Annotated in this window: 49 protein-coding genes and 2 pseudogenes; 35 read left to right on the plus strand and 16 right to left on the minus strand. The window is 59.9% G+C overall.

All coding sequences use genetic code 11. From position 1 onward, the window contains the following. The first annotated feature begins 417 nt into the window (after positions 1-417). Positions 418-1,731 (plus strand): branched-chain amino acid transport system II carrier protein, encoded by a 1,314-nt coding sequence (gene brnQ / locus ACP7E4_RS10210; RefSeq protein WP_426118918.1) that lies wholly within the window; start codon positions 418-420, stop codon positions 1,729-1,731. 123 nt (positions 1,732-1,854) lie between these two features. Here brnQ and ACP7E4_RS10215 read toward each other — a convergent pair whose 3' ends face one another. Further along, complete coding sequence (locus ACP7E4_RS10215) at positions 1,855-2,112, minus strand: hypothetical protein (RefSeq protein ID WP_020289317.1); 258 nt, start codon at positions 2,110-2,112, stop codon at positions 1,855-1,857. Positions 2,113-2,593: 481 nt separating this feature from the next. On the opposite strand from ACP7E4_RS10215, the gene htpG reads away from it, so the two are divergent. Next, positions 2,594-4,498, plus strand: coding sequence for a molecular chaperone HtpG (gene htpG, locus ACP7E4_RS10220; RefSeq protein ID WP_426118916.1), 1,905 nt, complete (start codon positions 2,594-2,596; stop codon positions 4,496-4,498). Between the two features lie 83 nt (positions 4,499-4,581). Then, a complete protein-coding gene (locus ACP7E4_RS10225) occupies positions 4,582-5,313 on the plus strand; it encodes a dienelactone hydrolase family protein (protein WP_426118914.1) in 732 nt (243 codons plus the stop codon). 328 nt (positions 5,314-5,641) lie between these two features. Here ACP7E4_RS10225 and ACP7E4_RS10230 read toward each other — a convergent pair whose 3' ends face one another. From ACP7E4_RS10230 to ACP7E4_RS10250, 5 genes are all read right to left on the minus strand, one after another. Continuing rightward, entirely contained in the window at positions 5,642-6,493 is an 852-nt protein-coding gene (locus ACP7E4_RS10230) for a pirin family protein (protein WP_426118912.1), read from the minus strand. A gap of 119 nt (positions 6,494-6,612) precedes the next feature. Then, positions 6,613-7,833: a beta-ketoacyl-ACP synthase I gene (gene fabB / locus ACP7E4_RS10235; RefSeq protein WP_426118910.1), complete on the minus strand. Its 1,221-nt coding sequence runs from the start codon at positions 7,831-7,833 to the stop codon at positions 6,613-6,615. An 11-nt stretch (positions 7,834-7,844) separates the two neighbouring features. Next, complete coding sequence (gene fabA, locus ACP7E4_RS10240) at positions 7,845-8,360, minus strand: 3-hydroxyacyl-[acyl-carrier-protein] dehydratase FabA (RefSeq protein ID WP_020289312.1); 516 nt, start codon at positions 8,358-8,360, stop codon at positions 7,845-7,847. A 220-nt stretch (positions 8,361-8,580) separates the two neighbouring features. Beyond that, positions 8,581-10,512 carry a response regulator gene (locus ACP7E4_RS10245; RefSeq protein ID WP_426118908.1) on the minus strand — a complete coding sequence of 644 codons (1,932 nt, stop codon included), beginning with the start codon at positions 10,510-10,512 and terminating at the stop codon, positions 8,581-8,583. Continuing rightward, a complete protein-coding gene (locus tag ACP7E4_RS10250) occupies positions 10,509-11,426 on the minus strand; it encodes an ABC transporter substrate-binding protein (RefSeq protein ID WP_426118906.1) in 918 nt (305 codons plus the stop codon). Before ACP7E4_RS10250 ends, ACP7E4_RS10245 begins: the two co-directional genes overlap by 4 nt. Before the next feature lie 247 nt (positions 11,427-11,673). On the opposite strand from ACP7E4_RS10250, the gene ACP7E4_RS10255 reads away from it, so the two are divergent. From ACP7E4_RS10255 to ACP7E4_RS10295, 9 genes and pseudogenes are all read left to right on the plus strand, one after another. Continuing rightward, entirely contained in the window at positions 11,674-12,699 is a 1,026-nt protein-coding gene (locus ACP7E4_RS10255) for an NAD(P)H-dependent glycerol-3-phosphate dehydrogenase (protein WP_065834556.1), read from the plus strand. A gap of 28 nt (positions 12,700-12,727) precedes the next feature. Beyond that, positions 12,728-13,072, plus strand: a complete 345-nt coding sequence (locus ACP7E4_RS10260; protein WP_426118904.1) for a DUF4389 domain-containing protein — start codon at positions 12,728-12,730, stop codon at positions 13,070-13,072. Continuing rightward, entirely contained in the window at positions 13,069-13,524 is a 456-nt protein-coding gene (gene sixA / locus ACP7E4_RS10265) for a phosphohistidine phosphatase SixA (protein ID WP_426118903.1), read from the plus strand. Before ACP7E4_RS10260 ends, sixA begins: the two co-directional genes overlap by 4 nt. A 370-nt stretch (positions 13,525-13,894) precedes the next feature. Then, positions 13,895-15,163: pseudogene (locus ACP7E4_RS10270) on the plus strand (AMP-binding protein); the annotation flags it as partial. Between the two features lie 118 nt (positions 15,164-15,281). Continuing rightward, on the plus strand, positions 15,282-15,725 hold the full coding sequence (locus tag ACP7E4_RS10275; protein WP_426118901.1) for a hotdog fold thioesterase: 444 nt from the start codon (positions 15,282-15,284) through the stop codon (positions 15,723-15,725). 116 nt (positions 15,726-15,841) lie between these two features. Continuing rightward, a pseudogene (locus ACP7E4_RS10280) lies at positions 15,842-16,646 on the plus strand (alpha/beta fold hydrolase); the annotation flags it as partial. 1 nt (position 16,647) lies between these two features. Beyond that, entirely contained in the window at positions 16,648-17,502 is an 855-nt protein-coding gene (locus tag ACP7E4_RS10285; protein ID WP_426118899.1) for an alpha/beta fold hydrolase, read from the plus strand. Positions 17,503-17,640: 138 nt separating this feature from the next. Beyond that, positions 17,641-18,459, plus strand: a complete 819-nt coding sequence (locus ACP7E4_RS10290; protein ID WP_426118898.1) for a DUF4892 domain-containing protein — start codon at positions 17,641-17,643, stop codon at positions 18,457-18,459. Between the two features lie 113 nt (positions 18,460-18,572). Then, on the plus strand, positions 18,573-19,610 hold the full coding sequence (locus ACP7E4_RS10295) for an AI-2E family transporter (RefSeq protein ID WP_426118896.1): 1,038 nt from the start codon (positions 18,573-18,575) through the stop codon (positions 19,608-19,610). A gap of 124 nt (positions 19,611-19,734) precedes the next feature. Here ACP7E4_RS10295 and xopAW read toward each other — a convergent pair whose 3' ends face one another. From xopAW to ACP7E4_RS10315, 4 genes are all read right to left on the minus strand, one after another. Further along, on the minus strand, positions 19,735-20,457 hold the full coding sequence (gene xopAW, locus ACP7E4_RS10300) for a XopAW family type III secretion system calcium-binding effector (protein ID WP_426118894.1): 723 nt from the start codon (positions 20,455-20,457) through the stop codon (positions 19,735-19,737). Positions 20,458-20,574: 117 nt separating this feature from the next. Further along, positions 20,575-21,630: a sensor histidine kinase gene (locus ACP7E4_RS10305; protein ID WP_426118892.1), complete on the minus strand. Its 1,056-nt coding sequence runs from the start codon at positions 21,628-21,630 to the stop codon at positions 20,575-20,577. Further along, positions 21,627-22,379, minus strand: a complete 753-nt coding sequence (locus ACP7E4_RS10310; RefSeq protein ID WP_426118891.1) for a response regulator — start codon at positions 22,377-22,379, stop codon at positions 21,627-21,629. Before ACP7E4_RS10310 ends, ACP7E4_RS10305 begins: the two co-directional genes overlap by 4 nt. A gap of 166 nt (positions 22,380-22,545) precedes the next feature. Continuing rightward, positions 22,546-22,758 (minus strand): helix-turn-helix domain-containing protein, encoded by a 213-nt coding sequence (locus ACP7E4_RS10315; protein WP_426118920.1) that lies wholly within the window; start codon positions 22,756-22,758, stop codon positions 22,546-22,548. Between the two features lie 351 nt (positions 22,759-23,109). Between ACP7E4_RS10315 and kdpF the strand changes: the two genes are divergently transcribed. The 6 genes from kdpF (at position 23,110) to ACP7E4_RS10345 (ending at position 31,066) form a co-directional block, all read left to right on the plus strand. Continuing rightward, a complete protein-coding gene (kdpF, locus tag ACP7E4_RS10320; protein ID WP_044901127.1) occupies positions 23,110-23,199 on the plus strand; it encodes a K(+)-transporting ATPase subunit F in 90 nt (29 codons plus the stop codon). An 8-nt stretch (positions 23,200-23,207) separates the two neighbouring features. Next, the gene (gene kdpA, locus ACP7E4_RS10325) at positions 23,208-24,902 is read left to right on the plus strand and encodes a potassium-transporting ATPase subunit KdpA (protein WP_426118889.1); all 1,695 of its coding nucleotides are present in this window, start codon (positions 23,208-23,210) and stop codon (positions 24,900-24,902) included. Positions 24,903-24,911: 9 nt separating this feature from the next. After that, positions 24,912-26,978, plus strand: coding sequence for a potassium-transporting ATPase subunit KdpB (gene kdpB, locus ACP7E4_RS10330; protein ID WP_426118886.1), 2,067 nt, complete (start codon positions 24,912-24,914; stop codon positions 26,976-26,978). A gap of 110 nt (positions 26,979-27,088) precedes the next feature. Continuing rightward, positions 27,089-27,661, plus strand: a complete 573-nt coding sequence (gene kdpC, locus ACP7E4_RS10335) for a potassium-transporting ATPase subunit KdpC (RefSeq protein ID WP_426118885.1) — start codon at positions 27,089-27,091, stop codon at positions 27,659-27,661. Positions 27,662-27,677: 16 nt separating this feature from the next. After that, positions 27,678-30,380 carry a DUF4118 domain-containing protein gene (locus tag ACP7E4_RS10340; RefSeq protein WP_426118884.1) on the plus strand — a complete coding sequence of 901 codons (2,703 nt, stop codon included), beginning with the start codon at positions 27,678-27,680 and terminating at the stop codon, positions 30,378-30,380. Further along, entirely contained in the window at positions 30,377-31,066 is a 690-nt protein-coding gene (locus ACP7E4_RS10345; protein WP_426118883.1) for a response regulator, read from the plus strand. The genes ACP7E4_RS10340 and ACP7E4_RS10345 overlap by 4 nt, the downstream gene beginning before the upstream one ends. Before the next feature lie 104 nt (positions 31,067-31,170). On the opposite strand, the gene ACP7E4_RS10350 is transcribed toward ACP7E4_RS10345, so the two are convergent. Then, complete coding sequence (locus tag ACP7E4_RS10350; protein WP_426118882.1) at positions 31,171-32,229, minus strand: patatin-like phospholipase family protein; 1,059 nt, start codon at positions 32,227-32,229, stop codon at positions 31,171-31,173. Between the two features lie 180 nt (positions 32,230-32,409). Here ACP7E4_RS10350 and ACP7E4_RS10355 point away from each other — a divergent pair, with 180 nt between their 5' ends. The 9 genes from ACP7E4_RS10355 to ACP7E4_RS10395 all read left to right on the plus strand — a co-directional run bounded on the left by ACP7E4_RS10355 (position 32,410) and on the right by ACP7E4_RS10395 (position 43,095). Further along, a complete protein-coding gene (locus ACP7E4_RS10355; RefSeq protein WP_020289290.1) occupies positions 32,410-32,688 on the plus strand; it encodes a hypothetical protein in 279 nt (92 codons plus the stop codon). A gap of 395 nt (positions 32,689-33,083) precedes the next feature. Further along, complete coding sequence (locus ACP7E4_RS10360) at positions 33,084-34,001, plus strand: AAA family ATPase (protein WP_426118881.1); 918 nt, start codon at positions 33,084-33,086, stop codon at positions 33,999-34,001. Then, positions 33,971-34,954 carry a DUF58 domain-containing protein gene (locus ACP7E4_RS10365; protein ID WP_426118880.1) on the plus strand — a complete coding sequence of 328 codons (984 nt, stop codon included), beginning with the start codon at positions 33,971-33,973 and terminating at the stop codon, positions 34,952-34,954. Before ACP7E4_RS10360 ends, ACP7E4_RS10365 begins: the two co-directional genes overlap by 31 nt. Further along, complete coding sequence (locus tag ACP7E4_RS10370) at positions 34,951-36,954, plus strand: transglutaminase TgpA family protein (protein WP_426118879.1); 2,004 nt, start codon at positions 34,951-34,953, stop codon at positions 36,952-36,954. Before ACP7E4_RS10365 ends, ACP7E4_RS10370 begins: the two co-directional genes overlap by 4 nt. A 17-nt stretch (positions 36,955-36,971) precedes the next feature. Then, positions 36,972-37,745, plus strand: a complete 774-nt coding sequence (locus ACP7E4_RS10375) for a CHAD domain-containing protein (protein ID WP_426118878.1) — start codon at positions 36,972-36,974, stop codon at positions 37,743-37,745. 124 nt (positions 37,746-37,869) lie between these two features. Beyond that, positions 37,870-38,664, plus strand: coding sequence for an acyl-CoA thioesterase (locus ACP7E4_RS10380; protein ID WP_426118877.1), 795 nt, complete (start codon positions 37,870-37,872; stop codon positions 38,662-38,664). A gap of 196 nt (positions 38,665-38,860) precedes the next feature. Next, a complete protein-coding gene (locus tag ACP7E4_RS10385) occupies positions 38,861-39,031 on the plus strand; it encodes a hypothetical protein (RefSeq protein ID WP_426118876.1) in 171 nt (56 codons plus the stop codon). Beyond that, a complete protein-coding gene (locus tag ACP7E4_RS10390) occupies positions 39,024-42,392 on the plus strand; it encodes a toxin VasX (RefSeq protein ID WP_426224890.1) in 3,369 nt (1,122 codons plus the stop codon). Before ACP7E4_RS10385 ends, ACP7E4_RS10390 begins: the two co-directional genes overlap by 8 nt. A gap of 4 nt (positions 42,393-42,396) precedes the next feature. Next, entirely contained in the window at positions 42,397-43,095 is a 699-nt protein-coding gene (locus ACP7E4_RS10395; protein WP_426114980.1) for a hypothetical protein, read from the plus strand. A 75-nt stretch (positions 43,096-43,170) separates the two neighbouring features. Here ACP7E4_RS10395 and ACP7E4_RS10400 read toward each other — a convergent pair whose 3' ends face one another. From ACP7E4_RS10400 to ACP7E4_RS10410, 3 genes are all read right to left on the minus strand, one after another. Continuing rightward, a complete protein-coding gene (locus ACP7E4_RS10400) occupies positions 43,171-43,386 on the minus strand; it encodes a hypothetical protein (RefSeq protein ID WP_426114978.1) in 216 nt (71 codons plus the stop codon). A 103-nt stretch (positions 43,387-43,489) separates the two neighbouring features. Then, positions 43,490-44,971 carry a methyl-accepting chemotaxis protein gene (locus ACP7E4_RS10405; RefSeq protein ID WP_426114976.1) on the minus strand — a complete coding sequence of 494 codons (1,482 nt, stop codon included), beginning with the start codon at positions 44,969-44,971 and terminating at the stop codon, positions 43,490-43,492. Positions 44,972-45,069: 98 nt separating this feature from the next. Next, positions 45,070-45,888: a TatD family hydrolase gene (locus ACP7E4_RS10410; protein WP_426114974.1), complete on the minus strand. Its 819-nt coding sequence runs from the start codon at positions 45,886-45,888 to the stop codon at positions 45,070-45,072. 190 nt (positions 45,889-46,078) lie between these two features. On the opposite strand from ACP7E4_RS10410, the gene ACP7E4_RS10415 reads away from it, so the two are divergent. The 5 genes from ACP7E4_RS10415 to greB all read left to right on the plus strand — a co-directional run bounded on the left by ACP7E4_RS10415 (position 46,079) and on the right by greB (position 51,434). Then, a complete protein-coding gene (locus ACP7E4_RS10415) occupies positions 46,079-47,503 on the plus strand; it encodes a transglycosylase SLT domain-containing protein (RefSeq protein WP_426114972.1) in 1,425 nt (474 codons plus the stop codon). A gap of 96 nt (positions 47,504-47,599) precedes the next feature. Next, positions 47,600-48,034, plus strand: coding sequence for a DoxX family protein (locus ACP7E4_RS10420; protein WP_020289280.1), 435 nt, complete (start codon positions 47,600-47,602; stop codon positions 48,032-48,034). Positions 48,035-48,899: 865 nt separating this feature from the next. Continuing rightward, positions 48,900-49,208: a hypothetical protein gene (locus ACP7E4_RS10425; RefSeq protein ID WP_065834583.1), complete on the plus strand. Its 309-nt coding sequence runs from the start codon at positions 48,900-48,902 to the stop codon at positions 49,206-49,208. Between the two features lie 269 nt (positions 49,209-49,477). Then, positions 49,478-50,779, plus strand: coding sequence for an OprD family porin (locus ACP7E4_RS10430; RefSeq protein ID WP_426114969.1), 1,302 nt, complete (start codon positions 49,478-49,480; stop codon positions 50,777-50,779). Positions 50,780-50,960: 181 nt separating this feature from the next. Beyond that, positions 50,961-51,434, plus strand: coding sequence for a transcription elongation factor GreB (gene greB / locus ACP7E4_RS10435; protein ID WP_426114967.1), 474 nt, complete (start codon positions 50,961-50,963; stop codon positions 51,432-51,434). Between the two features lie 44 nt (positions 51,435-51,478). Here greB and ACP7E4_RS10440 read toward each other — a convergent pair whose 3' ends face one another. Then, on the minus strand, positions 51,479-53,992 hold the full coding sequence (locus ACP7E4_RS10440; protein WP_426114965.1) for an ABC transporter permease: 2,514 nt from the start codon (positions 53,990-53,992) through the stop codon (positions 51,479-51,481). Continuing rightward, the gene (locus tag ACP7E4_RS10445; protein ID WP_065834587.1) at positions 53,992-54,675 is read right to left on the minus strand and encodes an ABC transporter ATP-binding protein; all 684 of its coding nucleotides are present in this window, start codon (positions 54,673-54,675) and stop codon (positions 53,992-53,994) included. The genes ACP7E4_RS10440 and ACP7E4_RS10445 overlap by 1 nt, the downstream gene beginning before the upstream one ends. Before the next feature lie 10 nt (positions 54,676-54,685). On the opposite strand from ACP7E4_RS10445, the gene ACP7E4_RS10450 reads away from it, so the two are divergent. From ACP7E4_RS10450 to ACP7E4_RS10460, 3 genes are all read left to right on the plus strand, one after another. Beyond that, positions 54,686-55,291, plus strand: coding sequence for an arylesterase (locus ACP7E4_RS10450; RefSeq protein WP_065834588.1), 606 nt, complete (start codon positions 54,686-54,688; stop codon positions 55,289-55,291). Between the two features lie 57 nt (positions 55,292-55,348). Beyond that, a complete protein-coding gene (locus ACP7E4_RS10455) occupies positions 55,349-55,642 on the plus strand; it encodes a hypothetical protein (protein ID WP_426114962.1) in 294 nt (97 codons plus the stop codon). 82 nt (positions 55,643-55,724) lie between these two features. Next, on the plus strand, positions 55,725-56,687 hold the full coding sequence (locus ACP7E4_RS10460; RefSeq protein ID WP_426114960.1) for a L,D-transpeptidase family protein: 963 nt from the start codon (positions 55,725-55,727) through the stop codon (positions 56,685-56,687). The last annotated feature ends 271 nt before the right edge of the window (positions 56,688-56,958 follow it).

A 56,958-nucleotide genomic window follows, 5' to 3' on the forward strand; every position in this document is an offset into this window, starting at 1 on the left:
ATTTGGTGAAGGGGTGGGACGAAGTCTCCAACGGTCTGTACTGGTATGAGTCAGAAGCTAGGCTTTTAGTCCCACCCACCCCTTCAAGTCTAAACATACAAGCGAGGCTTGCCCGCGAAGGTGTTCGTTCAGCCGACTGCGGTGCTTGCTGGGCAACCGACTCGCGGGCAAGCCACGTTCCAACGGATTCTCGGCGTTCATAAAGCTCGCTCACAAAGGGTGCGCTCATCGGTCGCACGCCCTTTATCAGTGCAAAACACCTGCAAGTTGGTTAGGCTAGCCGCCATTTTGTGCTGGGTGGATCTCACAAGGAGCCCCGGCGCAGTCAGGGTCGGTCCTATAAGGGCTGGCAGCATTTCCCTTATCCACCGGGAAATCCCCCTCTAAATTCCGATTTGAATGTGTGGTTTCCTTCTGATGAAAGTGTTGAAAGGCCGGGACATCCTGGCACTTGGTTTTATGACGTTTGCCCTGTTCGTCGGGGCTGGCAATATCATCTTCCCCCCAATCGTTGGTTTGCAGGCTGGTCCCCATGTGTGGATGGCTGCCCTGGGCTTTTTGGTCACTGCGGTAGGTTTGCCGGTGGTTACGGTCATCGCTCTGGCCAAGGTCGGTGGCGCCATGGATGCGCTGAGCAGCCCCATTGGCAAGGTCGCTGGCGGCATTCTCGCAGCGGTGTGCTATCTGGCGGTGGGTCCGTTGTTCGCGACGCCGCGAACGGCGACAGTTTCGTTTGAAGTAGGCCTTGCGCCGCTGACAGGCGATAGCCCCATGGCGTTGTTTCTCTACAGCCTGGCGTATTTCGCGGTGGTGTTCTGGGTTTCGCTGTATCCGGGGCGTCTGCTCGATACCGTGGGCCGCTTTCTGGCGCCCTTGAAGATTATCGCCCTTGCCGTGCTGGGTATTGCAGCCTTCGCGCTGCCTGCCGGGGATGTCGGGATTGCCGAGCCTGCCTATGCCGCGGCGCCGTTCTCCCAAGGCTTCATCAATGGCTACCTGACCATGGACACCCTGGGCGCGCTGGTCTTCGGGATTGTCATCGTCAATGCGATTCGCTCACGTGGGGTCGAGTCACCGGCTTTGATTACCCGTTACGCGATCATCGCCGGACTGATTGCCGGGGTAGGGCTGGCACTGGTCTATATCAGCCTGTTCCGCCTCGGTTCTGGAAGTCACGCGGTGGCAGCAGTAGCGAGCAACGGCGCGGCGGTGCTGCATGCTTACGTGCAGCACACCTTCGGTTCCCTGGGCAGCGGTTTCCTGGCCGTATTGATTTCCCTGGCGTGTCTGGTAACCGCCGTGGGCCTGACCTGCGCCTGTGCCGAGTACTTCAGCCAGGCGCTGCCATTGTCCTATAAGGCACTGGTGCTGATTCTGGCGCTGTTCTCCTTGCTGGTATCGAATCTGGGCCTGACCAAGCTGATCATGTTCTCGATCCCGGTGCTGACGGCCATTTACCCGCCGTGCATCGTTCTCGTAGCCCTGAGTTTTTGCAAGGATTTCTGGCAATCCCAAAGCCGGATCGTCGCGCCGGTGATGCTGGTGGCGGCGGTGTTTGGTGTTATCGATGCGATCAAGGGCGCAGGTTTTGCCGACAGCATGCCGCACACTCTGGCGAATCTGCCGCTGAGCGATCAAGGCCTGGCCTGGCTGGTGCCGTCGTTGATGATGCTGTTCGTTGCCTTTGTGATCGATCGTGTGCTGGGCAAGAGCAGCGAAGCGCTGGCGTGACACATCATCAAAAAAAGGCGGATGCAATTGGCTGATGGTTACCCCGGACGTGATCTGAAAGTCATCTGCCAAAAACCAATAAAGCCCGCAATTGCGGGCTTTATTGTCTGAAAACCTCTCAGCTTACTTGGTCGTGGTTGGCGCCGGGGCCTGACCATTGGCTTCTTTTGCGCGCTCTTGAGCGGCTTCTGCATTTTTCTGTGCAGCTTCCTGGCTTTCTTTAGCGGCGTCGTTCACTTTGTCCTGAGCCTTCTCCATCGACTCCTGGGATTGCTGTGCAGCTTTGTTGGCATCTTGCTGGGTGTTTTCGGACTTCTTGTCACAGGCGGCAAGGCCCAAAGTGGCAGAAAGCATCAAGGCATAAGCTAAAGATTTGCGCATGGGGTGTTTCTCCTTATTGAATATCTACGAGCCTTCGAGCGTTGGGCTTTTCATTAAGTTCCAGCGATCGCTCAGATAGATTGTGTTTGTGTATCAAGGGCTTCGCGTTGAATCCGCGACGGCACCGAAGCATTTTGCAACTACTGCAGCCGGGAAATGAACGCCGCGCATGCGTGAAACCGTCGTACTTGAGCGCCTCAGGCGTTCTTCCTGCGGCGTTGCCTGATTGTCAGCTTTTGGCGCGGTCGGCATGTGCGCCAACCTAAATGGCATGACGCCGGTGCTGCTTTATTCCGAGAAAATCATTGGCATTGGCCCCATCGCGCCATTCATTGCGTGTGCTGCGCTCGAAGAATCGTTGATGCGCAATTGCGCGCCCTTGAAATCCCGGTCCCAGCCCCCACTTTGATGACTACCCGCCGCCCGACACAGATACATGTCTTGTCTGGTGGCTTTGCCATCTGATTGGAGTTTGATGACCATGAGTGTGGAAACTCAAAAGGAAACCCTGGGCTTCCAGACCGAGGTAAAGCAGCTGCTGCACCTCATGATCCATTCGCTGTATTCCAACAAGGAAATTTTCCTTCGCGAATTGATCTCGAACGCCTCTGACGCCGTGGATAAACTGCGCTTCGAAGCACTGTCCAAACCGGACCTGCTTGAAGGCGGCGCCGAGCTGAAAATCCGTGTGAGCTTCGACAAGGACGCGAAAACCGTCACCCTCGAAGACAACGGCATCGGCATGAGCCGGGAAGATGTGATCACCCATCTGGGTACCATCGCCAAATCCGGCACTGCAGATTTCATGAAGAACCTGTCTGGCGATCAGAAAAAGGATTCACATCTGATCGGTCAGTTCGGCGTGGGCTTCTACTCGGCCTTCATCGTTGCCGATCAAGTCGAAGTATTCAGCCGCCGTGCGGGCGCGCCAGCCAGCGAAGGCGTGCATTGGTCCTCCAAGGGCGAAGGCGAATTCGAAGTCGCTACCCTGGAAAAAGCCGAACGCGGTACGCGTATCGTTCTGCACCTGAAAAGTGCTGAAGATGAATTCGCCGACGGTTACCGTCTGCGCAACATCATCAAGAAGTACTCCGATCACATCGCTTTGCCGATCGAGCTGCCGAAAGAACAGGTTGCTGCCGAAGGTGAAGAAGCGCCTGCCGTTGAATGGGAAACCGTCAACCGCGCCAGCGCACTCTGGACCCGTTCACGCACTGAAGTGAAGGACGAGGAGTACCAGGAATTCTACAAACACGTTGCCCATGACTTCGAGAACCCGCTGAGCTGGAGCCATAACAAGGTTGAAGGCAAGCTGGAATATACCTCGCTGCTCTACGTGCCGGCCCGTGCTCCGTTCGACCTGTATCAGCGTGAAGCGCCGCGTGGCTTGAAACTGTACGTGCAGCGCGTGTTTGTCATGGATCAGGCCGAGTCGTTCCTGCCGCTGTACATGCGCTTCATCAAGGGTGTGGTCGATTCCAATGACCTGTCCCTGAACGTGTCCCGGGAAATCCTGCAGAAAGATCCGATCATTGACTCAATGAAGTCCGCGCTGACCAAGCGTGTGTTGGACATGCTGGAAAAACTGGCGAAGAACGAGCCTGAGCAATACAAAGGTTTCTGGAAGAACTTCGGTCAGGTCATGAAAGAAGGCCCGGCGGAAGATTTCGCCAACAAGGAAAAAATCGCCGGCCTGCTGCGTTTCGCCTCGACTCACGAAGACGGCGGCGAGCAAGTCGTTGCCTTGGCCGAATACCTGGCTCGGGCCAAGGAAGGTCAGGACAAGATTTACTACCTGACTGGCGAAACCTACGCTCAGGTCAAAAACAGCCCGCACCTGGAAGTCTTCCGCAAGAAAGGCATCGAAGTGCTGCTGTTGACCGATCGCATCGACGAGTGGTTGATGAGCTACCTCAGCGACTTCGACGGCAAGGGTTTTGTCGATGTGGCGCGTGGTGATCTGGATCTGGGCAAGCTTGATTCCGAAGAGGACAAGAAGGCTCAGGAAGAAATCGCCAAGGATAAGGAAGGTCTTATCGAGCGTTTGAAAGCCGCGCTGGGCGAGTCTGTCAGTGAAGTGCGGGTTTCCCATCGCCTGACCGACTCTCCAGCAATTCTGGCCATTGGCGAGGCTGATCTGGGCATGCAAATGCGCCAGATCCTCGAAGCCAGCGGGCAGAAGGTTCCGGACTCCAAGCCGATTTTTGAATTCAACCCGGCTCACCCGCTGATTGGCAAGCTGGACGCCGAGCAGAGCGAAGAGCGCTTCGATGATCTGTCGCATATCCTGTTCGATCAGGCGGCCCTGGCCGCTGGTGACAGTCTGAAAGATCCGGCTGCTTACGTGCGCAGGCTGAACAAGCTACTCGTTGAACTGTCGGTTTAACTCGACGTGTTACAAAAACCCGCTTCGGCGGGTTTTCTGATTTTGGTCCGTGCATTTTTCTTTCAATGATTGAGGAGTCAGCGATGAGCAGCAACGTTACTGTCAGTTCCGTGGTGTACCAGATCGATGGCCAGCCGTACGAAAGCCGTCTGGTATTTGACTCCGGCGACGCTTCATCGCGTCCGGGCCTGTTGATGGCGCCGAACTGGATGGGCGTCAGCGAAGATGCCGAGAAAATCGCCCAGTCCGTGGCCGAGCAAGGTTATGTGGTCTTGCTGGTGGATCTTTACGGGCAGGGCACACGCCCGCAGAACGGCGATGAAGCCGGTGCAGCGATGATGCCTCTCAAGAATGACCGCGCTGAACTGCGCAAGCGCATGCAGGCGGCGCTTGAGCAACTGCTGAGCCAGACCGACGCGCCGGTCGATGCCGACAAGGTCGCCACGTTCGGCTTCTGCTTCGGTGGTTGCTGCTCACTGGAACTGGCTCGTGCCGGCGCTAATCTCAAGGCCGCCGTGTCGTTCCATGGCACGCTGGATACGCCGAACCCGGCTGATGCGAACAACATCAAAGGCTCGGTGCTGGTTCTGCACGGTGCAGCCGATCCGCTGGTGCCGAAAGAGCAATTGCCTGCGTTTGAAGCCGAGATGGATGCTGCAGGCGTCGATTGGCAGCTGACCAGCTACGGCGGCGCGGTGCACTCGTTCACTGATCCCCATGCGCAGACTCCAGGCAAGATGATGTACGACGCCAAGACCGCCAAGCGCGCCTTTGCCTCGATGCATAATTTGCTGGATGAAGTGTTCAAGGACTGATTGGGAGCGAATTTATTCGCGAAGAGACGGGTGCATTCAGCGCGTTTGTTGGCGTTGCAAAGGACGGCGCTGAACCCGTTGGAGATTCTATGTCCGGGGGCAACCGCCAGGCGCCAGACGTATTGTCTGAACCGACGCCTTCCCGGCTAAAGCCGGTCCCACTGTGGGACCGGCTTTAGCCGGGAAGACGGCATTCCAGTAGACGCAAATGCATCGGCTGTACGTGCAGATCCGTTGGAGATTCTATGTTCGTGAGCAACCCCCAGACATAGAATCTCCAACGGAATGCTTTGATGCCCATGTAACCGGTTCAGTCCGGGAAGGGCGTCTAAGGCAATTCAATTCTGCCGATTTCCCCCGGCACTGTCGGCCAGTCTCCAGTTGCCCAACGCTGGCGAGCCGCTTCGATCAAGGCCGGATCACTGGCGACAAAGTTCCAGTTCATCCGCCTCGGGCCGTCCAGCGGGGCGCCGCCGATGAGTACCGCGTGACATTCGCTGTCCGCGCACAGCGTCACTTCCTGGCCTGCATCAAGCACGACCAGGCTGCGGGTTTCTACGGCTTCGCCATCTAATGACGCATCGCCACTGAGCACATACAACGCCCGTTCCGCATGTTCAGTGGGGATCAGCAGCGTCGTGGCCGTCTGCATGTGCAATTCGGCGTAAAGCGTCGGTGACAACACCGGCACCGGTGAGGTCAGGCAAAACCCGCTGCCGGCAATCATGCGGATCTGGATGCCCATTGCATCACTGACCGGCAGGCTGCTGGCCGGATGATGACTGTAATGGCCTGCGCCTGATTCAACTGCCTTTGGCGATGCCAGCCAGATTTGCAGGCCGTGCATCCTGGAGCCGCTGGCACGAAGATCGTCAGGCGTGCGTTCGATGTGGGCAATGGCTGCGCCTGAGGTCATCCAGCTGACTTCGCCCGCGTCGACCTGCTGGTCGCTGCCCAGGCTGTCCTTGTGCAGCAGGCGGCCTTCAAACAGGTAAGTAAGGGTCGACAGGCCAATATGCGGGTGCTGGCGAATGTTCATGCCGGTGCTCGGCGCGTAGTCGGTTTCCAGCATGTGATCGAAAAACACGAATGGTCCGACGCTGCGGCATTTGGCCGAGGGCAGGGGGCGCAGAATGGGTTGGCCTTCGACGTCTTCGGCACGGGGTTTGATCGTGAGCATCAGGATTTCTCGGCTGGACGCGCATGCAAAAGGAAATATCCTACCTGCATCGGCTGGATCGACCCAATAAAAAAGGCGCCCCGAGAGGCGCCTTTCTGACAGCTGCGAATCAGGGCGAATTACTTGCCCTGCCAGCGCTTCATTACCAGCGTGGCGTTGGTGCCGCCGAAACCGAAGCTGTTGCTCATGACCTGGTCGATTTTTGCATCTTCCCGAGTCTTGAGCAGGATCGGCATATCAGCGACGACCGGGTCCAGCTCGTCGATGTTAGCCGAACCGGCCATGAAGTTGCCTTCCATCATCAGCATGCAGTAGATCGCTTCGTGAACGCCGGCGGCGCCCAGGGAGTGACCGGACAGGCTTTTGGTCGAGCTGATGGCTGGAGCGTTGGTGCCGAACACTTCACGCACGCCTTCCATCTCTTTCGCGTCGCCGACCGGAGTCGAGGTGCCGTGAGTGTTGATGTAGTCGATCGGGCCTTCGACGGTTGAAAGAGCCATCTGCATGCAGCGGATAGCGCCTTCGCCGCTTGGCGCAACCATGTCGTAGCCATCGGACGTAGCGCCGTAACCCACGACTTCAGCGTAGATCTTCGCGCCGCGAGCAAGAGCGTGTTCCAGCTCTTCGACCACGACCATGCCGCCGCCGCCCGCGATGACGAAACCGTCACGCTTGGCGTCGTAGGCACGGGAAGCTTTTTCCGGAGTTTCGTTGTACTGGCTGGACAGTGCGCCCATGGCGTCGAACAGGAAGGACTGGCTCCAATGTTCTTCTTCGCCACCACCGGCAAAAACGATGTCCTGCTTGCCCATCTGAATCTGTTCCATGGCGCTGCCGATGCAGTGAGCACTGGTGGCGCAGGCAGAAGCGATGGAGTAGTTCAGGCCCTTGATCTTGAACGGCGTGGCCAGACAAGCTGAAACCGTGCTGCTCATGGTCCGCGTAACGCGATACGGACCGACGCGCTTGACGCCTTTTTCGCGCAGGATATCCAGCGCTTCCATCTGATTCAGCGTCGACGCGCCGCCGCTGCCGGCGATCAGGCCGGTGCGCGGATTGGAGACTTGCTCCTCGGTCAGGCCCGAATCGGTGATGGCGTCTTTCATGGCCAGGTAGGCATAAGCTGCCGCATGGCCGACGAAGCGATAGATCTTGCGATCGATCAGTTCTTCAAGATTGAGGTCAATGGAGCCGGAAACCTGGCTACGCAGACCCATTTCGGCATATTCCGGATTGAAACGGATGCCAGGGCGGCTTGCACGCAGGTTGGCGGAGACGGTCTCTTTGTCATTGCCCAAGCACGAAACGATGCCCAGACCAGTGATAACGACGCGGCGCATGCGGATAACCCTTAGAAGTTGTCAGTGGAGGTAAAGACGCCGACCCGAAGGCCTTCGGCGGTGTAGATCTCGCGACCGTCGACAGTGACCGAGCCATCAGCAATGGCCAGGTTCAACTTGCCTTTGAGGACACGTTTGATCTGGATGTTATAGGTGACTTTCTTTGCAGTTGGCAGTACCTGGCCGAAGAATTTCACTTCGCCCGAGCCCAATGCACGACCACGGCCCGGCAAACCCTGCCAGCCGAGGAAGAAACCGACCAGCTGCCACATGGCATCAAGGCCCAGGCAGCCTGGCATTACCGGGTCGCCTTCGAAGTGACACGCGAAGAACCACAGGTCTGGATTGATATCCAGCTCGGCGACCAATTCACCTTTGCCGTACTTGCCGCCGCCTTCGCTGATGTGGGTGATGCGATCAACCATCAGCATGTTGGGGGCGGGCAGTTGCGCATTACCTGGGCCGAACAGCTCGCCGCGACTGCAACGCAGCAGGTCTTCCCGGGTAAAGGCGTTTTGTTTGGTCATGCGAGCTCCTCAATAATCTGGTGCGGCAGGGTGGGGCGCCATTTGCCCCAGGATCCAGTCCTGGCCGGCTGACTCGCCAGGACTCTGCCGGCAGCCTACTCATAGACTATTGCGTTGTAGTGAAAGTCACAGCACAAGGGAAATGAAAGCACACTTGTGCACTGAAATTTGTCATCCGACCGACTTCTATTGTCGATACGGCTACCAAGACTGCCGCAATTTAGCATTTATCGCCAGTCGCAGATGTCCGAAAGGACAGCCAGCGCTGTAAAACCTGCTGCAAATCAGTACGTTTGAACGGTTTTGCCAGGTAATCGTTCATCCCCGCCTGTAAACAGGCGTCTCGATCACCCTGCAATGCGTTGGCGGTCAGGGCGATGATCGGCACCTGCTCCAGCCCTGGAATCTGGCGAATGCGCCGGGTCGCTTCATAGCCGTCCATGACCGGCAGTCGGCAATCCATGAAAATCACCGCGTAATTGCCGCTGCCCGCCATGCTCACGGCCTGGGCGCCATCGGTAGCGACGTTCACCTGAAAGCCGAGACTGTGCAACATTGCCTGAACCACCGTGCGATTGACTTGATTGTCTTCCACCAGCAACACGCAGCGGTCCTGGCCGTCGTCATCTTCCGGGTCAACCAAAGCCCCGGCCGGACCCGCAACTTCCACCGGCAATCGTGTCAGCGCCAGCTCCAGGGTGAATGTCGAACCGAATCCTTCCTCGCTCGCGGCCCTCAGGGAGCCGCCCATGCGCTCAGCCAGGGTGCGCGCAATCGGCAGGCCCAGGCCTGTGCCGCCGTAGCGCCTGGAGATTGAACTGTCGGCTTGCTGGAAGGCATCGAACATCGACTCCAGGCGATCTGGCGAAATGCCGATGCCGCTGTCGCGAACCGTGCAGGTGAATAAAACCCGCTGCGTATCCAGTTCCTGGTAACCGGCCTCGATACAGACGCTGCCGGTTTCAGTGAACTTCAGGGCGTTGCCAATCAGGTTGACCAGGATCTGGCGCAGCCGGGTCGGGTCGCCGGAGACATTGAAAGAGCCAAGCCCGACCTGCAGATCCAGTTGCAGCGACAGGCCCCGTTGCTGGGCATTGTGCTGGAACGCATGGGTCGAAGTGGTCATGACCTCGGCGAGATTGAACGCGATGTTCTCCATTTGCAGGGCATTACGTTCGATCCGCGAGAAGTCGAGAATATCGTTGATGACCTTGAGCAAATGTTCCGTGGACTCGGTCGCCAGGGCCGCGTACTCGACCTGCTCCTCGGTCATGCGTGTGGTTTCCAGCAACTGCAACATGCCCAGCACGCCGTTCATGGGCGTGCGCAGCTCATGGCTCATCATCGCCAGAAAATCGGATTTGGCCCGGTTGGCCCTTTCGGCTTCTTCCCGGGCCTGAATCAACTGGTCGATGGATTGCTGTTGTTCGCGGCTGGCTTTTTCCAGATTGAAGGCCAGATTGTTGATATGCCGCGCCAGATCACCCAGCTCGGCGTCGTCGGGCACCGGCAGCGGCGTGTTGTAATCGCCTTGCTGGATGGCTTTGACCGCATCGCCCATGTCACTGATCGGTTGTGACAGGCTGGAGGCCAGGCGACGAGCCAGCAGGAAGGTAAACAGCAGGGCGAACAACGCCAGAATGGCCGCCTTGAGGAGGATCTCCTGCTGACGCTGGCTGAACGCGTCGTTGGACATGCCCACCAAAACCCGGCCCAGATAATCTTCCACAGGCTTGGTTGCTTCTGCACGAGCGCCGAGAAAGTCGTTGCTGAGTTTGATCCGCTGGGAGCGAATCGGTGCCTGGAAAATCTCCACCTGCTTGGGGTTGCCGCCGTTTCTGCCGGGTTGCTCGACGAATACCAGAACATTGTTGGCGCTGTCCTGCACTTCAACGAAACGCACGTGAGGCGTGGACAAAGTGGCGCGCATCAGCCCCCTGAGCACCTCGTCATTGCCGACGATAACCCCGTATTCCGACGCGGGAGCCAGTTGGTTGGCGATCAGCTGACCGGTGTGGTTGACCTCCTGACGCAGGTCCTGGATACGCACAAAGGTGAAAAAGCTGATCAGCAACAGTGTCAACAGCAACGCAGGCCCGAGGCTGATCATCTGGGTGCGGGTATTGATATCCCATTGGCGGCGTTTCTTCATGGCTGGCGCTCCGCATCGGTCAGCTGCGCGGTCAGCGCAGCGTCATTGATGGGGGCGATGCCGAGCGAGCGTGCGACCCGCGGGTTGCTCACGACCTTGAAGTACGGAGGATAGAACGCGCGCGGCCAACTGGCGGGAGGCGTATCCAGCAGCGCATCGAGGGTGTCGAGCCAATCGTGCTGGTCGCTGTAAGTGCTGGCCAGGCTGCCAGCCTTGACGAAACCTGCGTTGGGGCCGAGCAGCGCCAGTTGTTGTGCGTAGCTGCTGAGCAACAGGTTCTTGGCCGTCTTGGCGTTGTACAGCTCGGTATCGTCCAGCCCGAGCAATACGTCGCTGCGGCTCAACAAGGCGCTCAGTGGGCGGTTGTCGGCGATAGATCGCCAGGGTTGGGACACGATCTTCAAGCCCAGCGGCGCGGCAGCGTGGCGGGTTTCCTTGAGCAGGAACTGGCTGTCACTGTCGAACAGCACTCCGACCTGCCTGGCTTGCGGCAACAACTGCCGGATCAGTTTGAGCTGTCGTGAGACGGGTGGGTCACTCCACAGCAGGCTCAGGTTCGGCGGGCGTTTCTCTGCCAGGCGCTGATGAGCCTCGATCCGACTGATGCGCAGCACCAGGGTCGCCGGCCCCTGGCTGTCCAGCAGGCGCCAATCCAGGCTGCCCGGATCGAGCAGGATCAGGCGGGTATGTTGCGGGATTTTTCCGGGTACGGGCAGCTTCCCGGTCGCGGCGAAACGCACCGTATCTTCGGGCCGGCGCTGGGCCAGGTCGCTGACAAAGGCCTGCACTACGGGGCTGTCTTCGGTGGCCGTCAACAGTACGTCAGCTGCGCACGCGCTGTTCGCCAGCAGCAGGCCGGTGACGATGCAGCCCAGATGTCCGATCCATACGCCCAACGCTGTATCCATACTCATCCGCCCGGTGATTCCTGTCGTGCAGCGAAGTTTTCCAATCGCCGGTGGTCCCAATGATTCCAGTAATAGTCGCGCATGGGAACCGAGACGTGGCTTATTTCCATGGAACTTACCCCCGGTCGTCGGCGCCGAAGGTGAAATACAGCGCTGGAGCGGCGCCGTGACACAGTTTGTCGCTGGCTGACACAGCAACGCTCCGTATAATGCCGCCATCGCCAAAATCAGATGGCTCTAGATGGATGGTTTTATGACCACACAGCAACCAGTCGCGGTTCTCGGCGGCGGCAGCTTCGGTACGGCCATTGCCAACCTGTTGGCAGAAAACGGTCGTCAGGTCCGGCAGTGGATGCGCGATCCGGAACAGGCCGAAGCAATTCGCGTCAATCGCGAGAATCCTCGCTATCTCAAAGGCATCAAGGTTCGTCCTGAAGTCGAACCGACCACGGACCTGGCCGCCACGCTCGACGGCAGCGAGCTGGTCTTCGTGGCGTTGCCTTCCAGCGCCTTGCGTTCGGTCCTGGTGCCTCATGTCCAGCGCCTGAGCGGCAAGATGCTGGTCAGCCTGACCAAGGGTATCGAGGCGCACACCTTCAAGCTGATGAGCCAGATACTCGAAGAAATCGCGCCGCAAGCGCGGATTGGCGTGTTGTCGGGGCCGAATCTGGCCCGGGAAATCGCCGAGCACGCGCTGACCGCCACGGTTGTGGCCAGTGAGGACGAGGAGTTGTGCCAACAGGTGCAGGCTGCGTTGCACGGTCGCACGTTCCGGGTGTATGCCAGCGCTGATCGCTTTGGCGTGGAGTTGGGCGGCGCGCTCAAGAACGTCTACGCGATTATCGCCGGCATGGCGGTCGCGCTGGAGATGGGTGAAAACACCAAGAGCATGCTAATTACCCGGGCGCTGGCAGAAATGACCCGTTTCGCAGTCAATCAAGGTGCCAACCCCATGACGTTTCTCGGCCTGGCGGGCGTCGGTGATTTGATCGTGACCTGTTCCTCGCCGAAAAGCCGCAACTACCAGGTCGGTTTCGCCCTTGGGCAGGGACTGAGTCTGGACGAAGCGGTCAACCGCCTCGGTGAAGTGGCCGAAGGGGTCAATACCCTCAAGGTGCTCAAGGTCAAGGCGGACGAGCTGCAAGTCTATATGCCGCTGGTCGCAGGGTTGCACGCTATCCTTTTCGAGGGTCGTACCCTGAAACAGGTCATCGAGCAGCTCATGCGTGCCGAACCCAAGACCGATGTCGACTTCATTTCCACCACCGGTTTCAACTGAATACCTTTTTTGTTTGCGGGAGAGTGTCTTGAACGATTCCAAACTCAAGCAACATGAATCAATTTTGCTGCGCGTCCTCTGGATGGTGCTGTTTGTGCTGGTCTGGCACGTTGCCGAAGTCGTCCTGGCGGGCGTGGTGCTGGTGCAACTGTGTTATCGGCTTATCTACGGCGCACCAAGTGGCGGCCTGATGAACTTCGGCGACAGTCTGAGCCAGTTCCTGGCCCAGATCGGTCGCTACGGCACCTTTCACAGCGACCAGAAACCCTGGCCATTTGCCGATTGGCCGGCGCCTCGCGCACCCGAAGGTGAAGCGCCGCACAGCGTTCCGCCGACTGCGCATCCGGTACGTGACGAAGAGCCAAAGTTATGAAAGTCTGGGTCCTGCGCCACGGCGAAGCCCAGGCGCAGGCGCGCAGCGATGCCGAGCGCGAGCTGACCCGTCATGGTCGTGAGCAAGTGCTGCACAGCGCGGCCCATCTGATGGGCCAGCCTTTGCAGCGCATCATCGCCAGTCCTTATGTGCGGGCCCGGCAAACCGCCGAATTGGTCAGGCAAGCCTTGGGGTTCAGCGAGCCGGTGGTCATCGTGCCCTGGCTCACGCCGGACAATGATCCTCGCCAGGTCTTGAGTCATCTGGACGCTTATGCCAGCGACGATATCCTGCTGGTCAGCCATCAACCGCTGGTGGGCGCGCTGATCGGCCTCGCAGTTCACGGCAGCACCCAACAGCCTCAGCCCATGGGCACCGCAAGCCTGGCCGAACTGTCGGGTGATTTTCCGCTGGCCGGGGCCATGGAGCTGGACAGCGTTCGACACGTTTGAACCCGTTCGAGCCGTTGGAGCGAGGCTTGCCCGCCAACCAGACGCCTGGGCGGCCTGATTCACCGCGTTATCGTTCTTCGCGGGCAAGCCTCCAACGGGTCTACAGTCGAGCATGTGTTCAGGTCCGCCACCTCACAATCCGTGGGAGCGAGCTTGCTCGCGAAAAGGTCCGTAAACCCGACACATCTTCGGCGCCTGAAACATCGCCTTCGCAAGCAAGCTAGCTCCCACAGGTCCTGCACAACACCGCCTGCGCGGGCAAGCCTCGCTCCAGCAGGTCCTGCACCGTTCCTCCTTTTTATTGCTGCGCAAGCACCGGGTGAATACCGGGTCGACTACGCTTGCCCAATAACAATAAGGAACATGAACCATGACTACCGCCATCAGTCTGCCCTTGAGCCGTTTCTATGATCGTGAGGATCGTCATCCGGACAAGTGTTTTCTGGTCCAGCCGATGGCGGGTGGACAGGTTCAGAAGCTGAGCTGGTCCGAGGTCGGTAATCAGGCCCGCCGCGCTGCGCACTGGTTACGGCGCCAAGGACTGCCACAGGGCAGCTCCATCGCGATCCTTTCCAGAAACTGCGCACACTGGATCATTGCCGACCTGGCGATCTGGATGGCCGGGCATGTCTCGGTGCCGTTGAATCCGAACCTCAGCGCGGGAGCGGTCGCTCAGGTGCTGGAGCACTCGGAGGCGGCGATGGTGTTCGTCGGCATACTCGACGACTGGCCGGGCATCAGTTGCGGTGTCAGCGCCGGGTTGCCGACCGTGGCGCTGCCGCTCAGCCCGGAAGGTTCGTTCGATTTTCGCTGGGCTGAATTGCAAGCCTGGTCGCCGATCCAGGACAACCCCACCGGGCGCTACGATCAGTTGGCGACCATCATCTACACCTCCGGCAGCACCGGACGAGCCAAAGGTGTCATGCACAGCTTCGGCACCCTGGCATTTGCCGTTACCCATGGCAGCGGCATCTTCGGACTGGGCGAGAAGGACCGGCTGCTGTCTTGTTTACCACTGTGCTGCGTGGCCGAGCGAATGTTCGTGGAAATGGCGTCGATCTACGCCGGGCAAACCGTATTCTTCGCCGAAGGCCGGGACACCTTTGTCGACGATCTGAAGCGCGCGAGGCCCACGGCGCTGTTTGGCGTGCCGGGGATCTGGAGCGAACTCCAGATGAGCGTCTATAGCAAGATTCCCGCCGCGCGCCTGGACGTGCTGTTGAGTGTGCCGCTGCTTGGCAGGCTGGTCCGACGCAACATTCGCAAGGGGCTTGGGCTGGATGCGCTACGGGTTGCCGTGACGGGCGCGGCGCCCGTATCGGAAAACCTGCTGCACTGGTATCAACGGCTCGGGCTGGATGTCCTGGAGGCGTACGGCACCACTGAAAACTGCGGCTACTCGCACATCTGCCGGCCAGGCGAGCACAAGAGCGGCTGGATCGGCCCGCCGTGTCCGCAGGTCGAGGTGCGGCTGGCGGAAGATGGTGAGGTGCTGGTGCGCAGCGGCGCGACCATGCTTGGTTATTTCAAGCAACCGCTGAAAACCGTCGAGACTATGACCGACGGTTTCCTGCACACGGGGGACAGGGGCGAGCTGGACGAGCAAGGCAATCTGCGCCTGACCGGGCGGCTCAAGGAAACCCCGGGTCAACGCCTGCCTGAAAAAACATCAGCGCTTGCGCAGGCGGGCGGTGGTGAAAGATAGTTGGCGCGTCTGGCGCTCAGCTTCTACGAGCGCCCAATAATAAGGATTGAACATGGGTCTGTGGCGCGATACACCGAACATCGAACAACTTAATGCCCTGAACAAGAACACCATCCTCGAATGGCTGGACATCCGTTTCGAGTCGTTTACCGACGATTCGCTGACCGCCAGCATGGTGGTCGATCATCGTACGCACCAACCTTACGGCCTGCTGCATGGCGGGGCATCGGTGGTGTTGGCCGAATCGGTCGGCTCCACGGCCAGCTATCTGTGCATCGATACCAGCAAATTTTTTTGCGTAGGCCTTGAAGTCAACGCCAATCACCTGCGCGGCCTGCGCAGCGGTCGGGTCACCGCCGTGGCGCGCCCGGTCCATATCGGCCGCACCACCCACGTGTGGGACATCCGCCTGACCAGCGATGAAGGCAAGACCAGCTGCATTTCGCGTCTGACCATCGCCGTGGTGCCGCTGGGACAGGAACCGCCAAGCCGCTAAGCCGCTTTTTTGCCGCTGCATGGCCGGAGTGTCATCCTTGATGGCACTTCCAGTCATTGCCGAAGGCACGACCACTGCGCACAATCGTTACTGGTTTGCTCACTGGATATGCCGGCATGTCGCAACAGGTGTTCTTCGCTCATGCCAACGGTTTTCCGTCGGCCACTTACGGCAAGTTGTTTACGGCGTTGGCGCCGGATTACGTCGTGAGCCATCTGGAACAGCATGCCCATGACCCGCGTTTCCCGGTCGATGACAACTGGCTGAATCTGGTTGACGAGCTGATCCATCACCTGCGCGAACAACCCGAGCCGGTCTGGGGCGTGGGCCATTCGTTGGGCGGCGTGCTGCATTTTCATGCCGCGCTACGTTGTCCTGAGCTGTATCGCGGCGTGGTCATGCTGGATTCTCCGGTGCTGACCCTGGCCGATCAGTGGATGATCCGTGCCGCCAAACGCTTTGGTTTCATCGATCGCATTACCCCGGCCGGCCGCACGCTGGGACGCCGCGAAGCCTTTGCCGACCTGGATGCCGCGCGGCTTTATTTCGCCAGCAAAACCTTGTTTCGGCGTTTTGATCCCGAGTGCTTCGATGCCTATCTAACTCATGGGCTACAGACCGATGGCGAACAGCTGCGCCTGCGTTTTGACCCGGCCACGGAAATCAGCATCTACCGCAGCGTTCCGCACACCAGGCCCGGCCGTTCCGGGCAGCTTCAGGTTCCGCTGGCAATGGTGCGCGGCGAGCACAGTCGGGTGGTAATGCGTCACCATGCGCGTTCCGTGCGGCGCTTGCCCCTGGGCGAATACCTGTCGATGCCCGGTGGGCATATGTTCCCGCTGGAACAGCCGGAGGCCACCGCGCGACTGCTCAAGACGTTATTTGCTCGCTGGGCTGCGCTCGACACTGCGCAGGTCAGCGCATGAGCCGTCCGGTCGAAGAAGTCCGCCTGAGTTTGCCGCATATCGAACTGGCCGCGCATTTGTTCGGTCCCGAAGACGGCCAGCCGGTCATCGCCTTGCATGGCTGGCTGGACAACGCCAACAGTTTTGCCCGGCTGGCGCCCAGGCTTGAAGGTCTGCGCATCGTTGCCCTGGATCTGGCCGGTCATGGCCATTCCGAGCATCGCCCGCACGGCGCCGGCTATGCATTGCCGGACTACGCCCATGATGTCTTGCAGGTCGCCGAGCAGCTCGGCTGGCAACAGTTCTCGTTACTGGGGCATTCCTTGGGGGCGATTATCTCTGTGTTTCTCGCCGCCGCGCTGCCCGAACGGATTACTCGACTGGCGCTCATCGATGGCTTGATCCCGCCCACTGGCGAGGTCGAGAATGCCCCGGAGCAATTGGGCAAGTCGTTGCAGGCGCAATTGAAACTGAGCAGCAAGCGCAAGCCGGTCTATCCCGATCAGGACCACGCGATTCGCGCGCGCATGAAAGGCGTAGTCGCGGTCAGCCATGAGGCCGCCGAGCTGTTGGCCCAGCGTGGCTTGATGCCGGTACCGGGTGGCTATACCTGGCGCAGCGACAATCGACTGACCTTGCCCTCGGCCGTGCGCATCACGCGTGAGCAAGCGCTGGCGTTCGTCGCGGCAATTCGCTGTCCGACCCAATTGATCGTGGCGCAGGAGGGCATGCTGGCGCAGAATCAAGCGCTGCTGACGGCACTGCCTTTTCAGGTGACAAGCCTGCCGGGCGGCCATCATTTGCATTTGAATGACGACGCCGGTGCGGTTCTTGTCGCAGACTGTTTCAATCGCTTCTTTGCCACTCCTTGACTTGCGCCTGGCAACTGCCGAGGCTGGGCGGGTTGAAACAGGAGTTGAATCAATGGATGTCCGCACCGCCTCACCTGATCGCTTGCCTGGCAAACCTGCCCGTTTCCTTCAATTAACCTTGCATCGATGAGAGCAGTCATGGGTTTTACCAGTGCTCTTGGACTCACCTTGTGTGCCTCGGCGTTCAGCCTGAGCGCTTGGGCTGCCGATGTTCCAGGCAGTCGCGATCTGGATAGCGTGCCGCGCCTGACCGACGCCGAAATTGTCGACTACCGCCCCGTTACGGAGCTCGAACGCATCTATCCCATGGGCTCGATCCGCAAGATCAGCGGTCAGCTGCGCTTCGATGGGCAGGTCAGCGCCCGTGGCAATGTCACCGGCGTGACCTATCAGATTCCCGCCGAACGCACTTCCGATGAAGCCTTTACTGCTGCTCGCGAAGCCCTGCAGGCCCAAGGCGCAGAACTGCTGTTCTGGTGCCAGGCGCGTGATTGCGGCGAAAGCAGCCTGTGGGCCAATGAAGTGTTCGGTAATTCCAAACTCTATGGCGCGGACGAACAGCAAGCTTATTTGCTGCTACGTCTGGCAGAGCCGAAAAGTGACACCCTGGTGGCCTTGTACAGCATCACCCGTGGCAACCGCCGCGCGTATCTGCATGTCGAGCAGTTCGATTCGAGCGCACCGTTGGGCGATCTGTTGCCGACCTCGGCGACACTACTGCGGCAACTCAAGAGCACCGGCAAACTGGCGCTGCCACGGCTGGCCGGCGCGCCACAGGAAACCTGGGTGACGCTGGTTTCCAGGGGATTGAATCTGGACAGTTCGTTGCGGGTGACCATTGGCGGCAGCGATGCCGAAGCCTGGCGCCAGGCATTGATTGCCAAAGGCGTACGTGCCGCGCGGCTGGAAGCAGGCGGCAGCGACAAGCCGGGCCTGTTTATCGACGTCATACGTTGACCTGACTCACCTTGAGCTGCACTGAATCCACTTTTGCACACAGCGAACACTGACGCGTTCAGTGATCGCCGTTATGCTCTGCGCTTCTGATCTTCTTTTTACTGGATAGACCCATGTTCAATAACGATCGCCTGTTGGTGCAGATCCTGCTCCTGGCGTTGCTCAGTGCGTGCGTCTGGGTGATGGCGCCGTTCTGGTCGGCGTTGTTCTGGGGCGCGGTGCTGGCGTTTGCCAGCTGGCCGCTGATGCGCCTGTTGACGCGCTGGTTCAAGGGCCGCGAGTCGCTGGCGGCGCTGGTGCTGACTCTGGGCTGGATGCTGCTGGTCGCCGCGCCGCTGGTCTGGCTGGGTTTCAATCTGGCCGATCATGTGCGTGATGCCACGGCCTTCATCAAAGATGTGCAGGTCGACGGTTTACCTGATCCACCCACCTGGCTGGTTGGAGTTCCGATCGTGGGCGAGCGGCTGGTAGCGTTCTGGAACACCATCGATCAGCAGGGCGCGGCGATGATTACCACGCTGCGGCCTTATCTCGGTCAGGTGGGTAACTGGTTGTTGGCGCGCAGTGCGCAGATCGGCGGAGGGATTCTGGAGCTGACCTTGAGTCTGGTCTTCGTATTCTTCTTCTACCGCGATGGGCCGCGTCTGGCGGCATTCGTGCTCAGCCTGCTGGAGCGCTTGATCGGCGAGCGCGCCGAGTACTACCTGGAACTGGTGGCGGGCACGGTGCAACGCGTGGTCAACGGCGTGATCGGGACAGCGGCGGCGCAGGCAGTATTGGCGTTGATCGGCTTCCTGATTGCGGGCGTGCCGGGCGCCTTGGTGCTGGGCATCATGACGTTCCTGTTCAGCCTTATTCCCATGGGCCCGCCCTTGATCTGGATTCCGGCCACGGCCTGGCTGGCGTGGAATGGCGAATACGGAATGGCCATTTTCCTCGGGCTTTGGGGCATGTTCATCATCAGCGGCGTGGACAACGTGCTCAAACCCTACCTGATCAGCCGCGGCGGCAACCTGCCGTTGGTGATCGTGTTGCTGGGTGTGTTTGGCGGCTTGCTGGCGTTCGGTTTCATCGGCCTGTTTATTGGTCCGACCTTGCTGGCGGTGGCTTACAGCCTCTTGACTGACTGGGTGCGCGAGGATCGGCGGTAAACGGGTGGGAGCGAGCTTGCTCGCGAATAGGCCAGTAAAGGCGATACATATTTATCGCTTGATAAGCAGCCTTCGCGAGCAAGCTCGCTCCCACCAAGTTTGTTCCTCCAGGTTGTGAGCCCTTTTACGCCGCGACGTTGAGGTATTTGCCAACCGGCTTGCTACCTTCAGTGTCATAACGCTCGCTCAATGCCGCAACCATCTTGCTCAGTGCCTGAGCCGCTGCATCGTTGCTGCTGTCGTCACTGCTGGCATCCAGAGCGCTGGTCAGTTCGGTGGCGCTGATGGCGCCGCTGCCGTCGGTGTCCAGGGCGCTCATCAACTGCGCACTGGTGTCAGCGGCGGACGGCGGTGGCGGTTGCTGCGGTTGTAGCGCGGCGGTCAGTTCGTCGAGGCTGACGGTGCCGTCCTCGTTGGTGTCCAGCGCATCGAACACCTGGGAGCTGTCGGCGCTGCTGCCGGCGCTGGTCAGGCCAGTGGTCAGTTCATCGCTGCTGATCGCGCCATCTTCATCACTGTCCAGGGAACTGAGCAGGTTTTCGGCGACATCAGTGTCCGGTGCCATCTGCCGCGCAGGCGGTGGCGCCATCGCGGCCAGTTCGTCTGAATCCAGGCTGTCATCGTCATTGCTGTCCAGATCGCTGAACGCTTTGCTCAGGCTGACCATGATCCCGTCTTTGCTGTCGGAGGACGAAACTGCCGTACTCAGTTCGTCCTTGCTGATACTTCCGTTGCCGTCGGTATCGAGCTTGGCCAGTAACTGTTCCTGGAATTTCTTGCTGCTCGCGCTTGAGGTTGCACTCGTGCTGGTATAGCTCGAATAACTATTGCTGACGCCACTGATCATCGGACGAACTCCCATCAGGTTGGATTGGGCCGGTGGCGGTGCACCGGCTTATGCAGCCTCAAGGCGGGAGTTGTCGAGGGTATGTAAGGTTTGTATCGCGCCAGACACACGGGCGGATCAACGCCGAGGCAGGTCCAGGAGCACGGTCAGGCCACCGCCGGGTGTTTGTTCCAGGGTCAGGTCGCCGCCCATGCGCCGCGCGGCGTCCCGGGCAATGGTCATGCCCATGCCGACGCCCCCGGAGTTGCGATTGCGCGAGCCTTCCAGGCGATAGAAAGGTTCGAACACCGCTTCATGTTGCTCGACGGCAATGCCTGGCCCGTTGTCGATCACTGCCACAGTCACGTGATCGTCCTGATCCTTGATGTCGACCCGCGCCTGCCCGGCATAGCGCAAGGCATTGTCGATCAGATTGTTGATGCAGGAACGCAACGCCATGGGCTGGATCCTCAGCGGTTTGCAGCCGCCGTTGCACTGCACGTCATCGCCATTGTCCTGAGCGTTTTCGGTCAAGGACTCAATGAGCGCCTGCAAGTCGAACAGTTGCAGGTCCTCGCTGTTGCGCTGCTCATTGAGGTAGGTCAGCGTCGCGTCGAGCATGCCGATCATGTCGTTGAGGTCCTGACTCATCTGGCTATGCAGTTTCGGCTCGTCGATCTGCTCGACTCGCAGTTTCAGCCGCGACAGCGGCGTGCGCAGGTCATGAGACACCGCCGCCAGCATGCGACCGCGCTGCTGCACTTGATCGCGGATGCGTTCCTGCATCAGGTTGAAGGTCTGCGCGGCCTGCCGCACTTCGCGCGGGCCGCTGACTTCCAGCGGCGGGCTGTCGAGATTTTCGCTGAGCCGCTCGGCGGCCTCGCTCAGGTGCTGGATCGGCCTGCTCAACGCTTTGGCGCCGTACCAGGCAGCAATCACCAGGGTAATCGTCTGAAAAAACAGCGGCACGACGGGCCCGCCAAATAGCGGTGGTTTTCGTTGGGGCGTGTGTGGAGGAGGGCGCTCACCCTGAAATTCGGCAGATTGATGCTGAGGGTTGCCAGCTTCAGGGGGCGGCGGAGGCGGAAAGCCATACATGGTGAACCAGGTGAACGCCAGCAAATGCGCCAGAAAAATAGCGACCAACGCCCCACCGAACAGCCGGGCGAACAGGGTGTCGGCGGAGCGAATCAACCGATGTCCCTGGCGTCGAACAGATAACCTTCGCCGCGCACGGTCTTGATCAGTTGCGGACTCTTCGGATCGTCGCCGAGCTTCTGGCGCAGACGCGAGACCAGCAAATCGATACTGCGATCAAAGGCTTCGATGGAACGACCGCGTGCAGCATCCAGCAACTGTTCGCGGCTCAGCACCCGGCGCGGCCGCTCCAGAAAGACCCGCAGCAAGCGGAATTCGGCGTTGGACAGCGGCACCACCAAGCCATCGGCGGCGGTCAGCTGACGGAGCACGCTGTTCAAGCGCCAGGCATCGAAGCGCACCGTGGAGCGCTGATCGTTGCGGTCATCGCGTACCCGGCGCAGCACGGTCTGGATCCGCGCCACCAGTTCGCGCGGCTCAAAAGGCTTGGCCATGTAGTCGTCGGCACCCAGTTCCAGGCCGATAATGCGGTCGGTGGGTTCGCAGCGGGCAGTGAGCATCAGAATCGGAATGTCCGAGGTGCCGCGCAGCCAGCGACACAGCGACAGGCCATCTTCACCCGGCAGCATCAGGTCCAGCACGATCACGTCGAAGGTTTCCTGCTCCAGCGCCTGGCGCATTTCATTGCCATCGGTCACCCCCCGGCACTGAATGTTGAAGCGCGCCAGGTAATCGCAAAGCAGCTCGCGGATCGGCACATCATCGTCGACGATCAACGCGCGAGTGTTCCAGCGCTGATCCGATACCGGCGTATTGTCTACAGGAATGTCGGTGCTTGCTTGCATGATGCGACTGCCGCCTGGTGATGCCGCCATCACTGGCCGCTGTTGATGATCAACGCCCCTGCATGCTACTTCGCCGGGAGGCGCGGCGAAAGGGTGGGGTGATCGGATGTCGGGGGAATGTCGGGAATGTATCTATATCGGTACAAAAGCCCGCGTCAGAGTGCCGTTACAGCAAAATCACCCGCTGCTCAATGGCCTTGATCAACGCGGCTCTGAGGGAATTAACCCCGAATTTGCGGCGAATGTTGCACATGTGGAAGTTAACCGCCGCCTCCGTACGGTCCTGAATGCGCGAGATCTCCCAGGCGGACTTGCCCAAGGCTGCCCATTGCAGGACTTCCATTTCCTTGACGGTCAGTTGCACCGTCGGCGCCGCCATGTGCCAATGGGTGTTGGCTACGTGGACGGTTTTATGTGCTGAATGATTCATCGTCGACTCCATGTCGTTTGTTGCACCTCGTCACGATAACGCCTTGCGCAGAATCTGGAACCTGTAAGAAGTAACAGGTGGCACGGTGGCGCCACCAGAGTTGTAGGAGCCAATGTGTTGGCGAGACGAGCGGTCTGACACTGATGCGCGGGCAAGCCTCGCTCCAACGGATTTGCGGTGTTCCACGCCTATTTTTACGCCTTCTTTACGCCGCGCCAGCGCCGTCGATCTCGTTCCTTTACACCCTCTCTCCCGACAATGGCTCACACGCGGCAATCGCCGCAGCGACGGAGTATTTCGATGAGCGTTCTGGATGGGGTGTCCCTGCTATTGGCGGCAGGGCTGTTCATTTACTTGCTGGTTGCGCTGCTACGCGCAGGCCGGACTTAGGAGCAGCCATGCACAGTTATGACTATCTATTGATCCTGGCTTTCCTGGCGCTGGTGCTGCTGCCCGCGCCGCTGCTGGGACGTTTCTATTATCGAGTGGTGGAAGGCGAGCGGACCTGGCTGACGCCGGTGCTGCGTCCGGTGGAAAACATCTGCTATCGCCTGTCGGGCATTGATCCCAAGGTCGAGCAGAACTGGAAAACCTATCTGTTCGCGCTGCTGGCCTTCAATCTGGCCGGTTTCATCCTGCTGTTTGCCATGCTGCTGGGGCAGGGCGCGCTGCCACTCAACCCGCAACAGTTGCCGGGCATGGAATGGTCGTTGGCCTTCAATACCGCGATGAGTTTCGTCACCAACACCAACTGGCAGAGCTACAGCGGTGAAGCATCGTTGAGCTATTTGAGCCAGATGGTCGGCCTGACCGTGCAGAACTTCGTCAGTGCGGCGACGGGTATCGCTGTGCTGCTCGCATTTTGTCGCGGGATCAGTCGGCGCTCGACGCAAAACCTCGGCAACTTCTGGGCGGACATGACCCGGGTCACGCTCTACGGGCTAGTGCCGCTGTGCATCGTGCTCGCGCTGTTTCTGGTCTGGCAGGGCGTGCCGCAGAGTTTCGCGCATTACGTTGATGCGCTGACGCTGCAAGGCACCGAACAAAGCCTGCCCATGGGCCCGGCTGCCAGCCAGATCGCGATCAAGCAATTGGGCACTAACGGCGGCGGTTTCTTCGGGGTCAACTCGGCGCACCCGTTCGAGAACCCGACGGCGTGGAGCAACCTGTTCGAGCTGGTGTCGATCCTGCTGATTCCGGCAGCGCTGGTATTCACCTTCGGTCATTACGTGAAAGACCTGCGGCAGAGCCGGGCCATCGTCGCCTGCATGCTGGCCTTGCTGTTGATCGGCGGCGGCGTGTCGCTGTGGGCCGAGTATCAACCGAATCCGACGCTGAATATCGCCAACGTTGAACAGACCGCGCCGCTGGAAGGTAAGGAAAGTCGCTTCGGCACCACCGCGACCGTGCTCTGGGCGACCGCCACCACGGCGGCGTCCAACGGCTCGGTGAACGCCATGCACGACAGCCTCAACCCGCTGACCGGCATGGTCGCCCTGGCCAACATGATGGTCGGCGAAGTGATCTTTGGCGGCGTCGGTGTGGGTCTGAACGGCATGCTGCTCAACGTGTTGATCGCGGTGTTCCTGGCCGGTCTGATGATTGGCCGCACCCCGGAATATCTCGGCAAAAAGCTCCAGGCCCATGAGGTCAAGCTGCTGGTCGCAACGCTGTTGGTCATGCCGGTGGGCGTGCTGGTGCTCGGCGCGGTGGCGGCCAGTCTGCCCGGGCCGCTGGCGTCGGTAAGCAATCCTGGCCCGCACGGTTTCAGCCAGTTGCTGTACGCCTACACCTCGGCCACCGCCAACAACGGTTCGGCGTTCGGCGGTTTCAGTGCCAATACGGTGTTCCATAACCTGATGCTCAGCCTGGCGATGTTTATCGGCCGCTTCGGCTACATCCTGCCGGTGATGGCCTTGGCCGGGAGTCTGGCAATGAAAAAAACCGCACCACTGGGCCTGAACAGCTTTCCGACCCACGGCCCGCTGTTCGTCACTTTGCTGACCGTGACCATTTTGCTGGTGGGCGGCCTGACCTTTCTGCCGACCCTGGCACTGGGGCCGATTGCCGAACACTTGAGCCTGGGTTTCTGAGGACCAATCATGAACATGCAAATTCCAGCAGCAAAAACCGCTGAGTCGCAGGCAACGACCGAACCGGGCAAAACCCGATTCTCGGCCCTGTGGCGTCCGGCGCTGATCCAGGCCTTCGTCAAACTCGATCCACGCCAGCTGGTCCGCTCGCCGGTGATGCTGGTGGTGGAACTCACCGCGATCCTGACCACGATTCTGTGCGTCATCCCCGATCCGGCGGTGCCGACGTCGGTGGCAGTGCAAATCGCTTTATGGCTGTGGTTCACCGTATTGTTCGCCAACTTTGCTGAAGCGCTGGCCGAAGGTCGCGGCAAGGCCCGCGCCGACAGCCTCAAGGCGGGCAGCGAAGGGCTCAAGGCGCGGCGGCGTGACGAGGCAGGCGCGTTCAGCGTGGTCAATGCCAGCGCCTTGCGCAAAGGCGACGTGGTGCGGGTCGAAGCCGGGGAAATGATTCCCGGTGACGGCGAGGTCATCGAAGGCATTGCCGCCGTCAACGAGGCGGCAATTACCGGCGAATCCGCGCCGGTGATTCGCGAATCCGGCGGTGATCGTTCAGCGGTTACCGGCAACACCCGGCTGGTCTCGGACTGGCTGTTGGTGCGCATCAGCGCCAATCCCGGCGAATCGACCCTGGACCGGATGATTGCCCTGGTGGAAGGCGCCAAACGCCAGAAGACGCCTAATGAGGTGGCGCTGGATATCCTGCTGATCGGCCTGACCCTGATCTTCCTGCTGGTGGTGGTCACCTTGCAGCCCTTCGCACATTTTGCCGGAGGTAGCCTGCCGCTGGTGTTTCTGGTGGCGCTGCTGGTCACGTTGATCCCGACCACCATTGGCGGCTTGCTCTCGGCGATTGGCATTGCCGGCATGGATCGACTGGTGCGCCTCAACGTCATCGCCAAATCCGGGCGCGCCGTGGAGGCAGCGGGCGACGTGCATGTGCTGTTGCTGGACAAGACCGGCACCATCACCTTTGGTAACCGTCGTTGTACCGCGCTGTACGCCGCGCCGGGGGTTTCGCCCAAAGAGCTCGGCGAAGGCGCGTTGCTGGCGTCGCTGGCCGACGATACGGCGGAAGGCAAGTCCATCGTCGAATACCTGCGCAACCTGCACCCGATGCTGGAACCGCAGCCGACTGAACTGACGGCCGTGCCGTTCAGCGCCGAAACCCGCCTGTCCGGCGTGGACTATCAAGCGCGTCTGTATCGCAAAGGCGCGGTGGATTCACTGCTGGCCTTCGTCGGCATGCAACGCAGCGATCTGCCGCCCGCCCTGGCCCGGGAAATCGACACGATCGCCAAGACCGGTGGCACGCCGCTGCTGGTGTGTGTCGATAAAAAGCTGCTGGGGGCGATTCATCTCAAGGATGTGGTCAAGCCGGGGATTCGTGAACGCTTTGCCGAACTGCGCAAGCTGGGCATTCGCACCGTGATGGTCACCGGCGACAATCCGCTGACCGCTGCGGCGATTGCGGCGGAGGCGGGCGTCGATGACGTGCTGGCCGAAGCCACGCCGGAGAAGAAACTCGAACGTATCCGTATGGAGCAGAACGACGGTCGTCTGGTGGCAATGTGCGGCGATGGTGCCAATGACGCGCCAGCCCTGGCTCAGGCCGACGTGGGTATGGCGATGAACGATGGCACGCAAGCTGCGCGGGAAGCGGCGAACATGGTCGATCTGGACAGCGACCCGACCAAGCTGCTGGATGTGGTGCAGATCGGCAAGGAGTTGCTGGTTACCCGAGGCGCGCTGACCACGTTCTCCATCGCCAACGACATTGCCAAGTATTTTGCCATCCTTCCGGCGCTGTTCGCGGCGATTTATCCGCAACTGGGCGTGCTGAACATCATGCAACTGGCCAGCCCGCAAAGCGCGATTCTGTCGGCCATCGTCTTTAACGCCTTGATCATCGTTGTGCTGATCCCGCTGGCCCTGCGCGGCGTGCGCGTGCAGGCCGCCAGCGCTGCGCAATTGCTGCGTCGCAACCTGCTGATCTACGGCCTGGGCGGGATCGTCGTGCCGTTTGTGGGGATCAAGGCGATCGACATGGTGTTGGTCGCCCTGAAGCTGGTTTGACGTTTTCTCTGTAGGAGCCAACTTGCTGGCGAGGGGACGCGTCTGGCCGCTTCGCGAGCAAGCTCGCTCCCACAACACAACATTTCTATCGTTCTACGAGGATCTTCATCATGTCCACATTCTTGCGCCCCGCCCTGAGTCTTCTGGTTTTGATGACTGTCATCACCGGCGTCGCTTATCCGTTGGTGGTCACCGGCATTGCTCAGGTCGCTTTTCCGGCCCAGGCCAATGGCAGCCTGATTTACGACACCACCGGCAAGGTGCGCGGATCGAGCCTGATCGCCCAATCGTTTACTGGCGATGAATGGTTCCATTCACGCCCCTCGGCCGGTGCATTTGCCACGGTGGCCAGTGGCGCGAGCAACCTGTCGCCAAGCAATCCGGCGCTGGCCGCGCGGATAGCCGAAGATGCCGACAAGCAAGCGGTGTCAGGTCAAGGCCCGGTGCCATTGGCCTTGCTGACCACTTCCGGCAGCGGCCTTGATCCGCATCTGCCGCCCTCGGCCGTGGCTTATCAGGCAGCCCGAGTGGCCGCTGCCCGGCAGTTGCCAGTCGATAAAGTGCAGGGTTTGATCGAAGCCAGCACCGATCGGCCGCTGATCGGCCCGCCAGTGGTCAACGTATTGACCTTGAATCAGGCGTTGAATGAGTTACCGTCTGCGCAACGTAATGCCCAGCTTTGAATGAGCAACCGCAACCATGAGTGATTCCGGCCGTGCCGATGCGTTATTAGCCGATATGCCCAGGGACGGGCGTGGTCGCCTCAAAGTGTTTCTGGGCGCAGCACCTGGGGTGGGCAAGACTTTCGCCATGCTCCAGGCCGCGCATACACAGTTGCGACAGGGCGTGCCGGTGTTGGCCGGAGTCGTGGAAACCCATGGTCGCGCTGAAACCGAAGCCTTGCTCGGCGGGTTGCCGCAACAGCCGCTGCTGCGCTCGCAATACCGCGGCGTGACGCTGGAGGAAATGGACCTCGACGGCCTGCTCGCGCTCAACCCCAGGCTGGTGCTGGTTGACGAACTGGCCCACAGCAATGCGCCCGGCAGTCGTCACACGAAACGCTGGCAGGACATTCAGGAACTGCTCGCTGCGGGCATCGACGTCTACACCACGGTCAACGTCCAGCATCTGGAAAGTCTCAATGATCAGGTGCGCGGCATCACTGGCGTGCAGGTTCGGGAAACCCTGCCGGATTGGGTGTTGCAGGAAGCCTACGAACTGGTGCTGATCGATCTGCCGCCCCGGGAATTGCTGGAGCGGCTGCGCGACGGCAAGGTGTACGTACCGGAGCAGGCGCGGGCCGCCATCGATGCGTTCTTCACCCAGACCAACCTGACCGCGCTGCGGGAATTGGCGATGCAGACCGCTGCCGCGCAAGTGGACGACGACCTCAACCAGGGTTATCGGCAAATGGGCCGGGACGCGCCGCCAGTGCGTGGTCGATTACTGGTGGGGATTGATGGCGATGTGCATGCCGAACGTCTGGTGCGTCACGCCAGCCGTGTCGCGCAACGGCGGCATCTGCCCTGGAGCCTGGTGCATGTGGACAACGGCCGGGCTTTCGATGAACAGGCCCGCACCCGTTTGCAAAATGCGCAGCAACTGGCTGAGCGCCTGGGCGGCGAAGTGGTCCTGCTGCGCGCGGGGGAAGTGGCAAAAACCTTGATTCAACATGCCGCCGAACGCCGCGCCAGTCTGGTTCTGGTGGGGCAGTCGCGGCCACGCTTCTGGCGCAAGTTGCTGGGCGGTGGCGTTGCGGCACGGCTGCTGCGTGAGGCGCATGGGCTGGAAATCAGCGTGCTCGACAGTGAGCCGCTGCCGGACCAGCCGCGCAGCCGTTCGCCGGGACCCATCATCTGGTTCGACTACGGCCTGGCGCTGCTCGCCACGCTGTTGGCCAGTGCGCTGGCCTGGGCGGTGTCCGGCGTGTTGGCGCTGCCGAATATCTCGCTGGTGTTTCTCGCTGCGGTCCTGCTGGTGGCGGTGCGCAGCAGTCTCGGGCCAGCACTGGCCTGTGCGGCCTTGTCGTTCCTGGCCTATGACTTTCTATTCATTCCGCCGAATTTTTCCCTGAGCATTCAGCGTGAAGAAGACGTGCTGACCTTGCTGTTCTTCCTGCTGATGTCGGCCCTGACCGGCAATCTCGCGGCTCGCCAGCGGCGCCAGTTGCAGGCCCTGCGCGACACGCAGGAAGAAACCAGCGAGCTGCTGGATCTGTCGCGCAAGCTCACGGCGGCTACGGATCGCCAAGCCGTGCTCAGCGCGGCGGGCCAGCACCTGAATGGCTGGCGCGAGCTGGACGTGTGCCTGATCGAGCGCGACGGCGAGGGCAGCTGGAAAGTGGCGAGCGGCACTCAGGTGCAATTGTCCGAACCGGAGCGTGCGGCCGCGGACTGGGCCTGGCAGCACGATCAAGCCGCAGGTCATGGCACCGGCACCTTGCCGTCATGTCGCTGGTGGTGGTGGCCGTTATCCGGCGAACAAGGCCCGCTGGCGTTGCTTGGTGTATGTCCCCGTGAAGGGCAGCCGTTCAGCGCCCAGCGTCGCCGTTTGTTGACCGCCCTGAGCCAGCCGTTGGCCCAGGCATTGGCCCGGGCGCAACTGGCCGAGGATCTGGAGGCCGCGCGTCTGCATGGCGAAACCGAGCAACTGCGCAGCGCCTTGCTGGCCTCGGTGTCCCATGACCTGCGCACGCCACTTACCGCCATGCGCGGCAGCATCGACAGCCTGTTGTCGCTGGGCGAAGCCATCCCGCTGGCGGATCGTCGCGAATTGCTGGAAGGCACCCGCGACGAAGCTGAGCGACTGGACCGCTATATCCAGAATCTGCTGGACATGACCCGCCTCGGGCACGGCGCGCTGAAGCTGGCGCGGGATTGGGTATCGGCTGGCGATATCGTCGGCAGTGCGCTCAATCGCCTGCGCGTGGTGCTGGCAGCGCTGCAAGTCAGCGTTCAAGTGCCCGCCGAACTGCCGTTGCTCTACGTACATGCGGCGTTGATCGAACAGGCGCTGGTCAATGTGCTGGAAAACGCCGCGCGCTTTTCGCCGGTCAATGGCCGGTTGCAGCTGGAGGCCGGTGCCACTGACAGCGAACTGTTTTTTTCGGTCAGCGATGAAGGGCCGGGGATTCCCGAAGACGAGCGGGCGAAGATCTTCGACATGTTCTACACCGCTGCCCGTGGCGATCGCGGCGGACAGGGCACCGGCCTGGGGCTGGCGATCTGTCAGGGCATGGTCGGCGCCCATGGCGGGCATATCAGCGTCGGGCCGGGCATCGCAGGGCAGGGCACCTGCATCACCTTGCATTTGCCGTTACAGACGCAACCGGAAGCGGAAATAGAATCGCCGTCTGATAGTCTTGCCGTCATCCCGCCCACTGCACAGCCAAGGCATTCATGAGTCAGACCGCAACCATTCTGGTGATCGACGACGAGCCGCAGATTCGTAAATTCCTGAGGATCAGCCTCGCGTCCCAAGGCTATAAAGTGATCGAGGCCGGGACCGGTACCGAAGGTTTGAGCCAGGCGGCCTTGAACAAGCCGGATTTGCTGGTCCTGGATCTCGGTTTACCGGACATGGATGGCCAGCAGGTGTTGCGCGAGTTTCGCGAATGGTCCGGCGTGCCGGTGCTGGTGCTTTCGGTGCGCGCCAGCGAAGCGCAGAAAGTCGAGGCTCTGGATGGCGGCGCCAATGACTACGTGACCAAACCCTTCGGCATTCAGGAGTTTCTCGCCCGCATCCGCGCCTTGCTGCGCCAGGCACCCAGCGGCGAGCCACAGACTGCCGCTTTGGTGTTTGGACCGCTGACCGTGGATCTCGCTTATCGCCGGGTGTTGCTGGACGGCGTTGAAGTGGGTCTGACCCGCAAGGAATATGCCGTGCTGGCGCAACTGGCGCGGTATCCGGGTCGGGTCATCACTCAGCAGCAATTGCTCAAGGACATCTGGGGGCCGACTCATACCGAAGACACCCACTACCTGCGCATCGTCGTCGGCCACCTGCGCCAGAAACTTGCCGATGACCCGACCGCGCCGAGGTTTATCGTCACCGAAGCGGGGGTTGGGTATCGGTTGCGGGAGGTTTGACCAACACGGCTTGGAGCGAGCTTGCTCGCGAATCGATTTCACATTCTCTAAAGGCGTCGCCTGACCTGACGCCTTCGCGAGCAAGCTCGCTCCCACAGGTTTGTTTAGCGCTTACGCTCCGCCTCATACCGATCCAGCGTATCGCTGGCAATCTCGCGGCCCAGGGCGATGAGTTCCGGCGCTTTGTAGAACTCGAAAAACCGGCACACCCGTTTGGGCACGTTGATCAGGATGTCCGGCGGATAACCGGCAATCTTGTATTGCGCCAGTGAGGTCTGCATGACTTCGAAGCTCTGGTTGATCAGGTCAAGCAGCGATGCCGGACCGACGTTATCGATGATGATCGAGCCGGTAGCGGATTTCGGCGCACTCTCGCCCTGCGGAGCCGCAGCCGGTTGTTGCCCTTGGGGGTCGGCTGAATCTTCGCCCAGCCACGGGTTGGCAATGGTCGCGCCACTGGCCTTAAGGCTGTCCTGCTCCAGACGCAGGACATCGCCGCCAGCGGTGTCCAGCTTGCGGCGGAACGGCAGGCGCGAACCCAGCGAGCTGATCAGGCTGTCGAAGCGTTTTTTTACCGCTGGTGCCCGTTCGATGACCGGCAACTGGTAATGGCCCTGATTGGTGGAGTTCAGGTTCACCGCGACAATCAAATCACAATGGCTGGACACCACCGGTACAATCGGCAACGGGTTGAGCAAGCCGCCATCCACCAACATGCGCCCGTCCTGCATGACCGGCGTGAACAAACTGGGGATAGCCGCCGACGCCCGCATCGCCTGATGCAGGCAGCCTTCCTGAAACCAGATTTCCTGCTGGTTGGTCAGGTCGGTGGCCACCGCCGTGTAGGGAATGCGCAGGTCTTCGATATTGATTTCGCCGACGATTTCCCGGATCTGACCGAAGACTTTCTCACCGCGTATGGCGCCGAGGCGGAAGCTGACGTCCACCAGTCGCAACACATCCAGGTAATCCAGGCTCTCGATCCACGCGCGGTATTGCGGCAACTTGCCCGCCGCGTAGATACCGCCGACCACCGCACCCATGGAGCAGCCTGCGATACACGCGATGTCGTAGCCGCGACGCTCCAATTCTTCGATGACGCCGATATGCGCATAGCCGCGTGCGCCGCCGGAACCGAGTACCAAAGCGATGCGTTTTTTCATGTCGGGCTCCTGAAGATGGCACACCATACGCGCAAATAGGCATGATCGTGTTTCCCGGGCAGCCTGTGAAGACTTGTCGCGGGCAAAAAACAGTTACTCTTGCTGCCCGGCTCCACGGCACTTTTAAACGCCCGGACCGTCCAAGTCGCACATTCGATTCTTATTCCCGAGGTAACACCGATGAAAGCCTGGATCTGCCTGCCATTATTAGCTCTGGTTTTAACAGGTTGCGCCGGCAAAACCGGGTATCGCGACAGCTGCGCAACGCAACTGGATTCAGCCTGGCACGAGCTGGACCTGGCCAAGGCTGAAGGCTTCGCCGGAACGGTCAGCTACTCCAAAGCCCTGTCATTGCTGACCGGCGCCAAGACCCAGCAGCAATTTGAAGCCTTCGAAGGTTGCACCAGCAAGGCCGAGAAAGCGCGTTTCTACATCCGTGAGTCCCGCGCGGGTCGATAAAAGTTTTTCACGATGTGCTGTAGGAAATCGCCCGTGGGACCGGATTCATCCGGGAATAGGTCGGTACATCCACTGCATTTTCCTCGTCAGGAATGCTGCTTTCCCGGATAAATCCGGTCCCACGGATCTTCGTCAGGCCAGATGGAGATGTGTTGTTTGATGAGAGCCTACTTGTTGGCGAAGCGTTGTGTCATACACCGCTTCGCGAGCAAGCTCGCTCCCACACACCTTCGCTCCTACAGATTTCCCCGCTGCACAGCCTGTAAACGCTTCATCTCCAAGCTTTTCCCTCCCTGCTATGGCGAAACAACCTACGCTGACCTTAAAGTGGCTGCATATGTTGCGTCGTTCGCAAGCCAATGGGTCAGAGGCAGTCGCCTGGAGAGTGTTTTTCTATGGGCAGGAAACTCGATGAGTGCCTCAACGCCATCAATGAGGTGGTGCTAGGTAAGGAGCCGCAGGTCCGACTGGCCATGACGTGCCTGCTCGGCGGTGGGCATTTATTGATTGAAGATTTGCCCGGCATGGGCAAGACCACGCTCAGCCATACGCTGGCCAAGGTGTTGGGCTTAAGCTTCCAGCGCATTCAATTCACCTCGGACCTGCTGCCGGGCGACATTCTCGGCACCTCGGTATTCGATCGCGATAGCGGGCAGTTCACCTTCCATCCGGGGCCGATCTTCGCCGAACTGGTGCTGGCCGACGAAATCAATCGTGCCACACCCAAAAGCCAGAGCGCTTTGCTCGAAGCCATGGAAGAAGGGCAGGTAACCATCGAGGGCGCCACGCGCCTGTTGCCCGATCCGTTTTTCGTCATCGCGACCCAGAACCCGTTCAGCCAGGGCGGCACCTTTGCCTTGCCGGAGTCGCAACTCGATCGCTTCCTCATGCGACTTTCCCTGGGGTATCCCGCCAAATCGGCAGAGAAAGCCTTGCTCATGGGTGAGTCGCGGCGTGATTTGCTGCCGCGCCTGCAACCGCTGCTCAACCATGCCGAGCTGGCGTTGTTGCAGGCTCAGGCCCGGCAAGTGCGGGCCAGCGATGCGTTGGTGGATTACGTGCTGCGGCTGGTGGACGCCACGCGCAGTCAGCCGCAATTCGCTTACGGGCTTTCGCCCCGCGCCAGTCTGGCGATTCTCTCGGCGGCGCGGGCCTGGGCGCTGTTGACCGGTCGCGACTATGTGATTCCCGAAGACGTGCAGGCCGTGCTGCCCTCGGTCGTTGGCCACCGTTTGCGCGAGCGCTCCGAACCGACCGGGCATGGCAGCGGGGCGCTGGTCCAGTGGCTATTGCGCGAGGTGCCGGTGCTTTGATCGAACAGCTCAAACCGATCTGGCAACGCTGGCTGTCCCGGCGAATTCCCCCGGCGCCACGCGTCACCCTTGATCACCGGCGCATCTTCATCATGCCCACGCGTACCGGGGCTACGTTCGCGCTGGTGCTGTTTTTGATGCTGCTGGTCGCCATCAATTACCAGAACAGCCTGGCGTATGGCCTGACGTTCCTGCTGATGTCCATGAGTGTGCTGGGGATTTTGCACACCTACCGCAACGTCAGCGGGCTGATTCTCAGCGCCGGCGTGGCGCGCTCGGTGTTCGTCGGTGAAGCCGTGCATTTGCGTTTGCGGCTGGAAAGCGCCGGGCACAGCCGGCAGGCGATTGCCGTGGGCTGGGACGCCAGCCAGTTGCAGCAGGTCGATGTCATGGCTGACGGCCTGGTCGAGATTGAGCTGACCTTGCCTGCGGAAAATCGCGGCTGGTTGCGCGCGCCGCGACTGCGGGTCGAAAGCGTGTTCCCGTTGAGCCTGCTGCGCGCGTGGAGCTGGCTTGACCTGGAACAGACTGCGCTGGTTTTTCCTCGGCCGATTGCCGGGGCGATGCCGCTGCTCAAGGGTGTCCAGCCGCATGCCGACGATGAGGGCGAGGCGACGCAACGCCCGGGCGTGGATGATTATCACGGCCTGCGGCCCTATCAACCCGGCGACAACCGCCGCCGTATGCACTGGAAAGCCTGGTCCCGGGGACAAGGTTTGCTGGTCAAGGATTTCACTGACTTGAGCGGCCACGACCTGTGCCTGGATTTCATGGCTCTGGGCGGTGATATCGAAGATCGTCTGTCGCGGCTGTGCTATTGGGTGGTGATCCTGTCCCAACGCCATCAGCCATTTGCGCTGCGCTTGCCGGGATTTTTCTCGCCACCGGACAGTGGCGAAGTGCATCGCGAAGCCTGCCTGCGCGCTCTCGCGATTTACGGCAGCCGGCCATGAGCGCCGATTCCGCCCTGAGCCAGGCTATTCCCCGGAGTAGCCTGATGTGGTTGCTGCTGGCGCAAGCCTTGGTGATCGTGCCGTTCATTACCCATGTGCCCTGGTCGATTCTCGGGCTGTGGCTGGCGTGCAGCCTGTGGCGCGTGCAGGTTTACCGCATGCGCGTCCGGCCTCCCGGCACCTGGGTCAAGTCGGGCTTGCTGGTGGGTACGGCGGGCGGCGTGTACCTGGCCCGAGGCAGTCTGGTCGGACTGGATGCCGGCGCGGCGCTGCTGATCGCCGCGTTCATCCTGAAGATGCTGGAAATGCACACCCGCCGCGATGCGCTGGTGCTGATCTTTCTCGGCTTTTTCTGCGTAGTGGTGGGTTATCTGTTTGAAGACAGCCTGCTGTGGGCGGCATTCACGCTGTTGCCGGTGAGTACGCTGCTGGCGGCGTTGATCGGTTTGCAGCAGACCGATGCGCAGGGCAGGCCTGCCAGCAACCTCAAGCTGGCGCTCCAATTGTTACTGCAAGCGGTGCCCTTGATGTTGGTGCTGTTTTTGTTCTTCCCCCGGCTGGAGCCGCTGTGGTCGTTGCCGCAACCGAGCAACAAGGCCCTGACCGGACTTTCCGACAGTATGGCGCCGGGGGATATCGCCGAACTGAGCAAATCCGCCGCGCTGGTATTTCGTGCCAGTTTCGAGGGCCCGATACCGGCGCGCAATCAGTTGTATTGGCGATCGTTGACCCTTGAGCAGTTCGACGGTCGGCGCTGGTCTCAGGCCGGGCGCGCGCAGACAGTACAGCTGCCGCAATGGCAAAAACAGGGCGAAACCGTGAATTACAGCATCGTCATGGAGCCCAGCGGGCGTCCCTGGCTGTCGACGCTGGATGTCGGCGAGACCAGCCTGCCGGAAGTGCGCCAGATGAGCGACTTCCGCCTGCAACGGCGACGCCCGGTAGAGCAATCGTTGCTGTACAGCGTCAGTTCCTGGCCGGACGCGACCCGCGATGGGCAACTCAGCGAAAATATCCAGCGTCAGGATCTGCAGCTTCCACCCAAGGGCAACCCCCAGGCGCGGCAATGGGCCAGTGATCTGTTGCGCAGCCATCCCAAACCCGACGCGCTGGTCGACGCCATGCTCGGTTATTTCAGCCGTGAGTCGTTTCATTACACCCTCAAACCACCGACGCTGGGGCCGGAGAGCATCGACAGCTTTCTGTTCGACAGCCGCCGTGGGTTCTGTGCCCATTACGCCGGTGCCATGACCTTCGTGCTGCGCGCGGCAGGGATTCCAGCGCGGGTCGTGGCGGGCTATCAGGGCGGCGAACTGAATCCCGATGGCAACTACTTGACCGTGCGCCAGTTCGACGCGCACGCGTGGGTCGAATACTGGCAGCCGGGCATTGGCTGGCGCAGCGTCGATCCGACCGCAGCGGTGGCGCCGCAACGTATCGAACAAGGCCTGGAGCAGGCGCTGGCCGCCGACGAGGCGTTTCTCGAAGACTCTCCCATGTCGGCGCTGCGTTATCGCAACGTGCCGTGGATCAACGGCCTGCGCTTGAGTTGGGATAATTTGAACTACGGCTGGCAGCGTTGGGTCCTTGGATATCAGGGGCAACAACAGCTGCAAGTGTTCAATCGCTGGTTCTCCGGTCTGCAAGCTCCGGCGTTTATCGGCGCGGCCGGGTTGGTGCTGGCGTTGGTCGCGCTGTGGATTTTCAAGCCGTGGCAACGTGAAAGCGACTCACAATTGCGCCTGTTCAACGCCTTCGAGCGTTTGCTGGCGCGGCGCGGATTGCGGCGCATGCCCGGCGAAGGGGTGCAGGAATTTGCGCGTCGCGCCGGATTGTTGCTGCCCGAACACGCGGAGCTGATCGAAGCCTTCTGCGAAGAATTTCAGGCGCAGCGCTACGCGGGTCGTACGGCCTCGGCCGCTGAGTTGCGTCGCTGTTTGAAACGTTTGCGGCGCCGTTTGCCCTGGCGTCTTTCGGCCGTCAAGGGCACTCATCAGTAACCGAGAAGGATCACAGCATGTCATCAATGGTTGACCATCTGGTCGCGGAAATTCTAACCCTCGACATCAAATTGCTTGCCTGCCATGCGCGACTTACGGCTGCCACCGACAGCGAAGCGCTGCACGATCTGCGTACCACGGTGCGTCGGCTGCGCAGTCTGCTGCGTCCGTTACGCGGACTGTCGGGTGTCGAGCAGCTGGAAGAGGCGGCCAAAGCGGTCGGGCAATTGACTACACCGCTGCGGGATATGGAGGTACTGGCAGCCCACCTCACCGAACTGGGCATGACCGAAGCGGCACGCTGGCGTACCGATCAAGTCAGCCAAGCGTATCAACGCGTGGCTGGATCAGCGGAGCTCACCCGATTATTCGGCATGCTTGATCAATTTCCGGGCTTCATTCGCGTTCAGCAGCGCCAGAAGCTGATGCGTGGCCTGCGCCAGAGCATCGAGAAGCGCATGGACAAACAATGGAAAAAGCTCAGCGAAGCCATGGCCGATCCTGCCCATGATCGCCATCGCTTGCGTTTGCTGATCAAACGAGTGCGCTACGCCGCCGAAGCTTATCCGCAACTCAGTCATCAATCGGCCAAGACCCAGGCGCGCCTCAAGGATGCTCAAGGCACATTGGGCGATTGGCACGATCATCTGCAATGGCTAGCCCAGGCCGGGCAGCAACAGGATCTGGCACCCTGCATTGCCGGTTGGCATCTGGGCATTGTGCGCGCGGAGAAGAAGGCCGACGTCTCACTCAAACGTCTGGCGAAGGCGTGCTTCAACGGCAAGTCTTGAGCAACGGTTGACGGACCTCTTTTGCAATCACCCCGCAGAAATGGCGGATATGGAGCCTGCACGCCGACCAACAGCTGGTTAAGATCGTTGCAGATTTTCAGATCTTTCATTTCTGGTGGTGCGCATGAAATTTTCCGAGCTGGTCGACGCGGTCAACGATAACCCGCTGTCTGTCACGATCCCCGCCGAGTGGGGGCAGGGAAGGGCGTGTTTTGGTGGGTTGATGGCCGCTTTGCAGTATGAGGCGATGCGCGCCAAAGTCCCGGAAAACCGGCCAGTACGCTCCCTGGCAATCACCTTTGTCGGGCCTGCGGAGCCGGATGTGCCGATTTCTTTCGAAGTCGAAATCCTGCGCGAGGGCAAGGCGGTCAGTCAGGTACTGGGTCGCGCCATGCAGAACGGTCAAGTCATGACGCTGATGCAAGGCAGCTTCGGCGCACCGCGTGAGTCGGTGATTGCCGTGCAGGCCGATCCGGCACCAAGCCTCAAACCCCTCGCGGAATGCGTTCAGCTGCCGTTTGTCAGCGGCATGATGCCCGAGTATTTGCGCTTCATGGACATCCGCTGGGGCTTGGGCGGGATGCCGTTCAGCAATACGCCTTCGCCTGCCATCGGCGGTTACGTACGCTTTCGCGAGGTCGAAGAAGGGCGGCTTACCGAGGCTCATCTGCTGGCCCTGGTCGATACCTGGCCGCCCGCGCTGCTGCCGCATTTGAGCAAACCCGCACCGGGCAGTTCGCTAACCTGGACCATCGAATTCGTCCAGCCGCTCCCGCAGTTGAGCATTCATGACTGGTGCACGTATCGCGCAGTGATCGAACACGCCCGCGACGGCTACGGCCACACCGCCGCCATGCTCTGGTCGCCAGCCGGAGAGTTGGTGGCAATCAGTCGGCAGACGGTTACGGTGTTTGGGTAGGAGATTCGTTGTAGGAGAGGGCTCGACTATGAGGTCGAGCCGGGAGGCCAGGGCGTCAGAAATAGCCTCCTACTTCTGAATTATTAGTCGGGAGTTTCTTGGGACAAATCCTACGCGTGCTGTGTGTAGTATCCGACTTTTTGTTGTTCTGTATTGGTGCAAAGTCCAACCTTTCCCCAAGGCCAAGGACTTGCCCATGCTCAGCCCCGCCAACCAAGCCACTTTTACGCTGGATATCGCTCAGGTTGAGCATCAACTGCGAGTGCTGAGTTTTACTGACAAAGAGGCTGTCAGCCCATCGTTCAGCCTGTGCATCCGTGCCTTCGAACTCCACAGCCGTACGCACAAGGAAGTCTTTCATGGCTGACAAAAACGGCCAATTGCACCAACGCCGTGATGCCCGGTTCTCCGACGCTGTTCTGTCTGGAACAGGCACCTGCCCGTTCAAAGGCCCAGACATCGCCATCGTGCCCATGCGCTACGCCCTGGACCGCTCACGCTACGACGTCGAGCCCACCAAGCTCACACCCTTGGCCGCCACCGGCAAATGGGCGCGTTATCCCAAACTGGATACCCGCAGCCACACTCTGCGCCAACTGCGTGATGGCTTTGTGTACGTCTATGACGAAATGGCCGAAGTCCTGCACGAATATGCATTCGCTGCTCAAGACGCGAGTTTGACGCGGATCGTCTGGAGCGATGCCGATCTGGGTCTGGACATTCGTGGCAGAAAAGGCAAGAGCCAGACGCATTTGCTCTATCCGCGAACCAGCAAATTGCGTATCGCATTTTCGCCCTGGCAATGGACCTGGCGCATGTGTGAACAGATGCGCTCCAGCACGGTAAATCGCACGTCATGGATGCAGCTGCTGGACCTGCGCGATTACTGCCGCAACATGTCGGTCACGCATGCGCTGCCGTTAACCCGGCTGAGTGACAGGGTAGTCGCTGACGTCGATCCTTATCCGGTCAATCATGACGGACGCTTCGCCGATTCAGCCCATCCGCCTACCGTACCTGAAGGCGCCGAGTACACACCGGTGCCGCTGGCTGCTGACGTGCTATGGACCGGCAGCGTCGAAGACAAATCCAGCGCCGTACTGTTCGCTCTCGATGATTCGATTGGCATGCTGGAAGACCTGGGCATGCAGCTCATTGCTGATCAGGCCGCGCTGTTCGCTTTTCAGGCCGAGCACGAGCACGCGATGAATATCGCCGGCATTGTCGAGCGCCTCTGCGGTGTCGGCGGCGATCAAAGCCTGTTGCCTGCCTCGGTAAAAGGCGATGAGGCGAAAACCCGGCAATACATTCGCGACCTCGAGGCGTATTTCGAGGAACTGGACGTTGAGGATCGCGCGAGTGCGAGCGGGCCGGAAGGGATTATTCTGGGATTGGTCGAGTTGCCTTCGACCACATTGGGCTACGAGCTAAAAAGCCGATACGGCCGCCTGCCCGACCCGCAATTGCGCAGCAGTTGGCAGGATCGCCGCAAATGGCGTCGTGAAGTCGACCTCGATGCCGCTCGGGATTTCACCGAAGCCCGACAGCCACAACTCAAGGGCTTGAAGCAGCACATCACGGACACCCAGGACGATATCAAGGCCATTGGCGAACATATCGGCACTGATCCGATGCGTCTGTTCATCGACACCACTAACGCAACATCGCTGCACTGTCTGTTGGACCTTACCGCCGAGTTGCTGTGCAGCCTCAGCCAGGACGTTGGCTTCTCGCAATGGCTGCAAAAAGAAGAAGCCAAAAGCAGAACACTGTTCGGCCTGACCCGCTTTGGCTTCTCCGCCCCCATCAAAGAGGCGATGACCAACGAGGCCAATCGTCTGATGTCAGGCATCTCCGACTTCACTGCCTTGTCGGGGCGAGCGGGAGAAATCAACGGCTTCCTCAATCATGATGCGATAGCGGCACATCCCTGGATGAAGGCGTTGAGCGAGCCCGTGCAACTGACGCTCCGAGCACTGACCGAGTTAGCGAAGGACGCAGGTAAACAGACTTTTGAAAGGATTCAGCTGGCGTTCATAGCGGTTGATAGTCGCATGAGCGATCAGGCCATTGCCCTGCGCAATCTGACCATTGGTCACGTGCTGTTCAACCATCAGGATCGGTTAAAAATTGACCAGCAATTCAACGAGCGCATTGTCGCCTGGAGCAAGGAAGGAGAGCGGCTGCGTAAGGAAAAAATGGTCGTTGAGCACCGCTGGTCAAACCCGGGCGGTCGTTATGACCGCAAAACCGTGGCAGAAATACTGGTTGAGCTGAACAAGCACATCGACCAGCACAATCTGCAAAGACCGCATTTAGTGGACTACTCCCAAAACCGCTACCTGCGCCAACTCCAAATGGAAATCGCCCACTTCCACAAAAACAGCGCCCAGCTGGCTGGCAACTGGCAAAGCCACGCCAGAGCCTTTACTGAACAACACGGGCTGAACGCAGGCGCAATTACCTGGGGGCTGGTTGTCGTCAACTTCTTCAATACGATGGCTACTTATCAGCTCGCCAGTAAAGACGGCGATTTGAATGCCAAGGATTGGGCAAAGATCGGCTCCGCAGCGGCTTACACCGGGAATGCGCTGATGGCGGTTTTTGTGGAGACGGCTTGGGTGGGGATGAAGGGGTTGGAGACGGTGATTGACGACGACGTGGTCAAAATCACTGGGAGGGCGGCGAGATATTGGGCCACGAGTTCTGGCACTACGCAATCTTGGGGAAAGCTAATCAGTGGTTTCGGAGGTCGATTACTCGGTTTGGGTGGTTTCATGGTCGTGGCCGCGTGGCTAGAACTGTGGGATATCGAAGATGACCGTAGTCGAACGGATATTGCTTTGGATCAAAATTTTATTGCAGTTAAAAGAGCAACGGTTCTAGGTATGCTGGTCATCGGCGGCGCGCAGGCTATGGCGGGAGTTCTATCACTTGCGGGCTATGGATTTCTTATTCCTTGGGTGATGAACCCTTGGTTTGCAGCCGCTACTGTGATAGTCGGGCTGGTGTATCTATTCGCAACTTACGCTCTTAATTACCTGAAGCGCGATATGGTTGGGCAGTGGCTGCACAAATGCCGATGGTCTCGATTCCCTGAGGAGCGATTCCAGGACGAAGCAGAAGAAAATCAGTTGTTTTTGAGAATTCAACTGAGTCCCGCGGTGTTCGTAAAATCGACTATGGAAACTAAGTTCATCAGCACCGGCCCCACTGGTTATTCACCGCGAGAAGTACCGAACGGCGCCTGGATCCAATTAAGAATTCCTGAGGTTTTACGCAGCAAAATAATTCAGATAAACCTGACGGCTAGCCGTCGGGCCGGCTTGATGATGCCGGTCGAAGCCTCAGGTAACAGCTTGAAAGAGTATTTCATCGGCTACGGAACTACCGAGTCTATTGTTGATTGGGGAAAAACCTCAGACACCAAAACGCAGATGCGCTACAACGACCCGCCCTACAGACCTGTCCCGCCGGAAGACGAGGATGTTATATGGCAGACTTGGGTACCGGTTGCTGACAATGCTCAATATATGGAAATACAAATCTGGTATCCAGCTTCAATCCTGCCGGTAAAAGCCGCCGATAAGGGATATCTGTATCAGGTAGAACTTGATGCCGACGGACTTTCGGAGAGCAACTCCAGTCTTGACGGCAATGACAGCGTATTGTCAGTAGAAAGTCTCGGCGGTCGCAATGAAGCTGCAAGCATTCCGCTAATAGGTTAAAGCTATGAAAACGACAGATATTGATGAAATCCGGCAGCTTGAATTTTCGAATGACCCGTCGCTAGATTCTGCGATGATGAGCTGGAAAATCAAGGCGCATCCGCATCCAATGCGACTGATTGATATAGCGCTAGGAATGCTGACATCTATACCAGTTGGCTTTTTCCTTGCCGGACTACTATTTTATGAAGATGCGGCAGAAGGCAATTTCATCGCTAGCCAAAGTGCTTTTCCCATGTTGCTGCTACTTTTTCTCTGGTTAGTAGTTGCGAGAAAAAAAACGATATACAGCTACATCCTTACCGAAGACGGCGCCCACGTTGAAGATTGGCAAGACTACGCAAGTTTTACACCATACATTTTCAAAGGTATCGCAATCACCTTTTTTGTCGCGATCCTGACAATGATCGCCATGGAGCCAAGCTTCATATGGATGCTCGCCGGCCCTGGTGCGATGGCATTTGCGGCTTCTTCAAAACTGATGACGTTCGAAAATCCGGTCAGGCAACGCACCAAAAAATGGTCACGCTACGACCTTGTTTTTATCGACCGAAAAAGAAAAATGATCGTCACCAGCTACCAGAACAACACCATGGCCGGCTTCGAAATCCACGTCGAAAAACGCAAAATCGACGAAGTCGTAGCCCTTTTGAAAACCCTCATGCCCAACGCCGAGTTCCGCGAGCAGGAGTGGAAGTGGTGAGTGGAAGCATTTCAGCAAATACCGACTGAAGTAACGCTTTCCAGGATGAATCCGGTCCTACGGGATTCAGGCCAATCAATCCCCATTCCGCTGTATCCCCAGCCCTGCAATCAAGCCGATCACGCCGATCGCCAGCGATGAAAAGCTGCAGGAAATCAGGCCGTCGACGATCAGCAGCGCGGCGAGGATAAACAGCGGTCGCGCGATGATATTCAGTACAAGGTTGGCCGGAGGACGATGATTGTCGGCGTGCCATGGCCACGTGTGGAGACTGGAAAATCGCTTGCCCATGACTGCTGTCCTCTTCACTGCATCAAATCGATACCTGAAGAGTAGGCCTGACTCGCGAAGGCAGCGAATCAAGCCTGACTATCGGTGCAATAGGGCGGTTGCTTTACAGCTTGAGTTGGCCGATGGCCTTGCTCAACTCGCCGGCCAGGGTCGCAAGCTCGCCGCTGGTGGTGGCAGAGTCGACGGTCTGGTTCACCGTCCGTTCCGTCACGTCACGAATGCTGACCACGGCCCGATTCATTTCCTCGGCGACCTGACTTTGCTGCTGCGCGGCGACGGCGATCTGCGTGTTGCTCTCGCGCATCTGCGCAACCGCGCCAGCGATAGCAGCGAGCGCATCGCCGGCTTCCTGCGCCTGCTGCACGCATTCGTCCGCCTTGAACGAGCTGTCCTGCATGAAATCCACCGCGTCGCGAGTGCCGGCCTGCAACGCAGAAACCATGGTGGTGATTTCATCGGTGGAGGTCTGCACACGCTTGGCCAGATTGCGCACTTCATCGGCAACAACGGCAAAGCCACGGCCCATTTCGCCGGCCCGTGCGGCTTCGATGGCGGCGTTGAGCGCCAGCAGGTTGGTCTGTTCGGCAATGCTGTGAATCACGCCGACCACGCCGTTGATTTTCTGACTGTCTTCGGCCAGGCGCTGGATCATTTCGGCGGTTTGCTGCACACCAGTAGACAAACCAGCGATAGACACTTGAACGCGTTCGACCACAGCCTTGCCGCCGCCAGCCAGAGTGTCGGCGGTCTGCGACTGGTCTCGCGTGGTGCTGGCGTGTTGGGCAATGTGATAAACGGTGGCGGACATCTCGTTGATCGCGGTGGCGACCTGATCGGTTTCACTCTGCTGGCCGAGCATGCCGTGGCGCACGTCATTCATGCCGGCCGCCAGATGTGCAGCGCCCTGGTCCAGTCGTGCGGCGGTCTGGGCGACGGTGCTGACCACACGTTGATATCCGGCCTGCATCGCGTTGAACGCCTTGGCCATCTGGCCCACTTCATCTTCACCCGTCAGTGGCACGCGTGCCGACAGATCGCCGCTTTTCTCCACGTGGAGCATGACGTCCTTGAGGGTGTTGAGCTGGCTGAGCAGGAAACGAATCAGCAACTGCGACGCGCAGAGCATGGCCAGCATCAGCACGAACACGGCAACGGCGTAATTGACGAATCGAGCTTCCAGGACTTGCGTCACGTTTGGCGCGAAGGCCAGTACCGCCACGCGCTGCCCGTCAGTGCGAGCGACAACCTGGGCGCCGATCAAGGTATTTTCATCCGCCGACGTTTGCAGGTTCAGCTCGACCCAGCCGGTGCCACTGGCCAGTCGCGGCAATGATTGATCCTTGAATTTCGGCGTTTGACCCTGAGGGAGCACCAACAGATCGTTGCTTGCGGGAACTGCTTGCGCGGCGGGCCACGAGCCGATCAGACGGGCTTGCGCCTGGGCGGATTGACGAGCGCCATCGACGCGTGCCTGTTGTTCGAGTTGCGAGGCATAAATCACCAGCAACAGCGTGGTAATGAAGGCGACCGCGTTGACGGCCCAGAACTTGTACTTCAGCGAAAGATTGCTAAGCCAGGTGCCCATAAGAGGTCTTCTTTGGTTAGTCGTGGGTAGACGTGCGGCAAGGTGCCACCATGATGAGCCAATGATCAGAGAATATGTTGATTTGGGTCAAGCGGACGTTAGACGTGCGCGTCCGCAAGCTCGGGCAAGTCGAAAAAGGTCCGTGCGCAGCGGCTGCTATGGGCCGCCAGGTCTTCAGCGGTTTCGCCCCGATGCAGGGCCACTTCGCGCAACACTTCGGGCAGATAGGCCGGTTCATTGCGGCCGTTTTTCGGCTTGGGTCGCAAGGTGCGCGGCAGCAGATACGGCGCATCGCTTTCCAGCATAAAACGGCCACGGGGAATGTCGCGGACCAGCGGATGCAGGTGCGTGCCACGACGCTCGTCGCAGATCCAGCCGGTGATGCCAACGTGCAAATCCAGGTCCAGATAGCTGAACAAGGCCCGTTGTTCGCCGGTAAAACAATGCACGACAGCGGCGGGCAGACGGTCGCGATAGTCGCGCAGAATCTCCAGCAGACGCTGGCTGGCGTCACGTTCGTGGAGAAACACCGGCAATTGCAATTCGACCGCCAACGCCAGATGCGCCTCCAGGACTTTTTCCTGCTGCGGGCGCGGGGAAAAGTCGCGATTGAAATCCAGGCCACATTCGCCCACGGCGCGCACGCGATTTTCTTTGAGCAGGGCACGCAACTGTCGCTCGGTATCGGTGGTCCAATCGCTCGCTGAATGGGGATGAATCCCCGCAGTGCTGAACAAGTGCCGGGCGCCTTCATCCAGTTCGTGGCAGAGCTGCAAAGCCTGTTCGCTGCCTTCGATACTGGTTCCGGTAACGACCAGTTGGCAGACGCCCGCCGCATAGGCGCGATCGAGGACCGCCTGTCGTTGCGAGGCGAAGCTGGAATTTGTCAGATTGACGCCGATGTCGATGAGTTGCATGGTGCTACCTCAAGCCGGAGACCGCTGAGGATATCAGAGCTTCGGTGCTAAGAATAAAATGTATATATTTCAATCGGTTGAGCGCTGTTATTCAGTCTGTTGATAGAGTCAAGAGCAGTCGCGCCAAACCCGTGTCTGCAATTTCCCCTGTTTTTTCGTGCTTTTCGACCGGCATTTCCCTGGAGAGTGAATGATCCGAGCCTTGATTGTCCCCGTCGTTTTTCTGTTGGCGTTGGCACCGTTCCCGGCGAACGCGCGTCAGGCTGGCCCGCAACTGGTGCAACACAAAACCCAGGTCCGGGATCTGGCCGCTATCCGCAGCAGCAAGGTTTTGCGCGTGCTGGTCAACCAGAGCCGCAACAGTTCCGGCGATGTCCAGGGCGAAGAGATCGGCGTTGAATATCACCGGCTCCAGGCGTTCGAGAAATACCTCAACAGTCATTCTCGCGACGGCCAGCAGATCACCTTCAAAATCATTCCCAAAGCCAAGACTCAGTTGCTCAGCGCGTTGCGACGCGGCGAGGGTGATCTGGTCGCGCCCGGTGAATTGCTCGACGCCACGGGCGTGAAGGGCGTCGAGGCCAGCGCGCCCATCGTCAGTCAGGTGCCGTTGGTGCTGATCGGTGTCAAGGGCGAGCGCGCCTTCAAGCATGTGGAGCAATTGTCCGGCCGCACTTTGAGTCTGTCTGCGGGCAGCGCAGCCGATGAAGCGGTGCATCAGTTGAATCAACGCCTGGCGTTGCGCAAGCTGCCGCCGGTGAAGATCGAGTGGGTCGACCCGAGTCTGGCGGTGGAAGACGTGCTGGAAATGGTCCAGGCCGGGATCTTTCACCTGACTGTAGTTGAACAGCCAATCGCCGAGCGCTGGGTGCGGGTCATGCCGAAACTGCGCGTCGACCGGGCGTTGACCCTGAGCACCGGCAGCGACATGAACTGGTACGTGCGGCAGGACGCGTCGGTGTTGCACGCCACTATCGACAGCTTCCTCAAGACCTATCGCGCGCCCGCCGACCAGGATGTGGCGTTCCAGAAGGCCTATAAAAACCTCTATCGCGTACACAATCCTCTGGCCCGCGCAGATCGCCAGCGTCTGGAAGAGTTGCGTCCTATGTTGCAACGCCACGCCGATGCGCAAGGCATGGATTGGCTGAATCTGGCGGCCTTGGCGTTCAAGGAATCAGCGCTGGATCCGGGCGCCAAGGGCAGCGGCGGCGCCACCGGCCTGCTGCAGATTACCCCATCAGCTGCACAACGGGTCGGCGTGGGCAATATTCAGACTGCGGACAACAACGTGCAGGCCGGGGCCAAATACCTCGCGTTGATCCGCCGCAAGTTTTTCGCCGGTCCCAGGTTTAACGAGCGCGAACGCATGGCCTTTACCCTGGCGGCCTATAACCTTGGCCCGGAGCGCGTGCAGGGCATGCGTGTCGAGGCCAAACGGCGCGGCTTGAATCCGGACCAGTGGTTTTTCCAGACCGAGCGAGTGGCGATGGAACAGGCTGGAATGGGCGTGGTGAGCTACGTTAATAGTGTGAACAAATATTATCTTGCGTTTGATCGCGAGCGCGACTCTCTGGAAGACACCCGGCCCGGAAAACTGACAGTCAGGAAGTGATCGAAGTTACTGATAGGTATGATGGGTTTTATGCGCTTATCATATGTATAAATACGATTATGATGGCGCCATTACTTCACTAATGGAATGAACAGCATGAGCCCTCTGATCAAAGCAGTTTTCACTACCCGCGCCGGCTACGGCCTGACCATCGTGCGTATCCTGGTCGGCATCATTTTTATCGCTCACGGCAGCCAGAAGCTGTTTGGCGCATTTGGCGGTTATGGCCTGGAAGGCACCGGACAGTACATGGCCAGCCTGGGCCTGACCCCGGGTTACCTGATGGCCTTGCTGTCGGGCAGCGCGGAGTTCTTCGGCGGCCTGGGCCTGGTGATCGGTCTGTTGGCACGCCCGGCTGCGGTGGTGCTTGCGCTGACGCTGGTGGTGGCGATTTTCTCGGTGCATATCAGTCATGGGTTGTTCATGGCCAACAACGGTTATGAGTTCGCCCTGGCGCTGTTGGGCGGGGTTGTTGCGGTGTTGATCGAGGGTGCGGGCAAGGTGTCGGTGGATCGCGCGATTGGTGACTGATCGGTTGCCGCCCATACGCCGCCGCGTACTTGACTTGTGGGAGCGAGCTTGCTCCCACAAGGGAAATGCGTACATATCCGTTGTCGTGGTAACGGCGGCTTTTGGTTGCGCCCTTACGGCGCCTCACTTTTGAACAGCCCAAAAGTAAGCAAAAGGCTCTTGCCCCACCACTCGGTCCCTCGCTTTGGCTCGGCATGCCCGTAATCCGACATTGATTTGGAGGGTCGCCGCAAAGGGCCATCCCTGGCCCAGTGCGGCTAAACCGGCGTCCTGCCGGTTTCCCCTCCACATCAACATCGGATTCCGGCCAGCGTGGTTTGACGGGGCGCTTAAGATCAAGATCAAGGTCAAAAACAAAGCCAAAGCGGCGTTGAATCTGAGCGGACCGTATCTCAACTGTAGGAGCGAATTTATTCGCGAGGCGTTCGTGGCGGCGCCACAGATTTACGCCGTGAGCGCTGGCCTCCTTGTGGGAGCGAGCTTGCTCGCGAAGGACGTCAACGATGACGCGTGCTTTCTGGATAAACCCGGTGTCCATTCGTTTTTCGCGAGCAAGCTCGCTCCCACAGAAAGATGGCTGCTCCTGCTATTGATCGAAACCTCAACCCGCCATTACCGCAGCAACAGATATATCCCCGATCAACAAAACCGGCAGAGACGCACCGAACGATGGCATTTGACAATTAGCTGACGGCTTCTCTACGATGCTGCTCATGCGCCGATTTAAACAACTACTTGCGGGGCGCCAGGTAAGCATGATGCTTACCGATAGAAGTCTCAGGACTTCGAAATACCGCTAAAGCGTTGGTTCGGTGTTGCCTCTCACCGCTGCCCAGCGGATTTATTGAGGCTGAGACATAACATCATGACCCGTCTGCATCCCGTTGTTCGCATTTCCCCCATCGCCACTCAGTTCGCGCGTAAAAATCCAAAGATCCTCTTGGGCGGTTCCCATCAGCCGACATTGCTGCGTTATCTGGATGGCTGGCCACGACGTAATGGCGGGCCGCATGCATTCCTCATCCAGTTCGTCGACACCCTGCAATCCCTCGCGCAGTTCAAGGACGATCAATTCGACCTGGCAGTGCTGCAAGCGCCGGATGCCGAGCATGCCGAAGAGGTGATTCGCCATCTGACGCGTATCGCGCGACAAGGGTTGATAACCCGTTGCTGAATGGCGTTTGACGATTGCGCGCCGAGTTCTGGAACTTGATGCGTGCAGTGTCATGACCTCCTGAAACACTCGGAATAGAGCGCTTTGGCTCTATCAAGACCGAGGGCCGCTTGCAGACTAAAGTCGTCTGTAAGGGCCAAAAGCCTTCTGCCATCATTCTTTCTCACCTCGTGTAATCACTTCATCCCGGTCAACTTGTTGTCCGGGTGAAGGCTATTTATCTGGCTTATTGCGCTTCGCCGCAAACGCTGCATTGTTGGAGCTTTTTCATGCGTCCCCCTTTTCCTTTCACCACGGCGCGCCGTTCACTCGGCTGTGGCGCTTTGTTTCTGTACGCCGTTTTTTCCGCTCAGGTCCAAGCAAGCGGCTTCATCGATGACACAACGGCGAACGTCGAATCGCGCACGGTTTATTTCAACCGCGATTTCCGTGATGGGCACACGTCCACCGAGCAGGGCGCTTCCAAACGTGAAGAGTCGGCTCAGGGTTTCATTCTCAATGTGCAATCGGGCTATACAGAAGGCACCGTCGGTTTTGGTGTTGATGTGTTGGGCATGTTCGGGGTCAAGCTTGACTCCAGCGCCGACAGCAGCAACAGCGGCTTACTGCCTTCCACGGGTGAAAACCCTCGTGGCTCGAAAGACCAATACGCCAAGCTGGGGCTTACCGGCAAACTACGCATCTCCGACAGCGTACTGAAATACGGCGCCTTGTTGCCGGATGTTCCTTTGCTCAAGTACAACGACGGCCGCCTGCTGCCTACGATGTTCAACGGTGCAATGCTGACGTCCCGAGAGGTGAGGAATCTGACCTTCATGGCCGCGCGCCTCGACAAGTACACGGCCCGGGACTCCACCGATTCCCAAGACATCCGCGTGCACTGCAAGAATAAGCGCTATGCCTGCAACACCACGGCCGATCATTTCGACATGTACGGCTTGGACTACAAGATCAACGAGCGACTGACTGCCCAGTACCATTACGCGGAACTGGAAGATATCTATCGTCAGCATTTCGTTGGTCTGTTGGCCTCCCAGCCGCTGGGCGCAGGGTCCCTCAAGGCTGACTTGCGAGTGCTCAAGAGTGACGAGATTGGCGATGCTCGCGCCGGTTCCATCGACAACCGCGCCTTGAGTGGCATGCTGGCCTATGCCATCAGCGGCCACACGTTCAGCGCCGGTTGGCAGCGCATGAACGGCGATAATTCCATGCCGTACCTGGACGGGACGAATCCGTATCTGGTCAATTACGTGCAGGTCAACGACTTCGCTGCCGCTCAGGAACGGTCCTGGCAGTTGCGCTACGACTACGATTTCAAGGCCATCGGCATCAAAGGACTGAGTTTCCTGACCCGCTATGTGAGCGGTGACCACATCAAGGTGCTGGGTAGCGAGCAGGAGGGTAAAGAGTGGGAACGCGACAGCGAACTCAAGTACGTGGTGCAAGGTGGAACATTCAGGGATGTCAGCCTGCGTTTGCGTAATGCAACCTACCGCACCAATTACGAGAAGTTTGCCCGGGATGTGGATGAGACACGCTTGGTTGTGAGCTACAACTTCTCGGTATTGTGACCGGGTGCAGGTCGTCCTCTGCAAACTGAATGCGGGACGGCCTGCGTTGATCCAGCCGCGCACTTTCTTCACCTGCTCGATCCACGCGACAACTGCATTGCCGCAGCATGACTGTGATCTATACTCGCTGCCGATTCGCGATCCGGTCCGGTTGTAGATTTTCGAGAGTGAGAAAACCGTCTTGAGCACCAACATCATCACGAAGGAAGGGCATGACGCGCTGAAGCAGGAGCTGGATTACCTGTGGCGGGAGAAGCGGCCGGACACCACGCGCAAGGTCACGTGGGCGGCGTCGCTGGGCGATCGCAGTGAAAATGCCGACTACCAGTACAACAAGAAGCTGCTGCGGGAAATCGATCGCAGGGTTCGGTATCTGCGTAAACGTCTTGAGGACGTGCGCGTGGTTGCCTATTCGCCGGAGCAGGAAGGTCGCGTATTTTTCGGTGCCTGGGTCGAGATCGAAAATGAAGCGGGGGAGATCAAGAAATTCCGCGTGGTGGGTTACGACGAGATCTACGGTCGCAATGATTACATCTCCATCGACTCACCGATGGCTCGCGCGCTGCTGAAAAAAGAACAGGGCGATGAAGCCGTGGTCCAGACGCCGAATGGCGAGATGGTGTGGTGGATCAATAGCATCACCTACCCCGGCTGATTGCTGCCTCGCTGATCGACATCAGCGAGGCAGCCCCTCAGTATTCAACCTTCGCGCAATACCGTCAGCGGGCTGACATTCAACGCCCGTCGCGTCCCGAACACGCCCGCGCCGCCGACCAGCAGCGCACCAATCACCGGCAGCAACAGCAGCCACGCGTGCGGGTACCAGACCAGGTCGAAGGCGTAGCGATACAGGGCGAAGCTCACCAGTTCACAACCCAATGCCGCCAGCAGGCCGCTTACCGCGCCCAGCAAGCCAAACTCGATGCGTCGCGCCTTGACCAGCAACGCCCGCTCGGCGCCCAGCGCACGCACCAGCGCGCCCTGGCGGATGCGCTCGTCGAGGGTTGCCTGCAAGCCCGAGAACAGCACCGCGATGCCTGCCGCCAGCACGAACAGCAAGACGAATTGCACCGCCAAGGTGACCTGATCGAGGATGCTGCGCACCTGTGCCAGCAGCGCTTCGACGCCCAACAGGCTGATCGAGGGGAAGGCGCGCGACAGGTCGACGATCTGTTTGTCCTTGCCCGGCGGCAGGTAAAAACTGGTCATGTAAGTGGTGGGCAGGTCTTGCAGGGTGCCGGGTTCGAAGATGACGAAGAAGTTGGGCTGGAACGTGTCCCAGTTGATGTCCCGCAAGCTGGTGACCACTGCATCACGGGTCAGCCCGCCGACATTGAAACTCAGCCGATCGCCCAACTTGATGCTCAGGCTTTCAGCCAGTTTGGCCTCGACCGAAACGCCCGGAGTGGTCGCGGCGGAGGCGTCGGCCGGTGCCTGCCACCAATTGCCGGCCGTGACCTTGTTACCTTCCGGCAAGTCAGCGGCCCAGGTCAGGTTAAGGTCGCGGCGTGTGGCGTTTTCCCCACGGGAGTCCTTGGTGACAAAATCGCTGACCGGCTTGTCATTGATATTCATCAATCGCCCAGGCACGACAGGGTACAGCGGCGCTGAATGCGAAGAGATCTGCGTCAACTGTTGGCTGAAGCGGTCTTTGTCATCGGGCAGCACGTTGAGTACGAAGTAATTCGGCGCGTCCTTGGGCAGCTGGTTTTGCCAGGTGTCGAGCAGCTCGCCGCGCAGCAGGGCGATCAAGCCCATGGACAACAGGATCAGCCCGAAAGCCAGGGATTGTCCGGCTGCGGCCAGTGGATAGCGCAGCAACTGGCCCAAGCCGAGACGCCACGGCAACGAAGCGCCTGCCAGCAAGCGACGCAGGCTTTTCAAGGCTAGCAACAGCAGGCCCCCGAGGACCACGGCAGCAATCACGCCGCCGCCGAGCAAGGCGAATGTCAGCACCAGATCCAGGCTCAGTCGCCACATGATCAAACCCAGCGCCAGCAACGCGGCGCCGTACACCAGCCAGGAACTGGCGGGGATTGGCAGCATGTCACGGCGCAACACGCGCAACGGTGGAACCCGGCCCAATGCGGCGAGCGGCGGCAGGGCGAAGCCAGCCAGTGCCACCAGTCCGGTGCCGATGCCAGCCACTGCCGGCATCAGACCTCCCGGCGGAACTGCGGCAGGCAACAAATCATGCAGCAGAGCAAACAATCCGAGCTGCGCGACCCAGCCCAGTAACGCGCCGCTCAGAGCGGCCAGCATGCCGAGCATCGCCAGTTGCAGGCTGAACAGCAGCAACGCTTCGTTACGCGACAGGCCAAGGCAACGCATCAGCGCGCTGGCATCGAAGCGCCGCACGGCGAAGCGTGACGCCGACAACGCCACCGCAACGCCGGCCAGCAGCACCGCCACCAGACTCGCCATGTTCAGATAACGTTCGGCCTTGCCCAGCGCGCCGCCGATCTGTTGGCTGCCATCTCGGGCGTCCTTGATTTCCTGATGGGGTTCCATGCCCGGCTCGATGGCCTTGCGATAGGCGGCGAGAGCTTCAGGCGGGCCGCTCCACATCTCCCGAAAACTGACCCGGCTGCCCGGCTGGACGACACCAGTGGCTTGGAGGTCAGCCAGATTGATCATCACTCGCGGCGTGAGGCTGTAGAAATTGCCGGCACGGTCCGGTTCATAGGTCAGCACCCGAGTGAGCTTGAGGGTCTTGGAGCCGACATCAATGTCGTCGCCGATCTTCAGGTCAACCGCCGGAAACATCCGCGACTCAGCCCAGGCTTCGCCGGGTTTGGGCCCCTCGCTGACTTGCTCGGGTTGGTACAGATCGGCGGCGCTTTTCAGCTCGCCGCGCAGCGGGTAAGCGGTGTCGACGGCTTTGACGCTGGACAGCTGGATGCCAGCATCGGTGGCAATCACGCTGGAGAAAATCACCACTTGGGAATGGTCCAGCTTGAGCGCTTCGCCAGCCTCGATCTGCTGCGGCCTGGCCGGGCTTGACCCTTCAAGCACCAGATCGGCGCCCAGAAACTCCGTGGCGCGCATCAGCATCGCGCCGTTCAGGCGGGCGCCGAAATAACCGATGGCGGTGCTGGCGGCAACCGCCACCAGCAGGGCGAAGAACAACACCCGCAACTCACCGGCGCGGGCATCGCGCAGCAGTTGGCGGACAGCAAGGTTGAGCAGACGAACAAAAGGCAGGCGTGCCATCAAGGCTCCAGTGGGGCGACCAGACGGCCACCTTCGAGTCGGATCAGGCGTCGGCAACGGTGAGCCAGACGTTCGTCGTGGGTCACCAGAACCAGGGTCGTGCCGCGCTCCTTGTTCAGTTCGAACAACAGATCGCTGATCCGTTCGCCGGTGTGGCTGTCCAGGTTGCCGGTCGGTTCATCGGCGAACAACACGTCCGGGTCGGCGGCGAAGGCGCGGGCAATGGCGACCCGCTGCTGCTCGCCACCGGAGAGCTGGCGCGGCGTGTGAGTCAGGCGTTTGCCGAGACCGACCCGCTCAAGCAGCACGCGGGCTTGTTCGCGGGCATCCTTGCGGCCTTTGAGCTCCATGGGCAGCATGACGTTTTCCAGCGCATTCAGGCTGTCCAGCAGCTGGAACGACTGAAACACAAAACCCACGTGTTCGGAGCGGACCCGGGCGCGCTGATCTTCGTCCAGTTCGCTGAGGTTGCGTCCGGCCAGAACCACCGCGCCGGCGCTGGGCAGATCGAGGCCGGCGAGCAAACCGAGCAGCGTGGACTTGCCCGAACCCGAGGCGCCGACGATGGCCAGGCTGTCGCCCTTGTTTAGTTCCAGAGAGAGTTCGTGCAGGATGGTCAGGTCACCTTCGGTGCTGGGGACCACTTTACTGAGGCTCAGAGCACTGAGAATACTTTCACTCATGGAGAATCCGATGCGTGCGTGGTTTTTAAGTGCTGGCCTGGGGTTGCTGCTGCTGTCACAAGGAGCGGCGGCGGGCACGGTGTTGATCGTTGGGGATAGTATCAGCGCGGCTTTCGGCCTGGATACCCGCGTGGGATGGGTATCGTTGCTGGAACAACGCATGAAACAGGAAGGTTTCACCGACAAGGTGGTCAATGCGTCCATCAGTGGCGACACCAGTGCGGGAGGTCAGGCGCGGCTGCCTGCGCTGCTTGCAGAGCATAAGCCGGAGCTGGTGATCCTTGAATTGGGCGGCAATGATGGCCTGCGTGGCCAGCAACCAGCTTCTTTGCAACAAAATCTTGCAACGATGATCGACAAGTCCCGTGAGGCGGGCGCCAAGGTGTTGCTGCTGGGCATGCAGATCCCGCCCAACTACGGGCCGCGCTACACCAATGCGTTCAAGGCGGTCTACAGCACCCTGGCGGAAGAGAAAAAAGTGCCGCTGGTGCCGTTTTTCCTCGAAGGCGTGGGCGGTATTCCCGAGTTGATGCAGGCCGATGGACTGCATCCGGCTGCCGGAGCCCAGGGCAAGTTGCTGGAAAATGTCTGGCCGACGCTAAAACCGCTGCTTTGAGGCTTTTCTAGCGGGGGGCTTTCGGCTAAGGTGGCGCCCCCCGATCTGGAGCCCTCCATGCCCCGTCCCGCCTGGTCCCTGTATGCCTATCAACTGATCGAGCCTGATGAACAGCTCGACCTGTTCGCGTGCCAGGAAGTAAAGGTGCATCTGGTTGCCCGGCAACTTGAGCTGGGCGGCACCATTGATCGCACGCTGTGCGGCACGTTGTTGCCGGCCCAGCCGCGCTGGTCGGCGGTCGCAAGGACGGTATTTCGCGACGAGCGCCTGTGCTCATTGTGCCGCGCCATCGTCGAGGCGCAGAAGCGCGGGACACGGCCGATCTGGCCGGAATTGCGCTTCAACGAGTAATAGCACGCCGCCTCCCGATTGCGCTGGCAGCGGTGTACAATTCGCTTCTTTCTACCCGCCGTCGTTGCCAAGGATTTCCCGGATGTTGTCGCGCATTCCAGCCGTTACCCGCTGTCTGTCGCTTGCTGCACTGTGTGCGGCGGGCTCCGTTTCCGCTTTGGAATTCCCTCTGCCACCGCCCGGCGAAGATATCGTTGGCCAGGTGCAGACGGTTACCGCCAGGTACGAAGACACCTTCGCCGACCTGGGTACCCAGTACGATCTGGGTTATCTGGAGATGATCGCGGCCAATCCGGGCATCGATCCGTGGCTGCCGGGCGCTGGCCGGCAAATTGTGTTGCCGACGCGCTTCGTGCTGCCACCGGGTCCGCGGGAAGGCATTGTCATCAACCTCGCCGAATACCGCCTTTACTACTACCCCAAAGGCCAGAACGTCGTACACACCTATCCGCTGGGTATCGGCCGTGAGGGTTGGGGTTCACCGATTGCAGTGACCAAGGTCATTGCCAAGACGCCCAATCCTACCTGGACGCCTCCGGCTTCGATTCGGGCCGAGCACGCCGCTGACGGTGATCCGTTGCCAGGCGTGGTGCCAGCCGGGCCTGATAATCCCCTGGGACCCTTCAAATTCGGCCTGGGCTTGCCCGGTTACCTGATTCACGGTTCGAACAAGAAGTTCGGTATCGGCATGCGTACCAGCCATGGCTGCTTCCGCATGTACAACAACAACGTGCTCGAACTGGCCGGCATGGCCCCCGTTGGTACGCCGGTACGGATCATGAGCGAGCCCTACAAATTTGGCATAAGTGGCGGCAAGGTTTATCTCGAAGCGCACACACCGCTCGACGAGAGTGGTAATCCATCGATCGTGGATAAACACACGGCCGTGATCAACGCCTTGCTCAAGCGCGAAGACCTGGCCAATAACCTGCGCATGAACTGGGATCTGGTTCGCGACGTAGTGGCTGCCGAAGACGGTATGCCGGTAGAGATCGCAGTGCCGGGTGCGGCGGTGGCGGCGAGTAATTCTTTGCCGTTGCAGTAAACAGGCTCGGGTTACAGGCTCTCGCTCCAACGGATCTGCACGTACAGCCGATGCATTTGCGTCTACTGGAATGCCGTCTTCCCGGCTAAAGCCGGTCCCACAGTGGGACCGGCTTTAGCCGGGAAGGCGTCGGTTCAGACAATACGTCTGGCGCCTGGCGCCTGGCGGTTGCCCCCGGACATAGAATCTCCAACGGGATGGGCTTTGTCGACAAAATCGCAGCCACAAAAAAGCCGACCCGGAACCGGGTCGGCTTATCAATAATCCCGAG

This window comes from Pseudomonas sp. DSP3-2-3 (assembly GCF_049898225.1).
In the GTDB taxonomy this organism is placed as follows: domain Bacteria; phylum Pseudomonadota; class Gammaproteobacteria; order Pseudomonadales; family Pseudomonadaceae; genus Aquipseudomonas.

What these genes read in the sequence shown, in the direction of transcription:
- brnQ (WP_426118918.1), top strand. Translation starts at nt 418, where the DNA reads ATGAAAGTGTTGAAAGGCCGGGACATCCTGGCACTTGGTTTTATGACG.
- ACP7E4_RS10215 (WP_020289317.1), bottom strand. Translation starts at nt 2,112, where the DNA reads ATGCGCAAATCTTTAGCTTATGCCTTGATGCTTTCTGCCACTTTGGGC.
- htpG (WP_426118916.1), top strand. Translation starts at nt 2,594, where the DNA reads ATGAGTGTGGAAACTCAAAAGGAAACCCTGGGCTTCCAGACCGAGGTA.
- ACP7E4_RS10225 (WP_426118914.1), top strand. Translation starts at nt 4,582, where the DNA reads ATGAGCAGCAACGTTACTGTCAGTTCCGTGGTGTACCAGATCGATGGC.
- ACP7E4_RS10230 (WP_426118912.1), bottom strand. Translation starts at nt 6,493, where the DNA reads ATGCTCACGATCAAACCCCGTGCCGAAGACGTCGAAGGCCAACCCATT.
- fabB (WP_426118910.1), bottom strand. Translation starts at nt 7,833, where the DNA reads ATGCGCCGCGTCGTTATCACTGGTCTGGGCATCGTTTCGTGCTTGGGC.
- fabA (WP_020289312.1), bottom strand. Translation starts at nt 8,360, where the DNA reads ATGACCAAACAAAACGCCTTTACCCGGGAAGACCTGCTGCGTTGCAGT.
- ACP7E4_RS10245 (WP_426118908.1), bottom strand. Translation starts at nt 10,512, where the DNA reads ATGAAGAAACGCCGCCAATGGGATATCAATACCCGCACCCAGATGATC.
- ACP7E4_RS10250 (WP_426118906.1), bottom strand. Translation starts at nt 11,426, where the DNA reads ATGAGTATGGATACAGCGTTGGGCGTATGGATCGGACATCTGGGCTGC.
- ACP7E4_RS10255 (WP_065834556.1), top strand. Translation starts at nt 11,674, where the DNA reads ATGACCACACAGCAACCAGTCGCGGTTCTCGGCGGCGGCAGCTTCGGT.
- sixA (WP_426118903.1), top strand. Translation starts at nt 13,069, where the DNA reads ATGAAAGTCTGGGTCCTGCGCCACGGCGAAGCCCAGGCGCAGGCGCGC.
- ACP7E4_RS10275 (WP_426118901.1), top strand. Translation starts at nt 15,282, where the DNA reads ATGGGTCTGTGGCGCGATACACCGAACATCGAACAACTTAATGCCCTG.
- ACP7E4_RS10285 (WP_426118899.1), top strand. Translation starts at nt 16,648, where the DNA reads ATGAGCCGTCCGGTCGAAGAAGTCCGCCTGAGTTTGCCGCATATCGAA.
- ACP7E4_RS10290 (WP_426118898.1), top strand. Translation starts at nt 17,641, where the DNA reads ATGGGTTTTACCAGTGCTCTTGGACTCACCTTGTGTGCCTCGGCGTTC.
- ACP7E4_RS10295 (WP_426118896.1), top strand. Translation starts at nt 18,573, where the DNA reads ATGTTCAATAACGATCGCCTGTTGGTGCAGATCCTGCTCCTGGCGTTG.
- xopAW (WP_426118894.1), bottom strand. Translation starts at nt 20,457, where the DNA reads ATGATCAGTGGCGTCAGCAATAGTTATTCGAGCTATACCAGCACGAGT.
- ACP7E4_RS10310 (WP_426118891.1), bottom strand. Translation starts at nt 22,379, where the DNA reads ATGCAAGCAAGCACCGACATTCCTGTAGACAATACGCCGGTATCGGAT.
- ACP7E4_RS10315 (WP_426118920.1), bottom strand. Translation starts at nt 22,758, where the DNA reads ATGGCGGCGCCGACGGTGCAACTGACCGTCAAGGAAATGGAAGTCCTG.
- kdpF (WP_044901127.1), top strand. Translation starts at nt 23,110, where the DNA reads ATGAGCGTTCTGGATGGGGTGTCCCTGCTATTGGCGGCAGGGCTGTTC.
- kdpA (WP_426118889.1), top strand. Translation starts at nt 23,208, where the DNA reads ATGCACAGTTATGACTATCTATTGATCCTGGCTTTCCTGGCGCTGGTG.
- kdpB (WP_426118886.1), top strand. Translation starts at nt 24,912, where the DNA reads ATGAACATGCAAATTCCAGCAGCAAAAACCGCTGAGTCGCAGGCAACG.
- kdpC (WP_426118885.1), top strand. Translation starts at nt 27,089, where the DNA reads ATGTCCACATTCTTGCGCCCCGCCCTGAGTCTTCTGGTTTTGATGACT.
- ACP7E4_RS10340 (WP_426118884.1), top strand. Translation starts at nt 27,678, where the DNA reads ATGAGTGATTCCGGCCGTGCCGATGCGTTATTAGCCGATATGCCCAGG.
- ACP7E4_RS10345 (WP_426118883.1), top strand. Translation starts at nt 30,377, where the DNA reads ATGAGTCAGACCGCAACCATTCTGGTGATCGACGACGAGCCGCAGATT.
- ACP7E4_RS10350 (WP_426118882.1), bottom strand. Translation starts at nt 32,229, where the DNA reads ATGAAAAAACGCATCGCTTTGGTACTCGGTTCCGGCGGCGCACGCGGC.
- ACP7E4_RS10355 (WP_020289290.1), top strand. Translation starts at nt 32,410, where the DNA reads ATGAAAGCCTGGATCTGCCTGCCATTATTAGCTCTGGTTTTAACAGGT.
- ACP7E4_RS10360 (WP_426118881.1), top strand. Translation starts at nt 33,084, where the DNA reads ATGGGCAGGAAACTCGATGAGTGCCTCAACGCCATCAATGAGGTGGTG.
- ACP7E4_RS10370 (WP_426118879.1), top strand. Translation starts at nt 34,951, where the DNA reads ATGAGCGCCGATTCCGCCCTGAGCCAGGCTATTCCCCGGAGTAGCCTG.
- ACP7E4_RS10375 (WP_426118878.1), top strand. Translation starts at nt 36,972, where the DNA reads ATGTCATCAATGGTTGACCATCTGGTCGCGGAAATTCTAACCCTCGAC.
- ACP7E4_RS10380 (WP_426118877.1), top strand. Translation starts at nt 37,870, where the DNA reads ATGAAATTTTCCGAGCTGGTCGACGCGGTCAACGATAACCCGCTGTCT.
- ACP7E4_RS10385 (WP_426118876.1), top strand. Translation starts at nt 38,861, where the DNA reads ATGCTCAGCCCCGCCAACCAAGCCACTTTTACGCTGGATATCGCTCAG.
- ACP7E4_RS10390 (WP_426224890.1), top strand. Translation starts at nt 39,024, where the DNA reads ATGGCTGACAAAAACGGCCAATTGCACCAACGCCGTGATGCCCGGTTC.
- ACP7E4_RS10395 (WP_426114980.1), top strand. Translation starts at nt 42,397, where the DNA reads ATGAAAACGACAGATATTGATGAAATCCGGCAGCTTGAATTTTCGAAT.
- ACP7E4_RS10400 (WP_426114978.1), bottom strand. Translation starts at nt 43,386, where the DNA reads ATGGGCAAGCGATTTTCCAGTCTCCACACGTGGCCATGGCACGCCGAC.
- ACP7E4_RS10405 (WP_426114976.1), bottom strand. Translation starts at nt 44,971, where the DNA reads ATGGGCACCTGGCTTAGCAATCTTTCGCTGAAGTACAAGTTCTGGGCC.
- ACP7E4_RS10410 (WP_426114974.1), bottom strand. Translation starts at nt 45,888, where the DNA reads ATGCAACTCATCGACATCGGCGTCAATCTGACAAATTCCAGCTTCGCC.
- ACP7E4_RS10415 (WP_426114972.1), top strand. Translation starts at nt 46,079, where the DNA reads ATGATCCGAGCCTTGATTGTCCCCGTCGTTTTTCTGTTGGCGTTGGCA.
- ACP7E4_RS10420 (WP_020289280.1), top strand. Translation starts at nt 47,600, where the DNA reads ATGAGCCCTCTGATCAAAGCAGTTTTCACTACCCGCGCCGGCTACGGC.
- ACP7E4_RS10425 (WP_065834583.1), top strand. Translation starts at nt 48,900, where the DNA reads ATGACCCGTCTGCATCCCGTTGTTCGCATTTCCCCCATCGCCACTCAG.
- ACP7E4_RS10430 (WP_426114969.1), top strand. Translation starts at nt 49,478, where the DNA reads ATGCGTCCCCCTTTTCCTTTCACCACGGCGCGCCGTTCACTCGGCTGT.
- ACP7E4_RS10440 (WP_426114965.1), bottom strand. Translation starts at nt 53,992, where the DNA reads ATGGCACGCCTGCCTTTTGTTCGTCTGCTCAACCTTGCTGTCCGCCAA.
- ACP7E4_RS10445 (WP_065834587.1), bottom strand. Translation starts at nt 54,675, where the DNA reads ATGAGTGAAAGTATTCTCAGTGCTCTGAGCCTCAGTAAAGTGGTCCCC.
- ACP7E4_RS10450 (WP_065834588.1), top strand. Translation starts at nt 54,686, where the DNA reads ATGCGTGCGTGGTTTTTAAGTGCTGGCCTGGGGTTGCTGCTGCTGTCA.
- ACP7E4_RS10455 (WP_426114962.1), top strand. Translation starts at nt 55,349, where the DNA reads ATGCCCCGTCCCGCCTGGTCCCTGTATGCCTATCAACTGATCGAGCCT.
- ACP7E4_RS10460 (WP_426114960.1), top strand. Translation starts at nt 55,725, where the DNA reads ATGTTGTCGCGCATTCCAGCCGTTACCCGCTGTCTGTCGCTTGCTGCA.